This is a genomic window from uncultured Algibacter sp. (genome assembly GCF_947490405.1).
Classification (GTDB): Bacteria; Bacteroidota; Bacteroidia; order Flavobacteriales; family Flavobacteriaceae; genus Algibacter_B.
Genome location: NZ_CANLGU010000005.1, coordinates 1 through 57,671, shown reverse-complemented (window position 1 = coordinate 57,671; position 57,671 = coordinate 1). Strand labels below are relative to the sequence as shown.

Here is a 57,671-nt window from a genome sequence, read left to right as displayed (position 1 = left end):
CTAACTTCCGATGGATTTTGCCCATTTAAAATATCAGATTCTAGTTGAGAGGTATCAAACGGGAAATTTAAAACACTATCACTGGTATCGCTATCGCAGGCGCTATCAAACGTTACTGGGTTTGCTGTTGGTAGTGTTTCAACGTTTAATACATCAGTTAATTCTTTTACCCCTAAACAATTGTTTCCTAGATTACTTTTAACTCTAATCCAAAGCGTTTGGATATTTTGAGAATTATTATTTTCATGATTAGCTATATCTAATATTTCATTTGTTTCTAACTCAGCATCAATGATACTTTCGTAAAAATGAGCAGTAACCGTTACGGTGTTAAAAACGTTGGTTTCAATGTCGTTTCTTATCGTATTTAAATCGAACGTAGAAATTCCGTCACGATTATTTGTACCATCATCACATTGAAATATGGATTGCGGATTATAAACTGATAATGCTGCACTACTTGGGTTTACCTCTAATTCTAAAGGTATAACGCTGTGACAACCATTTGCGTCTTCAACCCTTATCCACACTGTTTCTGGCGTGAATCCTAAAGCATCTTGATACGCTTCTGGTGTTGCAATAGGGTTAGTATTACTATTAGCTTCAGGCTCAGTTTCAAAATAAGTGAATATTAAATTTTCCGTTACAAAATTTGGATTTATTTCTGTTTTAATTTCATCTAAGGTTAGATTGAAAAAGGATTGCCCGTCATTACTATCATCATCACATTGTTGATAAATACTTGGGGTATTTGCCATTGGTAATGGATTAACTTCAAGTAGTGCCGCATCAGAAAATATACCACAACTGTTACCATCACGATCTAATTTAACGCGATATTGATAGTTGTTGAATGTTAATTGAATATTAGTGATGACCAATTCATCTGTTTGCGAGCCAGAGTATGTTGCATCATCAACGATTATGGCCCATGTAGTGCCTCCATTTGTGCTAATTTCCCATTGAAAAAATTCTGCTTCAGAAGAAACAATTGTAAAACTATCAGTAGATGCTTCGCAGGCAGTTAAATTTTCAGGTTGCAGCGTTATGGTTATTGGAGCAGCTGTTAAATAATTTGCATCTGGTATTGTATAACCATCGGTAGCATTGGTAACTAAACCTTGCCCTGTAGTAGCATCGGCAACTACGTCTACTACAACAGCAGCATCACCTAAATAGGTATCCATATTTGCATCTGAAAAGCCAGCTTCAATAACATCTGTACAGGAATCTCCATCACTATCTTCGTCGATGTAACTGTAAACACCATCAGTATCCAAATCATTTAAGGTATAACCTATCATATTACTATCTGGGGTGGTTTCTGCAGCGTCTATCCAACCATTACTCCCGAAATTTGGACCATCAACGATACCATTTAAATCGGTATCAGAAAGTAAGCCTAACTCTCCTGTTTCTATCAAGTCTGTAATACCATCATTATCACTATCTAAATCGTAAAAATCTACTACTGTATCGCCATCTGTATCAATTGGCATAACAGAAGCATCGTAAATATCGTCTAAACCATCACCATTGTTATCAATTCCCGATAAGGCTACAAAAATACCTGTATTTTCAATAAAATCGGGAATACCATCATTATCACTATCTAAATCAAATTCATCCTTAATACCATCAAAATCTGTGTCTCGTGTGAAGCATGTTAATGAAATATTACCACTAAACGTTGATGGTGCAGTTGTGTTTTCTACAACATGATCAAAAGAAAATCCGTCTACTTGGTTTGCCAGAAATGTATAAGGAGTAGTTCCGTTGGGTGATGGATTAAATTTAAATCGAATTTCAGAGCCAGAAAATATGGTAACACCAGTTTCAAAAATGCCATCAAAATTCGAGTCTACTAATAGCCTGTTATCCGGGTCTAAAAGTGTGATGTTTTTATTTAAAGGTAGAATACTAGCTATAAAAAATTCACCATCAACATTTGTGTGTGTGGTACCAATATCTTCAGAGAATTTTACGTTAACAGCTTCTGCAAATTCAATGGTATAGTTATTATCAGCATTATTAGCTTGGTCTATTTCGCTTATTATAGTACCTGTTCCTGTAAGCCTTAATATGCTATTATTTGGTTCTGTACGGTTTATAGTAGTTGTATTTGTAGAAATAGTTGTATTTGAACTGCCATCTTGAAATCTTAATATTGGTGGACGCGTATCAGATAAATCTAAAATAACATCCCCTTGAGATTCAGTACAATTTAAGATGCCATCGTTATCATTATCGATATCTATATTATCTATAATACCGTCGTTGTCTCTATCATCTGGACAAATACTTACAGGGATTTCAGTAGATATTAATTCTTCTCCAGTACATGTAATTATACCAACAAGTCTATATGTAGATGGGGTTGTTGGTTTAAAATTAAATTGTGTTTGTCCTGGAATGTCTTGAAATCCAAACCCTTCATCAGATTGCCATCTAAAGCTATCAAAAACTTGCGGGTTAGCAGCTTCTAATGTTACATTAGGTATACAGTTACCTAATGTGATAAATTCAGCATCAAAATTTATTTCAGGTGGAGAAGGGAATCCAGAATAAAAGCTACCTGAAGTAGCTGCGCCTGTATAATTAAAGTAAGCACAATACAATTCGTCATTACTTTCAACTGTTATATTGCCATTGATGCCTTTTATTTTATAAGTGATGTAATTAATATTTCCAGTAACAAGATTTGGAGCTCCTAAATTTATATTACCAGTAGTAGATGATGTTACTGTTACATTAGCAGTGGTTTTTGTGACGATAGTAATACCGCCTTCGTATGCAGAAGGGCCTATATTATTTATATTAGCAATGTTATCTAAATTACCGCGTGTTTCACAACTTAGTGGCGGTACAAAAAACATACCTTGGTTAGCTTCAGAAGGGTTGCCACTGTCACCTAAACCACCAACACCTTGATACGCAAAAACAGGTTGAGAGGTTTCAACATACATATTACCGTTACCACTGTAATTATTACCTTCTATGACAAAATACTCTCCAGCGTTTATGGAAATACCTGTAGCATTACCATTAACTCTAATTGAAGTATTATTGGTATGCGCTACTAATAAAACATTTTCCCAATCATTATTACCATCACCCCTTACAAAAATATACTCTGTACCAATTTTACTCAATCCAACAATTTGGTCTATACCATAATCTCTAGCATTACCATCACTAAAGCTACCATTTGCAGAACCACAATTTACTACTACTGGTTTATCTGAATTTACCAGACAACCAATTAAACCATCTCTATTTAAAGGTGTGTCGTTACTATTTATTGCTAAAGTATAACTCTCGCCCTCATTTAATGTTACGTTTACAGGAATTGGGCCGTTATAATTTTGTACAACTATACCACTTGGGAGATTGCTAAAGTTAACTTGGGTATTATCTTCAGTTGCCATTACCGAAACAAAGTTAAGATAGTTGTCTTGTGGGTTTTCGTTGGTATAACTTCCAATTCTGAATATTGTGTCAGGAGCAGAAATGCCTTTGCTAACTAGTGCACCAGCTTGAAATCCTCCACCTGCATTCATTCTAACAGATACGTAAATAACATCTTCTGATTCTATAATATACCCTTTATTTCTAGAAATAACACTTGAAGATGGTGATGGGATATAAAGTTGTGTGTTACCACCACTTCCTATAAATATTTCTTCAGGATTGTTATTGCTTACAACACCAGTAATGTAATTTGCTTCTGGTTGTCCTATAGGTTTTATTGTGTAGGGTACATCTGAAGTTCTTGGAGTAGACAAATAAATATATTGATCTTGAGGACTAGAACTACTTGCATCAGCAAAAGTTAAAGGTGGTATATAGTGTGTTTTGCTTAGTTGAGAAAAACCCTTGATAGTTATTAATAATATTATTAAAAAAAGAAAACTTTTAATATACTGGGTAATATACATTTGCAGACTTTATAATTGCTATTAAATATTTTGGTTCTGAATAGTACAGAATACTAAAGTATAGTATTTAATTTATTTAGACAGAAAAAAAGTATGAAGGTTTAATTCTTTTAGATAAAAAGATTAAAAAAACATGTAAAATATCGTTTTATCGTTTTAGAGCAAAATGACCTCTGATATTAAAGGATTCTCCATTTTGAACAATATCTGCAGAAAACCAATAGTCATCTGAGGGCATGTTTTGCCCATTATAAGTACCATCCCACCCTTCAGAATAGTGTGGAAGTGTTTTTATTAATTTGCCATGTCGATTGTAGATGTAAACAATAGTTCCTGGTAACTGATTAGCACCAACAATGTGCCATGTATCGTAAGCGTTATCATTGTTAGGGGTTACAAATTTAGGAATATCAAAGACAAATACTTCTTTTGAAACATCCATACATCCATTTAAATCTCTTACAGTAACAATATGGGGACCAAATGCGACATCATTAAAAATGTTTGACGTTTGAGGCTCTTCATCATCAAGAATGAATATATAGTTTCCTATCCTAGAATTATCAATTTCGACGGTAATTCTATTTGGATCAGTAAAATCGACAGTGGGTGTTACAATAATTTCTGCTTCATCAGATTGTATAACTTCAAAAACATGAGTGTAAGAACAATCATTACCAATGAGGTTTGGTCTAGTTACGGTTATAGAATAGTTCCCTATGTTGTTTGGATCTACAATAATTTCACTTGTGGTTTCATTTGTAGACCATAAGTACGTATCTCCAGCTACTCCTGTTTCCGCACTTATTAAAACTGGCTCGTTGTTACAAAGTGGTACAATTTCATTTATAGGAACTATGGGTAATGGGTTTACACGGATATTAAATTGAGTAGTATTGAAACAACTAGTATTATTATTTTCAAGTCTAACAAATATACTATCACCGTTTGCAGCAGAATATATGTTTGGTAAAGGATCTATTTCATTTTCTGCATTTTCTGCATTTTCATAAAATGTTATTGAATAATCAGATGGGGTTAACCCTCCGAGAATAATACTATTGTTATCTGTTAAATCAAAGATTTGTATACCATCATAGTCATTATCACAATCTACCAAGTCTGGAGGTGTATTAGCAATTGGATTCTCGTTGATTTGAAGGGTGAAAGAAGGTGTAACAAAGCAACCAGTTGATGTATCTGAAATACGAGCAAATATTACATCATTATTAGTTGAGTAGTTATACATCGTATTTAAAGGAGTAGTATTATTTTCAGCATCAGCTTGCGTTCCATGGTAAGAAATATTCACTACAGAAGAGTCATCAACAATATTACTACTCACCTCGGATAAATCGTAAAAATTAGTGTCATTATCACAAATTTGTATGCTACCAATAGCATTTGTAGCAGGAGGTAAGTTAACTAATAGTTCTAAAGGAACAACAGTAAAACATCCAGTTATTGTATTTGAGATTTTAATATATATAATTTTAGCATCTGAATTGAAGTTAGTAGGGTTTGGAATTTCATTAGTATTATCTAAACCATCATTTGGATTTATGTCTGTCAAATTATCAAAATAGTTTAAAACTAAATTACTTTTCACACGATCTAAAATTTCAAATTCACTATCAACTGTATCAATATTATAAGCAGTTAAATCAAAATCAGTAATGCCATCGTAATCTGTATCACAATTTGTAATACTTGGAGTTCCGAAACTAACTTGCGGAGGAGCAATAATGTTTATACCTAACTCTTCTACAACAAAACATAGGGAATCATCACTTTCAATTCTTACATAAATACTTTGCGGGTTAGAAGTATTTGTATAGCTGGAAGATAGAGGGTTTGCGTTTGTTTCTGCTTCAGTAGGCGATAAGTGGAACGATATATTTAACATATCTGGGGAGCCAGCACTTATTTCAGCTGCTTTTTCATCTAAATTAAATTCATTAAAACCATCGTTACTGGCATCATCACAAATTAAATAATCTACTATTGGGTTATAAACTGGATCGGGAGATACTTGTAAAATGAATGAATCTGTAGCAAAACAACTAGGATCTGTAATATTTTCAACTCTTACATGAATGGTTTGTGGACTAGTGGTATTTTGATAGATATTATTTTTATCAATAGGTATAGTAAAAGCAGCATCTTCAAAATAATAAACTTCCTTACCAGTTTGTCCATTAAGAATTTCGGTGTCTTTATCAACTAATAAGAAATCTGCAAAACTATCACCATCATCTTCGCATATTTGAAAATTATTAATTGGATTAGGAAAAATGGGTAGGGTATTTACTATAGCTTCAAATGATGTTATGGTGTAGCATCCAGTGCCACTAAGAGCATCTTCAACACGTATAAAAATGGTTTGGGTATTTGAGTTGTAGCTATTCCTATCAGTAACAGGAATTGGATTTACGTTATTATCAGCATCATCAAAAGATATGAAAACATCTATGTTCAAACCTGTTCTATTTGCTACAGCTTCATCAATTTTGTCTTCAAGGTTTATTATTGAAAATCCATCTTGATCATTATCGCATATAATCTCATTTGAAGGTTGTGTTGCAGCAGGAGCAACCAGTATTTCAATTTGGAATGGATTAACTGTTGAACAACGAGAATCTATGTTTTCAATTCGTGCATATAAGGTTTCTATGGGGTTGGTATTATTATAAAATGGTGGTAATTGATTAGCTGTATTATTACTTTGAGCATCGGTATTAGTTGGAAAATAAGTAACAGAAAAATTTGTGTTTCCCGCAGTAATTGTATCATCTAGTGATTGTAAATCTATACTGGCTAAACCATCATTATCATCATCACAATATGGTATTGTTACATTGCCAAAAAGTAAAATAGGGTTTACTAATAGCGTTATTTCTGTATTTTCAATACATCCTCCACCTTCAATTCTAACATATAAAACTTGTGGACTTGTAGCAGCATAAGCGGATGATTTATCAATAGGGTTAATATTGTTGTCTCTATCATCTTCTGTCTCAAAAAAGGAAACTGTTATGCTATCAGGTAAATCATTAGCTATAAAGGTTTCAACAGTATTTAAATCAAAATTCAGAGTATCATTAGTAATATCATTAGTGTCGCAAAGTGCAAAATCTCCAGTATCTGTACCTGTTAATAATAAATTGGTATGTACTTCAAATGGAACTATGGTTGCACACCCTGTAGTATCATCTTCAACTCTCATATATAAAGTTGCAGAACCAGGTTCTAATATTGCATTTGTATATTGGTAGTTGGTTTCGTCTGCTATAACATTAATATTCATATTAGCATCATCAAAGGTGCTGTGAAATGTTGTTGAAACGCCTGTTAATCCATTTAAAATATCTGCAATAACTTGTGTTAAATCAAAAGATGCATCGCCATCTAAATCTCTATCACAAGCATCAAGGTATTGTGTATCTCTGTTAACAATGGGGCTAATAATAATCTCAACATCTAAAGTAGACGTTCTTAAACATCCTGTATTTGTATCAACAACCCTAACATAAACCTGTTCATTTGGAGTATTTGTATTAATGTAAGGCGTGGGTATTGGGTTATTACCAGAATTAGCATCTAGTGGGTTATAATGATAGGTAACTAATAAATTGGTTTGTCCAGACGTTATTTCATCATTTTTTTGAGTTAAATCAATTATGGCAAATCCATCAGGATTATCATCACCGTCACAAACTTGCAAAGGTGTTGGATTTACAATATTGGGTAACGTATTAACAATGATGTTGAATGTTGAAAATGAAAAACAATTGCTGTCTGAATCTTGAACCCTAACAAATATGGTTTGCGGATTTCCTGTATTAGGAATAGGTGTATTAATTGAATTAATATTTAGTCTTGCATCACTATCAGATAAATGATAACTGAATGTGTAATTTGTAAAAGGTACATTAGCAATTACCTCGGCGTTTTTTGTTGTTAGATCAAATATCTCTATGCCATCACTACTACTATCATCACAAAGCTCAAAATCAGAAATTGGATCCATAGGTTCTTCAGTATTAAGAACGACTTCTATTTCATCTGTTTCAAGACAAGTTGCTCCATTAACAGGGACGCCAACATCAACTCTATATATACCATCTTGAACTGCTGTATATGTTTCGCCAATTGCTCCAGTAATTAAATTCCCATTTCGATACCATGCATATGAAGCTAGTGGGTTTTGTAAATCAGCGTTTAATGTTACTGAACTTGCACATGTAGAAATGTCATCACCCAAATCCAAAATTCTAAAACTATCTCCTTCTATGAATACAGCAGAGTCAAATGTTCCATCTGTTTGGTCTGCGATAACTAATTTAATATGATATGTAACATTAGGCTGTATATTACCAGATGCTGTGAGTACGGTAGTTCTTCCATTGTAGTTTGTGTCACCAACATTATATCCAGCAAAATACTCTTCGTTTTGTGGAAAACAATTAATAGAATTGGCATTAACATTATGAATGGTACTTGTATTTACAGGGGTAGAGGTTCCTGGAATTATTGCAATATTTTGATAAGGATCTGTACTACCAGCTTCTCGAATTAAAAAAGCAAAACCATCTGAAAACTGGCAAGGATTTATACCAAAGTACTCTTCTGATGCTAAAAGGTAATTAAATTGAAATTGATTTGAAATAGATATGAAATCGAATTCTATTGAAGTTGCATTAACTGTATTTGTTATATTTAAGGCAGCTTCTAAGTCAGGATCAGTTCCCCAATTTGTAGAACCCTCGCTTAATGTTGGTGTTATTGCGGAATTGCCTCCTGATATAGCCCCACCTGTGGATAACATGATGCCATTTTCAAAGGGAAAATTAGAACCTGACCTTTCAAAATAAGCATAACTAGAAAGACCACTAGCAGTTCCGTTCACAGATGAACTTACATTACTAATATCAACACAACCTCTAACTAAATTATCTTGTATTAAGGATTGTAAGCCAACATTATCATTTACTGATATTTGTTGAGAAAACGAATGGTTACTATGGAATAGTAAAATAAATAAAATGAAATAAATATATCTCATAAACCTGTAGGTGTTATCTAGTTCGTTTTAATTTGGTTGAATGTTTTAAAAACACTCTAATTAGTTGGGGCCAATTAGTGCCGAAAAATAGACTTTTTTTAGATGAAACGCAAAAAAAATCGGATAAAATGCATTTTATTTGGATTTTCGACTGTATTACTTAATTTTTAAGTGTAAAATGATTTTTAAATAATCTACCATCCTGTAATTTAATCGAGAACCAATAATCGTCACTAGGTAGTTTTTGGCCATTAAAAAGACCATTCCAACCTTCACCAGTTGGATCTAATTGCTTAACCAGTTTACCAAATCTATTAAAAATTTGAACTCTAGTATTGGGTTGAAACATATTAGATATACCTATAATTTGCCAAGTATCATTTACACCATCATTATTGGGTGTGAAAAATTTTGGAAAGCCAATGACTGAAACCTTTGCTCCAACAGTACCACAATTATTTTTTACATCCGTAACTGACACTGAATAAATACCCGGAAATACGTTTTCAAATATATTACTATCTTGAAAAGGTTGTATTGTATTACCAAATTCATCTATTAAACTATATTGATAGATGCCTTCTCCTGAAACAAAAATTGTAATAATATTATTGCTTGAGGCATCTTTTACATCGAAATTAGGTACACTAAAGGTGGCACTGCTTGATGGCTCAATCGTAACGGTACGAACTTTTGAGCAATTATTATTGTTAGTTACTATTACTGTATATTCTCCAACGGTATTTATTTGAGTTTCGTATGTGGTATCACCGTTAGACCAATTATAGCTATAGTCATTTGGGTTATCATTAACCCCAGCATCAATGGTTAGGGGAGCGGGAAAATAATTTAAACAGTAATAAAACAAATCTTCTGTTTTAATATCTGCTAATGGTAGCACGGTTAGAAAAACTTCGCTAATACCATAACAATCATTTGCATTTTCAACCCGAGCATAAACAGTTTGAAAGTTGGGAGTTGTATTTGTAAAGTTTGTGTTAATTGGATTTTGTTCAAGAACAGAATCTATAAAAGAATTATAAAAAACAATATCCAACCCTGTAGGTAAACCATTTAGAATATCACTATTAGCATTTGTGAGATCAAAAACATGTAAACCATCTTCAATCCCATCGTCGTCACAAGTAGATAAGAAAGCATTATTCGAATCAGTTGCTGTAACATCTAAGATTAATTCTGAGTTACTAATACAACCTGTAAGATCATTAACAACTTCAACAAATATAATTTGAGGATTTATAGTGTTAATAAATGAATCTCCATTTACTTCAGAAGTTCTAGTTACATCTGTATAAAATAATGTCGATACATTTGCAGTACCACCTGTTAGAAAATTATTAGCTTCATTCAGGTTAAATGTAGTTAATCCATCAGCTAAACCATCTTCATCACATTGTATAAGTGTAGAGTTAAAACTATCAGGAGTCTCATCTACTTGTAAATTTAATATTGTAATACTGCTACAGTTTTGGTTGCTAGCTTCTTCTATTCTAATAAAAATTTGTTCATTAAAAGGGTTAAAATTGTAATAAAAATTTGGGAGTTCTCCAGTACGGTTTTCAGCATTAAACCTAGAAGCATAATAAAGTACGTTAAAATCTGATGGATTCTGTCCAGCTAGTATTTCATCGTTTTTAGATGATAAATCAAAAATTACTCGTCCATTTTTATCATCACCATCATCTAAATTATCACATAGTATATAATCTGAAGGTTCAATAAAATTAGGTCCTTGATTTACATTAAGCTGAAAGTTAGTTAACTCAAAGCAACCTGTTGTGTTATTGGTAATTCTAGCATGAATGGTTTGCGGATTTGTAGTGTTTCTAAAAGGACTACTTAAAGGGTTAATACCAATATTAGCATCACTTTCAGAATTGTGATACGTTATCGTTGTACCAGTTTGATTTCCAGTTATAGGAATTGTGTTGTCTGATAAATTAAACTCAGAAATACCATCAGAAAAAGGTGCGATGTCATCACATTGTTCTAAATCAAGAGCAGTGCCCGAGATAGAAGATTCATCGGTTGGAGGTTCAGCAAATGTGGCAGTTCCTGTCCATTCTAAGTTAAAAGGGCTGTTTCCTTCTGGTCTATCAATTACAATATAATAGGTTTCCCCAGCATTAACATCTAGCCACCTTACAAAACTATTACCACCATTACCTGGACCTTCAAAAGTATCTGTTTCAGTACCATTCATTCCAGTTAAATTATTTCCTTGGTTAGATTGTATTGGATTATTGGCAGAACATCTTATAGCTTGTCCTATGTTTCCGCAAGATACATTGGGTCCAAATACAAAAAAGTCATAATCTACAACTATATTAGTGCTATTAGGTGTTAAAGTAAAACCAAGGGTACCACCTGTTACAAGAGTTACACTTAGCCAAATACTATTAGTTTCTTGATTACAAGAGTTATTACCTGATAACTCTTGAATTCCGATACCATTAGAATTTAAACTAATATCAGAATTACCACATACCGTTACAGAGTCAATGCAATCCGTAGGCGATTGAGCAACTAAATGAATTGAAAATAATAATAAAAGATTAATTAAACTAAGCTTCAAAAAAAGTTTCAAAAGATTAATATTTTAGAGTGAAATGACTTTTAAAAACTCTGCCATCTTGAAGTTTAACAGAAAACCAGTAGTCATCAGCTGGCAAAATTTCACCATTTAAGGTACCATTCCAAGCTCTACCTCTTGGATTTAATTGTTTAATAAGTTTTCCATACCTATCATAAATAAATATTTTAGAATTAGGCTGAAACATATCAGATAAGCCTAAAACTTGCCATGTGTCATTTATACCATCGTTATTGGGCGTAAAAAACTTTGGAAACCCAATAACTGAAACTACATCTTCAACAGGACCACAATTATTTTTAGCATCTCTAACTAATATAGTATAAATGCCTGGATAAACGTTCTCAAAAATATTGCTATCCTGAAAAGGAGCTATAATCATACCATCACTATTTATGAGGCTAAACTGATAAGAGCCTTCTCCAGATACAAATACAGTAATGGTATTATTGCTGTTTGTTAAATCTGTTACTTCAGGACTTTGAGTAAATGTTGCAATGTTTGATGGTTCTACTGTAATTGTTCTAGTTTTAGAGCAACCTTCGATATTTGTAACTGTAACATTGTATTGACCTACTGTATTAACTGTAATTGTCGAAGATGTTTCTCCAGTAGACCACACATAAGTGTAATCGTTTGTACTACCAGTAACAATGCCCGCGTCAATTTCTATATTATCAGGAAAAGTATTAAGGCAATAGTATACGATTTCATCGGGTTCTAGTTCGGGAAGTTCATTTACCGTTAATTCAATTTGATTAATGCCATAGCACTGGTTATTGTTTATAGTTTCTACTCTATAGTAGATGCGTTCTGAATAGGGATTACTATTCGCAAATTCTAAAATTTCATTGGCTTCTAAAAGCGCATCGTTAAGTGTGGCATAAAACTGTATTCTAGTATCAGATGAGGTAAGTCCTAAATTTTGAATAATTTCAGAATAGTAAGGTCTTAGAGGAAATATATTTAAACCATCTTGGGAGTCTTGCTCATCACAGACTGGTGTTACACTGTATGTATCGACTTGAGTGTTGCTTACATTTAAATCAAGGTTTCCAGTTACAAAGCATCCACTAATATCATGTGTTATTCGAGTATAAATTGTTTGACCCGTAACAGTATTCTCATAAGATTCAAAATTAATTATAGGATTAATTCCATCTAAAGCATCAGTAGGCACTTCATGATAGGAAATAGTAACATCAATGAGACTATTTGTAATAAGCTCATTAGCTTCATTGAGATTGAATGTTGTAATTCCGGGTGTATTTAAATCTAAATCGCATTGAAATAAAGAGGCGTTATTAATTACTGGGTAATCAAAAAATTCAACAATAGCTTCTCCTTGCGGTAGGCCACAGTCTTTAGTAACGGAAGTTCCTGGGGGATCAATAATGACTTTGTAAGTGCCAGTTTCTGTGACTATTAAATCAAAATCATTTTCTGCGAGCAAATTTCCATCTCTTGTCCATGTATAGGTAGCTCCAAGTATTTGGTTTGCTTCAAGAGTATAATTGTCACCAGCACAAAGTGGTAAATAACTACTTTCTTGCCCATTTTTAATGATGTCAATCTGTTGATTAAAAAATGAAGCAATAAAAGGAGGAAGACCTTGAGTGGAATTATCGGGTAGTGAAATAGCATTATGTTCATAATTTGCATCTCTTCCCAAAGTGTTAGGATTGTTAATTACTCCTAAACCATTAAACCCTATATCATAAGTTCGACTTAAAGATCTGTATATTTTTCCATTAGGTCCTAGTTGTAAAGCACCTCTAAAGAGTTTACGTCTATCTAAAACAAACATACTATTACTGATATCTGGTGCATCAAGATCAAATTGTAACAACAAAGCATCGTGATTAGAAGGGTCGTTATTTTGTGATTGGTCTTCTCTGTTAAAAAAGTCGTTAGAAGATACAACGTACAGAATTTTACTGTTAGAAGAAAATTCTAGGCCATATGATTTATTAGCTTGGTCATTGATAAATAATGATTGATTGTTTGTAACTCTACCAGTGTCACTATCAAAATCAAATAAATACAATCCAGATTGCACATTCGCACAAGCTAGTTTAGATCCATCAGGAGACAATTTTAAATAACCTCTTGGATCTTGAATTGATATTGAAAAAGTTGACTTTACAGGAGTTGTATTTACTCCTAAGTCATTAATTTCATATGCAAAAAATGTATCAAAGTTTGAGTTCCCAATACCACTAGAACTAGCCAAGGTAATTACCCATATAGATTTAGTTTGACAATCCTTAACAACTGCAGCTATCTTTTCAGCACAATTAGGTATTAAGTTAGTATTTTTGCTTCTTACTTCTCCCGCATTAGCATTAGCTGAGACATCTACCACTGAATAGTTAAGACCGGTATTAGTTTGATTTGATCCTACTGTGAATATATAATATATGTTAGAGTCATTAGGTTTGGGAACAACAATGGCAGATTGTGTACTAGATTCATCACCTAACAAACCATTACCATTTTGCATTACAGTATGCAATCTATTATAAACAGTAGTCCCATCCGTGTAGAACAGTAAATCTCCATTAGAATCCGAAATGGATGCACAACCTTCTCTGGTATTGATTTGTCCATCATTTAATGGTGTAACACCACCAGAAAAAATATTGAATGATATACCAGCGTTCTCGCCAAAGTACCAGTTTGATGCCTCATTTTGGGTATAGATTTGTAGTCCTATAAGACTAAAAATTACGAATAATACAGTCTTTTTCATTTTTCGATAGCAAAAGCTATCAAATATATTACAAATCTCGCTTTTTTAATAATTTATACGATAAAAAGATGAATAAGGCTGTCCAGCATAAGACTATAATCATTTCATACCCATGAGCACCATAATCGTATGCCAGTTGCGCTTTGTCTGGAAACTTACTCATAGCAATTCGTTGGAAGGGTTGGTCTATTAATTTATACATTGATTTTAGAGGGAAAAAGTTTTGAATACTTTCAGCTATTCTATTATCAGATTGCCATGCTATTAAACCAAAAAATATCCATTCTAGAATAAAAAGTATAAATAAGAAAGCAAGTGCAAAAGCAGAGCGTTTTACTAACATCCCAAAAAATAAACATAAGCTAAAAAAACCAATAAGTTTTACAAAGTAAGCAGCAAGAAATTCAATACCTCTAATAACTATTGATGCCTCGGTATAACTAGAGTAGTATAGACCTATACAAAGAGAAATTAAACCAATAAGTATGGTTGAAACTAAAGAGAAAAATACAATGGTATAAAATTTAGATAGAATAAATTCTTTTTTACTCAAACCATCAATGAGATTTTGTTTTATGGTTTTATTACTATACTCATTACCAATCATACTAACCACTACAATAGCAAAAAAGAATTTGAATTGTGAAGCAAAAAAGGTGGTTAAATGCCAAATAATTGGAAAGTTAAAAACACCTAATTCTCCTAATTCTAATGTAAAGAAACCAAAAACATTAATTTTTAATGAGGAAAGGAGTATGACAAAGAATGGCAAAATGAACGATACAAATATGAGTATTTTGCTGGTTCTATTAAGCAATAATTTTTGTAATTCTAAATTTAAAAGTCGTAACATTCTGGTTAGTTTTGGTTGTTGTCAGTTAATTGTAAAAATTGCTCTTCTAAACTTTCTTTACGTTGTACTAGGTGGGTTAGTATGATGCCTTCTTCAAAAAGATATTTATTAAAATCTTCAGATTTCATAGGTTCATTTAAAAAGGCTGTAATTAAATCGTCTTGGACTTTTATTTTATTAAATGCTTTATGGTTTTCAAGAAGTTTTACTAAGTCACTTTTTTTATTCGATTTCAATTCGAAAAAGCCATGACTAGAAATCATCTCATCAACGCGTCCAGAATATAATTTTACACCTTTTCGTAATACAACTACGTGAGAACATACTTTTTCAACTTCATCAAGTAAATGTGATGCTAATAGAATTGTAGTCCCTTGAGCTGCAATTTCTTTTATAATTTCTCTAATTTGATGAATACCTTGTGGGTCTAGTCCATTTGTGGGTTCATCTAAAATTAAAATTTCAGGGTCATTTAAAAGAGCAGAAGCAATGGCTAAGCGTTGCTTCATACCTAAAGAATAGGTTTTAAATTTACTATCCTTGCGCTCTAAAAGGCCAACAATTTCTAGTTTTTCATCAATTTTACTAACATCAACATCTTTAATCTTACAAACTAATTTTAAGTTTTGAGTTGCTGTCATATAAGGGTAAAAATTTGGTCGCTCAATAATAGCTCCAACTTTTTTTAGTGCTTCATGTGTTGAGGTTTTTCCATCAAACCAATGAAAATTACCTTCTGTTTTATTAACTACATTAAGTACAATACCCAATGTGGTAGATTTTCCACTTCCGTTAGGCCCCAAAATACCATAAACATTTCCTTTGTTTATAGTAAATGATAGGTCTTTTACAGCAGTTAAATACCCGAATTTTTTTGTAAGGTTGTTAATTGTGAGTATAGATTCCAAGCTATCTGGTTTTTCATGTCAACTTAGTATGATGACAATGGTTAGTTATTTTAGTATGACGAGCATCCTTAATTTTTGTTACATGTGTTGTAATAAAAATGCTAAATTTGAATAAGTTTAATTATTCTATGGAAGATTTAAAGATATCTAAAAGAAAACCATCATATCCTGTAACAGAAAGTCTTCATCAATATCTTTCTCATTATAATAGAAATGTAAAAATTCCTATTTTTTATGAAGATTTATTGAGGTTTCAAGGTTCAATTATTGTTTATGACAAGGATGAAAAAGATACGTTATGGATACGTGTTTATTATAACGAATTTGAAAGAGAAGAGATTGAGTCTGCATTAAAAAAAGTATATACTATTTTCCATTCTGATGGGAATGAGAACATTCTACCATTTTTAAGTGTTGATGCGATAGACTACTGTACATTTGGTAATTCTAAACCTTTCAGAATAAAAATCAGGAATATTTTAAATGATAATTCAACTTATTTTTATGTGAAAGTCGCCGATGCTTCAAGAATTTATGGTTTAGAGTTAGAGCATATGCTATCACCTTATAATTTAAACTTTTTGGTTCATAAGAACACTTTGATTGAAGAGCATATTGTTGGAATTCCTGGAGATGAATTTATCAAGGGAATGCTTTTAAACTGTACAAAGTCTGAAAAATCTCAAATAGCCAAAGAGTTTGTAAAGTTTAACGAGCGTTGTATGATTCGTTTACTTGGTGATATGCGTTCTTACAACTATGTGATTGTACCAACTCATGATTTTGATAAAGTAGTTTACAAAATAAGGGCAATTGATTTTGATCAACAGTCTTACGAGGGGAAATTTAATATTTATAGACCTCAATTTTTTAAAGAGAATTTTAAAATGGTAGAGTTGGTTTCTGAAAATATTCAAAAACTATCTATAAATCAATATAAAACTGAAGAACGTTCCATTTTGGTTAAGCGCTTGAAAAGTTTTCAAAACAGATTTAAAAAACTAATTGCTTGCATGGAAGCAGATGATATTTCGAAAAAAGATCATGTAGACTTACTAAAAATGACCATTTTTGACTACACGCACGATGTAAACTTTAAAAAAAGCAAGAATATGGGGGAGATTTTAAAAAATTCTTTAGAGTTTTTAACCAGAAATTACGAAAACGTAAACCCTCTAGAATTAGATTAATTCCAGTTTTCGTTAAAGTCTAAATTATCATAGTCATCAACATCAATGCCATCTTCATACTCATCAAAGTCATTGAGTTCATCAGCTTCGAATGATTTTTCTGGAGCATTTTCAGGTACTTGTCCTTTTACAAACATAAGGTTAGGGTAATCGTGCCCTTCAGTCTCATCAACAATTTCAGCTAGTTCAACAAAAAAGGTCCACATGCTCATAAAATCATAAACATAAATAAGTTTAGTTTGAGCTTCATGAACAACGTCATCTAGAGCAGTTTCATTCATTAAGCGTGCAGAGCCATCATCACTTAGATCAAAAAGAGAGATTTCTTCACCTTGTTCCCACATATCATTACTTACATAAAACGATGCCATTTCGGTACCATCAAACCCAAAAGATTGTGTGATAATATTGTGCAAATCTTCAAGCGTATCGGTTTCACGAATTTCTAAATCGCGAAAGATATCCTCTTCTGTATCATTGTCTAAAATAACTCTAAACCTGTAAACCATCAATGAATAATTAGGATACAAAGGTAGCTTTTTTTTAATTTATTTTGAAAATCTGTGCAGTGTAAATGTCATGATGCTTAATAATAAAAAAGCACCTACTTGATGTGCTACTCCTAACCAAACAGGCACTTGCAAAAGAATCGTTAAAACACCAAGTGAAAACTGAATTCCAACCATAATTAACAAGTAATTTATACCTTTAGATTGGTTATTAGAAAGTTTTAATTTTCTTGATTTTAAGTAAATTGAAATGATAAAACCAACAACTATAAAAGCTAGAATTCTATGAATAAATTGTACACCACTTTTACCTTCTATAAAGTTTTTGAAAAGAGGTGTTTGTTCAGTGTAAACAGTTTCATGAATAAATTTACCTTCACTCATCATTGGCCAATGATTATGAATCCATCCAGCATCTAAACCAGCAACAAATGCCCCATATATTATTTGAAGTAATAACACTGCAAGCCCCCACCTTATTAGGTTTCTAAACGATTTGTTTATTTGTTTTTTATTTAAGAATATTAAATCTAAAGCTACCCAGAACGTATATGCAAAGGTTATAAATGCAGTGGTTAAATGAGCAGCTAACCTGTAATGGCTTACATCTGGATTATCTACCAAACCACTTTTAACCATATACCAGCCCAAAAAACCTTGAAATGCTCCCAAACATAAAAGAATCATAGCTTTTTTTATAGTGGGTTTGGAAAGTTGTTTGGTAATTAAAAAATATAAGAATGGGATAAGAAATACAAGGCCAATAAATCTACCAATTACACGATGAAACCATTCCCAGAAATAAATATCTTTAAAGTCTTGAAGGGTAAATTGATTATTGAGTTTTTGGTATTCAGGATATTGTTTGTATAAATCGAAAGCCGCTTCCCACTCAACATTGTTCATAGGAGGAATGGTTCCAGAAATTAACTTGTAGTTGGAAATTGATAAACCTGAATGTGTTAGTCTGGTTATACCACCAACAATAACCATAATAAAGATTAAAGTACATCCAGTTAAAAGCCAATAAACTACTTTCTTATTATCCTTTTTCATAGTTGTAGGTCGAGCGCAGTCGACTTTATAATTTTATTAACCTCTTGACTGCGCTCAAGGGAACAATAATGCCTTTTTGAAGCAAAGACTATTATCTATATTTTTGTATTGACCATAATTTGGAATTATAGAATATCCCATTTTTTTATAAAAAGAAACTGCCTCAACTTGTCTTTTACCTGTTTCTAAAACACATGTTTTATAAGATAGCTCGTGTGCCCATTTTTCTAATTCAAGTAAAATTTTTGATGCAATACCAATTCCTCGCTCTTCTGTTTTTGTGAACATGCGTTTTATTTCAACAGCTTTAATATCGTAGCTTTTAAATGCTCCACAACCTACAGGAGTATTATTTTTATAAGCAATTACAACATGCTTTAAAACATCAATATTATTGTACTGGCTATAGAAATCATGTTCATCTCCATCTATAATTTTTAAATAAGAATTTAGAGCATCTACAAGTTTGATAAAGTCTTTATGATTTGAATCTGTTCGTACAAGTTTAATCATAATTCTATCTCTATTTTTAGTCCTAGTGCTTTGCCTTTTTTTAGCATTAATTTATAAGCAGCATCAAAATCATTAGGAATGTCTCCTTCTAAAATGGCTTCTTTAATAGTTTCTTTTATAATTCCAATTTCTCGTGATGGTTTCAGGTTAAATGCCTTCATGATCTCTTCACCAGAAACAGGTGGTTGAAAATTTCTGACTTGGTCTCGTGCTTCAACTTCAACAATTTTATCTCTAACTATCTTGAAATTATTATGATATTTTTTAAACTTTTTTGGGTTTTTAGTGGTTATGTCTGCTTCACACAATGTCATTAAATTATCAACATAATCACCAGCATCAAAAATCAATCGACGCACTGCGGAATCTGTCACTAAATCTTGAGCAAGAACAATGGGTCTGGAGCTCATTAAAACCATTTTCTGAACAAATTTCATTTTATCATTCAAAGGCATTTTTAATCTTTTGAAAAGTCTGTAAACCATTTTCGAACCTTCAAATTCATGTCCGTGGAAAGTCCAACCAACTTTTTTATTAAATTTTTTAGTTGGTGCCTTTCCAATATCATGTAATAGTGCCGCCCAACGTAACCAGAGATTATTTGTACTAGCGGTAATATTATCTACAACTTCTAGTGTGTGATAGAAGTTATCTTTGTGACGTTGACCTTCAATTTCATCAATACCTTTTAACGCCGTTAACTCGGGTAAAATATGCTTTAATAGTCCAGTTTTTTCCAAGTGTAGAAAGCCAATAGAAGGCTTTTTACTTTCTAATATTTTATTTAGTTCGGTAACGATACGCTCATTGGTAATAATTTTAATCCTATTACTATTTTGGGTTATCGCTTCTAAAGATTTCTTTTCAATATTAAAACTGAGCTGCGTTGCAAACCTAATAGCGCGTAGCATACGCAGCGGATCATCACTATAGGTTATATCAGGATTTAAAGGTGTTTTTATTATTTTATTGCCCAAATCATGAATACCATTAAAAGAATCTAATAATTCCCCAAAATGAGACTCATTTAAGTTTAAAGCTAGTGCGTTTATGGTGAAATCTCTTCGATTTTGATCATCTTCTAAAGAACCATTTTCAACTGCAGGGTTTCTGCTATCTTCAGTGTAGGATTCTTTTCTTGCTCCAACAAATTCAATTTCAACATCATCATGCCTTAACATAGCTGTACCATAAGTTTTGAAAACTTGTACTTTAGGTTTACTAGGTAGATTTTTGGCAACCTGAAGAGCTAATTTAATACCATCTCCAATAGCAACAACATCAATATCTTTTGCATCACCACGATTTAATAGAAAATCACGAACAAAACCACCAATAACATAACTTTCAAGTTGCAATTCCTTGGCAGATTGCGATATGATTTTAAAAATAGGATGTTTTAAGGCTTCTTTGTAGTTCATTTAATTAGTTCCATAATCAAACTTCAAAACCGAGTTGCTTTAACTTGAATTTTGGTAGTTTATTTGCGAATTATTTCAACAATTCCACTAATACTTAATTTAATAATTGATGGTGGATTTGAGTATGCTTTTTCGTTTTGCAAATTTACGACATAGTCTACACCTTTTAAAACGGAAGGTGCGATTTCTTTGAATGATTTTGGAATAGGTTGGCCAGTTACATTGGCTGAAGTACATGTTATAGCACCATTAAACCTTCTAGTTAACCAATAACAAAAATCATCATCTGGAATTCTTATCCCTACAGAGCCATCTTTAGCAATTAAATTAGATGCTAAATTTTGAGCATTATCATATATAATTGTAGTTGGTTTGTCAGTAACATCAATAATATTTAAAGCGGTAGGAGGAATTTTTTTTACATAGCGTTTTAGCATACGCTCATCTGCCACTAAACAACTTAATGCTTTATTTGGATTACGCCTTTTTAGAGCATATACTCTTTTTACAGCTTCTAAATTTGAAGCATCACAACCAATTGCCCAAACTGTATCAGTAGGATAAAGGATTAAGCCTCCTTGTTTTAAAATTTGCAATGATTTTTTTATTTCAGAATCTATTGTGCTCATAAACTTTGCAACTTTATTTACAAATTTAATATTAGTTTATAAGAATGACTCAAAACTTTGTAATATTGCCATATGAAAAAAGTATTTCATACGACCTACAAAGATTTTCAAAGGGAGATAGATGGTTTTATTGAATCTTTTGAGACTTCAGGTAAATCTATAAAGGATAAAAGAAACAAGCTGAAACTGTTTGAATTAAACGGAAAAACAGTTAATATAAAATCTTTTAAAGTTCCTGGTTTACTAAATCAAGTTGTGTATAAGTTTTTTAGAAAAGGAAAAGCACAACGTTCTTTTGAGTATGCTAATAAATTGTTGGAATTAGGTATTGGATCGCCTCAACCTATTGCTTATTATGAATTTCCAGCGACTTTATTTTTTAAAAGAAGTTATTATGTTAGTGAGCATGATAATTATGATTTAACCTTTAGAGAATTATCACATAATACAGATTATCCTAATCATGAAAATATTTTAAGAGCATTTACGAGATTCACACATCAACTTCATGAGAAAGGCATTTTATTTTTAGATCATTCTCCAGGAAATACCTTAATATCTATTAACGAGAATGAGTTAGAATTTAAATTGGTAGATTTAAATAGAATGGTTTTTAAACCATTGTCTTTTGAAGAAAGAATTAAAAACTTTGAACGCTTAACACCACATAAACATATTGTGGAAATTATGAGTGATGAGTACGCGAAAATTTCTGGAAGACCTTTTGAAGTGGTTTTTGCTAAAATGTGGAACCTTACTGAAGCATTTCAATACAAGTTTAATCGAAAGAAAGCATTGAAAAAGAAATTAAAATTCTGGAAAAAGTAATTACTGTCTGTTTTTACGTAATAGCCATAACTTTACATACCTCATAAACACCACATATCCTTGAATATAGCCAATGGTTAAGCCAACTACACCATCTCTAAATCCACTTTGTAAAACATAATGTTTAAAAAAGCCCCAAAATGGTTTTAACACAAAATGATAGGGTGTTAGTTTTCCTGTTTTTTTATCATAATCTTTAGCTTGCCACCAAGCATATCGATTCATTTTTTCAATATATTTATCAAAAGTAGTATAAGTATTATGGTAGAGTTTACTTTTTAAATTACCAATTTCCCCATCAGCAATTATTTCAGCATGCACATGTTTGTCTTGGTATTTACAATAATCTCTTTTGAATAATCGTATTACAGAATCGTTTCTCCAACCACTAAAATTCACACGTTCACCCATAAAATGATTGTTTCTACCAATCCAGTAGGCTACAACACCCTCCTTGGGTTTTTTTAGTGTTTGTAAGATTTCATTTTTTAATGCTTCAGTAACGCGTTCATCTGCATCAACTAGTAAAACCCATTCGTGTTTGGCTTGTGGTATTGCCCAGTTTTTTTGAGAAGCGGAATATTGATATTCACGTCTTATAACTTTAACCCCAGTAGCTTTGGCCTTTTCGTAGGTTCCATCTGTGCTTAAACTATCTACAACAATAATTTCATCCGCAAAATCTACTGAAGCTATTACTTTTTCAATATTATGAATTTCGTTTCCTGTAGGGATTATTGCTGTTAGCTTCTGCATGCTTAATTTTTTGTAATGGTAAAAGGTTTATTATAGCTTTTAAGTGTATAATAGTTTAGCTTTTTCCGAATTTTATATTTCCGAATTAAATTTAATGGCTTAGATTTTAAATAGCTTTTATCTTTATAAAGAAATGAAATCGTAGCATCAATTACCCGTTCGCTTGATTTACCATCGTCGAAAGCGTGAGAAAATTTAGCAAATTTATCTATTTCTTCGATAAGTTCCTTGGGCTTTTTTAGAGCTTTCTTGATGGAATTTTCAATTTCTTTTATTTCAGAAATATCAATTAAATATGGTCCAGGCATATTATTATTAAAAGTTACTACAGGTTTTTTTTGTAATAGAAACTCTATAATTGCAGAAGTTGTATCAGAAAACATTATATCTGCTTTTTTAAATAAAGGAATTAAATCTGTTGTGTCATAATATGTCAAAAATTCATTTTGAATATTTTTAATTTTTTCTTTTACATTAGTAGGCAATTTTGGGTGTAAAACAATCATGAATTGCCATTTCTTGAGTTTTGAAATACGCTCAATCTCTTTTATTATATTATCATTTAGAGCTAAACTATATTGTTTTGTAAAAGTAGAAGCAACTAAAATGTGAGGTATGTTTGATTTATCAGTATCAGTTAAGGGAAATAATGGATCTACTTTTGACCACCCAGTTTCTATGACATCAAATGTTTTATTTTTTTTACTGATTTCTTTAAAAACGTTAGTAGAAGAACTCCCCTGAGTACAATATAAATCAAAGAAACCTCGTATTTTAAACTGATCTGTTCCTTTTCTTTTATTAGCAGGAAATCCATGAAATACCTGTACTTTTAAAGCATTAATAAAATCAGGAACACTGTCTGTTATAGTAAGAATTATATCTGGATTGTAATTTACTACCTCACGTATATTTTGTAAGACATTCTTTTTGTTGATAATAGAATTGCTTCCTTCATTTAAATCAGAAAACCAATTTATTTTATACCCACGTTTCAAAATTTCCGTCTCTAACGGATTGCCAATTGGTAGGGCATAACTGTATGATATGTATATTAAAAATTTAAGTTTCATTAAAAATTTATTTAAACTTAAAAGTTAACTGTATGTTTTTCATAAATTAAAATAATCTATTGATAATATGTATTATAACTTCTTAAGCAAAGTATTAAATTTATTGTTCAAATAAACTTTTCACAAATATAAATTTAGATATTAGAAATATGGATGTTTTTTTGAATAAAAGACTCTTCAATTTGTAAAATCAAGGTATAAACTTTTTTAATTATTTTTGATAAATGAAATTTAAAAATAGTTTCTCACAATCATTCATTTTGTCAAAAAAAATAATTCACCTAAATACTCTTCAGAATTAAAAAGAATTTAATGATAAAAATTAAAGATGAGCATTATATTTCAGAAGGATTGGCTAGAAAGTGTTATTTCCATCCTAATGATAATAACTTATGTATTAAGATAGGTAAGCCAGAAGTAGAAGTTGAACATCTTTACAAAGAAATTAATTATTTTAAAAAAATAGAAAAGAAAAAGACTTCAAAATTTCACTACCAATTTTATGCTGAATATCATGGCGAGGTAGAAACCAATAGAGGAGTTGGTTTCGTTTACAGTTTGGTAAAAGACGAAACATCTCAAAATATATCTTTAACCTTACGTCATTATCTAGAAATGAAAAATGCACCATTTAAGGACGATGTGTTTGTTGAAGCATTAGATAGATTGAAACAGCAAATGATTACACATAAAGTTTTTGTTGGGGATTTAAGAGCCCGAAATATATGTTGTAAAATTTTGTTAGATAATAGTATAGAATTAGTTGTTGTGGATGGATTAGGACATAGAGATTTTTTGCCTTTTGCAGATTGGTTTGGGTTTTTTGCAAAAAAGAAAGTTGAACGAAGGTTTTTAAGATCAAAAATGTATTCGTTGTCTGCACAAAGGGATTTAATAAAACGAATGAGAGAAAATGGTGCTACTATAGTTTAATTTTAAAATTTATGAAGATTTATTTCTAATATACCTCAATTCATTCGTTTCTGTAACCATTGTAATATGTAATTTAAAATTTTTGGAGGACATAAATCTAAACTTTGCATTGCCAAAAATAGTTTTTTATTACTATTTATGTTTAATTTCATTTTGTACCAAATCAAAGGTTTTTTATAAGATCTGAAATACAATAGTTGTAAATCATTTTGAAGAACACAAGTTTTATTTTTAATTTCTAGATGATTTATGAGACCTTGAAATAATAATTGATTGTTACTTCGAAATTTATAATTTATATTTTCAACAAAAATTTTTTCATTTGTCTTGAAATGATTGACGAAAGTTGATTTTCTAAATGGATGCGGCGTATGCTTAAAATTATAGTATCTATTAAAGCCAGCTAATTTTGCAGCTTTTTGTTGGGCAGTTTTGTGTCCTAATTTAATTTTTTTGAATTTTTTGTAAAATATATCTTTATCAAAATTTACCCATTTGCCTCTTAAAACAGGAAAACCATTTTTGAAAAAATCGGATGGTTTTGTTTCATTGATAAGAAAAAAATCATCATTTAAATATATAAAATGTTCTGCTAAATTGGGAATTCTAAACATAAAGGTCTCAATAGTTCTACTACTGAATGTTGGTAGATACTCTTCAAAACCATTAAAAATTTTTTTATGATCAATTATTGAAACGTTTTTGTACAATTTTTGATTGACATTTTTCTTTAAAAAACTTGGAGTTTGCTCATCTGTAATGATGTAGATATTCCTAACGTATGAAGCAAACTTTAAAATTGAATCAACAGTAAATTGAATCTCGTCAACTTGTTCATACCTTGATCTAAACTTTTTAGATTGTGTTAATTTATTAATTTTAATATACGGAAGCATTTTGGCTTTATGTTTTTCATCATTTCCATCAACCCATAGAATAACTGCGTCTATTATTATATCATCTAATTTTTTTTTTGTCATGCTTGCAATTGATAAAACAAATTGTACTAATTTACATTAACTAAAATATTTCAGTAATAGCTTTGTTTTTTTTATCTAGTTTAGGGAGCTTAAAATAGTTTCCAATAATTAAATTATACTTCTCAGGATAAAAATTATTTCTAGCATCAGATGGATAAAATGTCATTTCTCCAAAGATAGATTTTCCGTTTACAGAATAAAAGTCTACCCTAACAAAAGGTAAGTTAATAGCTAATTTTTTAGCAAGATTAACCATTTCAGAAAGGTTACTTGGTTTGTCAATATCAGTAGAAATACTTTTATAGTTTTTACTTTTCCCAAAGGGTAATAGATTAAAATCCAAATCAAAACAACCTTGTTTATGGTCTTCATCTCTGTCTATATGAACATCAATAAATTTGGGTTTTCCATTAAAGCAATAAAACTTATAATCAACTAGAGTATTTTTATTGTCTTCTTTTAAGAATTTTTCAATAATTATTTTTGGCTTTATATCTTTGTAGGCCCATTCTTGTCCTCTTCGATAGTATTGATTTTTAGTTAGCCATTTTTCAAATAACTTAATAACTTTTTTCTTATCAAGTAGCTCTTTATTTTTTACAATAAGATTATGACCATTGGTGTGGTTAGCTTTTATAACAAATTTATTTGGTAAACTTTCAAAATCAATATCTTTTGGATTATCGTATACAGCATAGAGTTCATTAAGGTATTGAGTCCCAATTTTAGCTTTAACGTAAGACCTTACTTCATATTTATCGGCTAATTGTGTTAAAAGTTTTGGTCTGAAAAAAACCTTATACCATTCTATTTTTGCATTAAAGTCCTTTGGGTTATTTAAATTTAACTTTTTTCCAGAAAAATATTCGTAGTGGTATTTAACGTATTGTTTAGAGGGAAGAAAACGCCACTTTCTTAACGTTCTAACATAAAACCTACGTAATTTCTTTAGCATTAATTAAAATAATTTAAACAAATATAAGATAAAACTAATCTGCTATTTTACAAACCTAGATTTAATAAAAAAACCTCAATTTAACTATTGAGGTTTTTTAGAAATAGAATAATTTATCTAAACCGCCACACTATGCTCACGAAGCGCATCGTTTAAAGATGTTTTCTTATTCGTGCTTTCTTTACGTTTTCCTATAATTAAAGCACAAGGCACATTATAGCTTCCAGAAGGAAATTCTTTAGCATAGCTACCTGGTATCACAACAGAACGGGCAGGAACAACACCTTTATACTCAACAGGTTCATCTCCCGTTACATCAATAATTTTTGTGCTCATGGTTAAAACTACACCAGCTCCTAAAACAGCTTCGGTTTCAACACGAACACCTTCAACCACTATACAACGGCTTCCAATAAAGGCATTATCTTCAATAATAACAGGTGCAGCTTGTAATGGCTCTAAAACACCTCCAATACCAACACCACCAGATAAGTGTACGTTTTTGCCAATTTGTGCACAACTACCCACTGTTGCCCAAGTGTCAACCATTGTGCCTTTATCTACATAAGCACCAATATTCACGTAACTAGGCATTAATATAGTGCCTGGTGAAATGTATGCACCATGACGCGCTACAGCATTTGGTACTACTCTAATACCACGTTCAGCAAAGTTTTTCTTTAAAGGGATTTTATCGTGGTATTCAAAAATACCAGCTTCTAAGGTTTCCATTTTTTGAATAGGGAAGTATAAAACAACTGCTTTTTTTACCCATTCGTTAACTTGCCAACCACCAGAAATAGGTTCAGCTACTCTTAATTCTCCTTTATCTAATAAATCTACTACATGTCTTATAGCAGAAGTTGTAGCCTCTTCTTTTAAAAGGTCTCTGTTATCCCACGCTTTTTCTATGATTTGTTGTAATTCAGTCATCGATATTTAATTTTGGGCAAATATAATAGCTATCATCCAAAAAGGCATTGAATTAGCCACAATAATAAACAGGATTCAATAAGAAATATTCAATTTTCTGATGGGTTTTTAAAGCACTAAAATGTGCATTTTATCTTTTTAACTAATACAGAATAGGGTAAAATGCATAAAAATATGTATTTCAACTAAAAAATAAGCTTTTAAACTATTCATCGATAAAAATTTGTAACTGCACTAGTAATCGAAAATACTGAGTTCTACAACTAATTTTTTGCAGCAAACATATCATCTCGATATATATTTGAACTGTCAAACAATGATAAACAGATGAAAACAAATTTTTACATATTATTAATTTTATTACTTACTGTCTCTTTCGGTAATGCACAAAGTGCTCCAGCTGTAGTTGAGGTAGAAATTAATAAAACTATTTCTACATCTATTGATGATGAAATGGCTACTGTAATTGCAGAAGTTAATTCTATTAAAGAGAATGATTCATTATTAATTGATGCTGTTACAGTAAAAGAAACTATTGCACGTAGTTCTAGTGATATCAGAGTTTACTTAAATCGTAAAAGAAAAGTAAGTAACATCAATTTAGTATTTCAAGGAATAAATAAAGCTACAAGAGCTTAATAAGATAATGTTCAAGTATTAATAATTAAGGTTAACTATTGAGAAAGGCTGTTCGAAAGGACAGCCTTTCTTATTTTATATAGTATTTTTGCAAAAAAAGATAATATGGCAAGAGTTCTTGCAATTGATTTTGGTACAAAAAGAACAGGTATTGCAGTAACCGATGAGTTACAGATAATAGCCTCTGGACTAACTACTGTCGATACAAAGCAATTGCTTCAGTTTTTAAAAGACTATACAACTAAAGAATCTGTTGAGTTGTTTTTAGTAGGGGAGCCAAAACAGATGGATAATTCGGCTTCTGAAAGTGAAGTGCACATTGCAAATTTTATAATTAAATTAGAAAAGACCATTCCCAATATTCCCGTAAAACGTATTGATGAACGTTTTACTTCAAAAATGGCATTTCAAACCATGATTGATAGTGGTTTAAAAAAGAATCAACGAAAAAATAAAGGTTTAATAGACGAAATTAGTGCTACGCTTATTTTGCAAAGTTATTTATATTCCAAATGATTATAGACTTAAAGAATAAATTTTTGTTAAACACAATGCAACACATTTAAGTATTGTATTTTTGTAAAGATTAATAATAAACTAGAATGATTTTACCTATAGTAGCTTACGGAGATCCTGTTTTAAAGAAGCCAGCCAAAGATATTACCAAGGATTACCCAAATTTTGATACACTTTTAGAAAACATGTTTGAGACTATGTACAATGCTTATGGTGTTGGACTCGCTGCTCCACAAATAGGACTACCAATTCGTATGTTTTTGGTAGATACTACACCATTTTCTGAAGATGAAGGTATTTCTGAAGAAGAGAAAGCAGAGTTAAAAGGCTTCAAGCGGACTTTTATTAATGCTAAAATTATTAATGAAGAAGGTGATGAATGGGCTTTTAATGAAGGCTGTTTGAGTATTCCTGATGTTAGGGAAGATGTGTTTAGAAAACCTAATATTACAATTGAATATTTAGATGAACATTTTAAACCACACAAGGAGTCTTTTGATGGTTTAATTGCTAGAGTTATACAACATGAATACGATCATATTGAAGGTGTTTTGTTTACCGATAAACTATCAAGTTTAAAAAAGCGTTTAATAAAAGGAAAACTAAACAACATTTCTAAAGGAAAAATAAACGTAGACTACAGAATGCGATTTCCTGCTCAAAAAAAGAAACGATAATATTTGCAATACACTGAGAAACATTTGATATTTGCGCTTTTCAAATTTTAATTTATGAGTTTAGAAAAAGTTATTTCAATTTCAGGTAAACCTGGGTTATATAAATTAATAACCCAAACACGAGGAGGTTTTGTTGCAGAATCATTAATTGACAAAAAACGTATTTCGGTAAGTATACAAAACAATGTAAGCGTGTTAAGCGAAATTGCTATTTATACATTAACAGAAGAAGTTCCTTTGCGTCAAGTTTTTGAGAATATAAAAAAGAAAGAAAACGGAGCTCAAACCTCTGTAAAGGCGAAAGATGGTAAAGATAAGTTAGAAGAGTACTTTTTTGATGTATTACCTGATTATGATGAGGAAAGAGTATACGCAAGTGATATTAAAAAAGTAGTGCAATGGTACAATTTACTGCAACAACACGGAATGCTTGATGCTTTATCTGATGATGAAGATGAAAAATCTTCAGACGAAGAAGAGTAAAATTCTCGATAGAATATAAAGTAAAACCTCCTATTCTGGGGGTTTTTTGTGCTTTTTTTGTAAGTGTTAGATGTTTTTTTCGACTTTTAAGTGTCTAACAAATCTTAATACAAATGAAATCACTTTGGTTTTTTGACGATGTCAATCTTTTCAGAGTACTCTGTCCCCACAAATTCAAAGCCTACAAGAAAGATCATGAGTTTGACGCCTATAAAAAGAAAGACTACATTTATTTTGAAGAAGACTCTGCAAATAAAGTTTACCTCATAGAAAAGGGAAAAGTGAAAATTGGTTATTACAGCGAAGATGGAGAAGAGGTTGTAAAAGCTATTTTAACACGAGGAGAAATTTTTGGTGAAACTGCTATTTTAGGTGAATCTAAACGGGAAGAGTTTGCACAATCCATCGATAATACTACTAGCATTTGTCCTGTAGGTGTAAACACCATGCATGATTTAATGCGCAATAACCAAACGTTTAGCTTAAAAATATATAAAGTGATAGGTTTTAGGTTAAGAAAATTGGAAAGACGTTTACAACTTTTGTTATTTAAAGATGCAAAAACAAGACTTCTTGAATTTTTAGATGAATTATGTTCTGATTATGGATATGATTGCGAAAAAACAGGGGATAAAGTTATTCAACACCCTTATACACAAAAAGATATTGCTTCTTTAATTGGGACTTCCAGACCAACACTTAATATTTTATTGAATGAGTTAAAGGAAGAAAATGTTATCGAATTTACAAGAAAAGAAATTAGAATGCATATTAAAAGTGCCTAATGTTAGGTAGCTAACATTTCATAATAATCTCGTGGCATACTTTTGAAGTATAATTTAAAACTTAAAAAAAATACCATGATTAAAAGAATGTTTTTGGCAATAATAGCCTTAGGAGTTTTTGCAACTTCTTGTAGTAACGACGATGATAACGAACCAACAAATGCTAATCTAACTTTAAACTTGCAAGGTTTGGAAGCTTTAGGTGATGATTTTGTTTATGAAGGATGGATAATAGTAGACGGAGTCCCTGTAACCACAGGAACATTTTCTTCAGTTACTTTTCCACAAACGTTTTCAGTAAATGCAACTCAATTAGAAAATGCAACTCGATTTGTTTTATCTATAGAGCCAGCAAATGATCCAGATCCAGCACCAGCAGACACCAAACTTTTGGTCGGAGATTTTTCAGGAAATTCAGCAAGTATAAACTCTGAAATTGTAGGAGACTTTAGTAATGCTTCAGGAGCTTTCTTTTTAAGATCTCCAACGGATGAAACTGGAACAAATAATGGTAATGACCATTACGGAGTTTGGTTTGGTACACCAGGGATGCCACCAGTACCTAATTTTAACTTACCGGTATTGCCATCAGGTTGGGCATACGAAGGTTGGGTAATAGGAGAAAGTGGGCCAATTACAACAGGAACCTTTACTGCTTTTGATGCACGCGATAGTTTTGATGATTTTAGTGAAACATCACAACCAGGTCCACCAGTACCAGGTGAGGATTTCTTTATAAATGCACCGACAGGAGAAACCTTTCCTTTAGATGTAAGAGGCAGAACAGTAGTTATCTCTGTTGAGCCAGTTCCAGATAATTCACCAGCTCCTTTTGCAATTAAACCACTAGTAGGAACAGCAGGACAAGAGACTGCTCCAGCAACACATAACTTTGGTCAGAATTTAGGTTCTTTGCCATCAGGTACGGTTACTAGATAAGACTAAAGTTTATTTTTTTAGATTTATGGCGCGGTTTTGTAATAGAAATTGCGCCTTATTAATTTTATATAGGATTGAATAAAAGTAAAATAAAGAATATCATTTTTTTTGTGTTAATAGGGGTGTTAATTATACCACAAACGCGATTACCAATACAAGTATTACTACATAAGAGTTTAGCATTATTTAGCCCATCTGTAGTTGATGATTCTAAACAAAATGTTATTGAGGAATATAATTGGGTTTTAGAAAATAAGAATGGTATTACTCTTAATTTTGAAGAAACCAGAGGAAAAGTTGTTTTAGTAAATTTTTGGGCTACTTGGTGTCCACCTTGCATTGCAGAAATGCCTAGTATGCAATTATTATATGATGATTATAAAGATAAAATTGAATTTGTATTTGTTTCAAATGAAACGTTTTTAGTAATAAATGAATTCATCAATAAAAATGGATACAATTTTGAAGTTTATAATCCCATAACTAGATATCCTGAGCTTTTTAATGTTACTAGTATACCAAGAACTTTTTTGATAAATAAAGATGGTAGTATTGTTATTGATAAAACTGGTGCAGCAAATTGGAATAGTGAAAAAATACGAGAAACTATAGACACATTGTTGTTATAGAGTTTTGAAAAAAGCTTTAATAAAACTCCATGAAAACAAAGACCACATGATTTTTACTTCTTCAAGAAAAGAAGATTCTTCATCTAAAAAACGAAACATATTTTGGATAGAGTTTTTAGCGTAAAACTGTTGAAAAACCCATTCACCCTTTTCGTTTTCATCGTTCAATACTTTTAAAAAAACCTTATCATAAAATTTAAATCGCTTTTTAAATAAATTTTTCGAAATGGGTTGATTATTTTTAATATTATTAATAATCTGTGCTACCTTTTTTTCGGTATGTTTAAAGGAATATCCAGTAGAGCCTTTAACCCAACCACCACCAGTACCAATTTTGGTTATTTTATTAGTACTATAGGCTTCAAAAGGGAAATTAGTCATTGGAATTTGACCCATTTCAGTTTCTATAATGGTGTAATTCTTAATTTTTAAATACTCTATAATATAAGTTTTAATATAGGAATCATAAGTGTCTTCATCTACAACTTCTGAGGTAAAATAGGTGAATTCAACTAATGCTTCAGTTTCAGAAAAAGGTAGGATATAAGTAAATGTGGTTTGGTTATTATCTTTAAGACGATAATCCATCATAGTAATAACATCTTTATCAAAACTATTATGTTCAGTTTTAATAACCCATCCTTTAAAATGCTGATTAATTGAAATGTATTTTTTCGAATCTATAGTGAAGCCTTCAGGTAACCTACTATCAAACACATGTGTAGCAGAGTAATTTTTATTTTTTGTAGTGATATTTACTATTTTACCTTCATTCACGAATTCAACATGCTCTAAAACAAACTCTATATTTTTCTTATCTGAAAGCGTTTTTTTAGCGTAATCATAAAAGTCAATAGATCGTATTGTTTTGTATGAATAAGGATGGAGCTTTAATTCTATGTGCTTTTGAGATGTGATTACAGAAGCTTTATTCCAAGACTGATGCGTAATATTATTCCATATAGATGGTTCGGTTTCCCAAAAACTCCATGTTTTATCGTTAATGTTTTTTTTAGAAGTATCAAATAAAGCAATATGTTTATCATCAAAAAAGCTATCTGAAGCCATATTTATAGCCAGTTGCAGTCCTGCTAATCCATTTCCAATAATAACGTAGTCGAAATGGGATTTTATAGGCATCTGATATGTATGAATATCTATTTTTTGAAATATTTGAAAGGAACGAATAACATTCCAAAACATTCACCATCCTTTTTTCCCAAGTGCTTGTGATGAATCTTGTGCGCACGTCTAACTCCTTTTGCATACCAATTGTTGGCATTCCTAAAAAGTTTAAAGCGCTGGTGTATAAAAATGTCATGAACCACAAAGTACGATAAACCATAAGCGAAAATTCCCAAACCAATTGGTAAACCTGCCCAAAAACTCGTGTACTTCCAAAGTAAAAAGAACCCAATACTTACAATGGCATAAAAAATAAAGAAGGCATCGTTTCGCTCAAACCAATTATCGTGATCTTTATGATGATGGTCTCTGTGCAAACTCCACAGAAAACCATGCATGATATATTTATGGGTAAACCAAGCCATGAATTCCATAAAACAATAAGTTCCTACAAATATAAGTATCCAATATAAGGTTTGCATTTCTTAAAATTTACAATAAATTTAATTGATATTTTACATAACTACGAGCCAAAAGTTCAATTTTTTTTGGGTTAGAAACCCTAATCCTTGAATCTTTTATTTTTAGCGCTGGTGTTTTTTTTAGTTTTTTAAGAAGTTGGCTATAGTATCTGTAAGCCATAAAAACACCAAACTTTGCTTCAATAGGTAGTTTTTTTATACCGCTTAAGCCTTTTTCAAAATCTGCTTCAATATCATCAATAATGTATTGTTTTGATGATTCGTTTAGATTTTTTAAATCTGCATTTGGGAAGTAAGTTCTGTCTAACCCTTCGAAATCTGCTTTTAAATCTCTTAGGAAATTTACTTTTTGAAAAGCAGAACCCAATGTCATGGCTGTATCCTTAAGTTCTTCATATTTTGCTTTATCACCTTTTACAAAAACTTTCAAGCACATTAACCCAACAACATCAGCAGATCCATAAATATATGCTTTGTATTCTTCTTCAGTCATATATTTAGTTTTGTGCAAATCCAATCGCATACTTTTCATAAAGGCATCAACAAGATGTTTATCTATATTGTATTTGTGAAATGTATATTGAAAAGAATTTAAAATTGGGTTAAGACTTATTTTGTCTTTCAAAGCTAATTCTAAGTCTTCTGAAAACTTATTAAATAATTGTTCTTTATCATAATCATGAAAAGAATCTACAATCTCATCAGCGAATCTTACAAAACCATAAATATTATAAATATCACCACGTATTGTGTTGTATAGCATTTTAGTAGCTAATGAAAATGAGGTACTATATGTTTTTGTTACAAGTTTACTACTCTTGTATGAAACGGTATCAAATAATGCTTTCATCTAAAATTGTATGATGTTTTGTTACTAATTCTGCTACTAATTTCCCAGATATTAATGATGGTGGTACACCAGGTCCTGGAACTGTTAATTGACCAGTGAAGAATAAATTCTCTACTTTTTTACTTTTTAATTTTGGCCTTAAAAACGCTGTTTGTAATAAGGTGTTAGCCATTCCGTATGCGTTTCCTTTATAAGAATTATAGTCCTTAATAAAATCATTAATACAGAAACTCTCTTTAAATATAACATCATTTTTTACATTTTGAGATGTTAAATTTTCAAAACGTTCAATTATTTTGTTAAAATAAGTTTCTCTGAGTTTTGGAGTATCTTCTAATCCTGGTGCTAAAGGAATTAAAAATATTCCAGCTTCTTTTCCTTCAGGTGCTGCATTGGCATCAGTTATACTTGGAAAACTAGCATAAAAAAGTGGGTTTTCTGGCCATTTAGGGTTATCATATATAGCCTCAGCATGCACATCAAAATCTACATCGAAAAACAAAGTATGGTGATTTACATTTTTTAATTTCTTATCAAATCCTACATAAAATAGGAGTGATGAAGGAGCAAATGTTTTCTTTTCCCAGTATTTTTCTGAATATTGTCTTAAAGATTTATCTAAAAGTGTTTCTGTATGATGATAGTCTGCTCCACTTACTACAATATCTGAATAAAAGCTTTCACCGTTTGAAACAAGACCTACTGCTTTGTCATTTTTGACTATTATTTTTTCAATGTTTGAGTTAACTTTTACAGTAACTCCAAGTTCTTTAGCTAAATTTTCCATAGCTAAAATTACTTGATACATTCCTTTTTTTGGATGAAAAGTACCTAAACCAAAATCAGCATAATTCATAAAACTATAAAAAGAAGGAGTATCACTCGGTTTAGCGCCCAGAAACAATACAGGAAACTCAAGTATTTTAACTAACCTATCATTTTTAAACTCTTTTCTAACATCTTTTTTTATGGTGCTAAAAAACTGATTAATTTTTTTAATCGTTGCAGGAGTAATAAGTTCTAGTGGTGAAACCCCTGGATTGTAAACTAAATCTTTAATGGCAATATCGTAGTTGTTTTTGGCCTTTTCAATAAATGTGTTTAGTTTTTTAGAGCTTCCAGGTTCTTCTAATTCAAAAGCCTTAGTAATTTTTTCAAGAGTATCTTCTATGGTTATAAAGTCTTCTTTTCCAAAATAAACGCTGTAGGCTGGATTTAATTTTTCTAAAGTGTAATAGTCTGAAGGTTTTTTGTCAAAATCTGAGAAAAATCGTTCAAATACATCGGGCATCCAATACCATGTTGGACCAATATCAAAGGTAAATCCATCTTTTATTAGTTGCCTAGCTCGACCTCCAATAGTACTGTTTTTTTCAAAGATTGTAACGTTATAACCAGATTTTGCTAGATAGCATGAAGCTGCTAACGAAGAGAACCCTGATCCTATTATGTTTATAGTTGATTTCATATTGTTTAACAAATATAGTTAAAAGCTAAACAAAAATAAAATCTTTATATATCTTTAACTAAATTTTCTATGGAATTAAAGATAGAAACTTTATCGGGAATAACTTCTAGCTCCAAATCGTTAAGTTTTTTACCTAATAACAACAACTCGGTATTATCTTTTTCGAGTAAAAGCTCACTAAAATCTTTAATGTAGTCAGGTATGTCTTTAGTTTCAGGGTAAACCGTAAAATATGAGATAAAGGTTATTTCATTAAAAAATTCCAGTAAGTCAGTTAAGCTTTCCATAGGAACACTTTCACCTAAAAAGATAGTATGGAATCCTTTACTTCTTAATTTATAGTTTATGAATAGTAAGCCAATATCATGGATTTCATTATCAGGTAAGAACAAAACAAATGTTTTGGACACCGGTTTAGGTTCTAAAAGTTGAAGTCTTTCTGTATTAAGTAATATTTTTTGTTTAATGTGTACTGATAAGAAATGCTCGTGTGCAGGCGTGATCGTGTTAGTTTGCCATAACAAACCTATCTCGTTTAATAACGGTAGAAAGACTGAATAAAAAATTTCGCTAAAGGTCTTATTTTCAAGTAGATTGTTATAGGTACTGTAAAATAAAACCTGATCAAAATTTATCATAGCCATTTTCAATGCGTTAATGGCATGGTCTTCAACTTTTGCTCTTGACGCTATTTCTCTTACCTTAATTGGGATTTCCTCTTCATCTAATTTTGCAATTTTAGAAATTTTGAGCCCGTTATTATTTAGATAAGAAATATTTAAAAGTTTCTGAAAACTTGTTAAACTATAGTTTCTAATATTAGTATCTGATCGATTGGGTTGAAGAAGATTATATCTTTTTTCCCATATTCGGATGGTATGTGCCTTTATACCAGTAAGGTTTTCTAAATCCTTTATACTAAAATTCACCTTAATATTGTTCATTAAAATTTAAATTTTATTAAACAAAAATACGGTTTTTTATTATATGAACAATAAATTTTATAGACAAAGTACTTTCTCTTTCAAAAATTAATGAATCTATGTTGAAATTTTTCTTTGAATTTTTTAATATTCTGACCATTAGTTCTTTATTCTGTTAATTATTTGAAATATGATCAAACTTAGCTTTTTTGGATTAAGTTTTTTTTATTTTTATGGTCTTGCCAAATAAACTTTAGTTTGAAGTCATTAATAAATTATTTCCTGATATTCCTTTATGTTATTATCACCTTATCTTGTAAGGGAGAAGTTTCAGAGTATACCGTTAGTTTAGAAGCAGATAAGAATGTTTTTATTTCAACCTCATTAATTAATGATAAACACTTTTTAGGAGACGATACTTGCAAATCTTGCCATAATGAACAATTTAATGATTGGAAAGGTTCTCATCACGACAAGGCAATGGAAGTGGCAAATGCAGTTACAGTTTTAGGAGATTTTGATAATACCACTTTTAAGAGTCAAGGTATTATTTCAAAATTTTATAAGAAAGATGGTGTATTTTATGTTAATACTGAAGGTAGAGATGGGAAATATCATGATTATAAAATAGAGTACACCTTTGGCGTCGAGCCACTACAGCAATACATTGTAAAGTTCCCTGATGGGCATTACCAATGTTTGCGAACTGCTTGGGATAGCAAAAAAAACAAGTGGTTTGATTTATACCCAGATTTTAAAGTGGTACATTCAGAGTGGTTGCATTGGTCTCGTGGCGGTTTAAATTGGAACACTATGTGTGCCGATTGTCATTCTACAAACGTTAGAAAAAACTATGATGTAGCAACCCATAGTTATGACACGAAATACGCACTTATAAATGTAAGCTGTGAAGCATGCCATGGCCCCGGAAAAGCACACGTTGCAGCTGTAAATAGAATGGGAGAAAATTACAAGTTTAATGGCGATTTAAAAATGGCAGCAGGTACAGCTCCTAAAGCATTGGTAGGCCAGTGTGCAAGGTGTCATTCCCGAAGAGAACAATATTCTGAATTTTATAATTTTGAAGGTACTTTTTTAGATCATTATTTTCCACAGTTAATTACAAATACAATTTATCATCCTGATGGTCAAATACTAGATGAGGTTTATGTTCATGGTTCTTTTCTTCAAAGTAAAATGTATCAAAACAACGTAACCTGCACAAATTGCCATAACCCACATTCTTTAAAATTGCGGTTTGAAGGTAATAGGCTTTGTACGCAATGTCACGACACTAAGGTTTACGATACACCTAAACATCATTTCCATGAGGCAGATACTGATGGTGCTCAATGTATTAATTGCCACATGACAGGGGAATTTTATATGGGTAATGATTATAGAAGAGATCATAGTTTTAGAATACCTAGACCAGATTTAAGCCTTACCTACGGCACCCCAAACGCTTGTACACAATGCCATACAGATAAAGACGATGCTTGGGCTTGGGAACATTATAAAAAGCGACATGGCGCACCAAAAGCCACACATTTTTCTGAATTATTAGCACCCGCCTTAACTGGCGATCCGCATGGTTTTGAGGCATTATTAGAACTCTCAAAAGATACTATTTATCCCGAAATTGCTAGAGCATCAGCTGTTTCTGCAATGCGTAATTATATTGACGAAACAGCTATAAATACCCTGATTTCGTTTTTAAATGACGAATCGCCTTTAGTACGTGGAGCTACTACAGATGTTTTAAATGAAGTGAATTCTGCAAATGTATCATCTTACATTTTACCATTGCTAAAAGACACCAAACGCAGCGTGCGAGTTAAAGCCTTTATGACCATTGCAGCTTTAGATGTGTCGCAAATACCGGAAGCTTACATAGAGGTTTACAAAAAAGTAGAAAAAGAATTTAACACGCATTTAGAGTCTACTTCTGATTTTGCTGGCGGTAGAGCTAAAAAAGCTTTATACTATGCCAAAAAGGGCGATACCCAAAATGCAATTGTATGGTATGAAAAGGCGATTGCAATTGATAGCTTAAATAATATGATGCGCATGAATTTGGCTAATTTGTATTATAGAAACAAACAATATAACAAAGCAGAAACTGCATTTCAACTCATTATCAAGCAAGAGCCAGAGTTTGCACAAACCTATTTCTCTTATGCGTTATTATTAGCAGAATTAAATAAAACAAAAGCCGCCATTTCGCAAATGGAGCAGGCAATACGTTACACGCCAAATAATACAAGATTTTATTATAATTTAAGTTTGCTATACGATAAGAATGGCGATTTAAACAAAGCAGAAGCAACTGCGGCAAAAGGGTTGGGTAAAGCACCAAATGATGAAAGTTTACTTTATGTTTTAGCTTACATTTATCAGAAGCAAGACAATATAAATAAAGCGGTTGACATAGCAGCGCAATTGGTGGCGTTGTACCCAAATAACCAACAATACAAAAACTTTTATAATCAGTTAAGTCAGTTGCAATAATTTGATGTTAGTATCAAACTAATTGTGCACACGAGAAGATTCGAACTTCCACATCCTAAACGGATACTGGCCCCTCAAGCCAGCGCGTCTACCAATTCCGCCACGTGTGCATTTTTGAGGTATGCTAAAATAAAAAAAGTTAAGCAATAAGCTTAACTTTTTTTGTGACCGGGCTGGGGCTCGAACCCAGGACCCTCTCCTTAAAAGGGAGATGCTCTACCAACTGAGCTACCAGGTCATAATTTCAATACTAACATATTAGCCGTTAGCGGGTGCAAATATAAAATGTTTAATTAATAAAACAATACTTTTTTTGAAGAAATTTTCGTTTTTTTGTGGTTCAAATACGTATGTTTTTAATAATCAATTTATAGCAAGAAAATGATCATTGTATTAATTGGATATATGGCATCTGGAAAGACGTCAATTGGAAAGAAATTAGCAAAAAAATTAGATTATAATTTTCTTGATTTGGATGATTATATTGAAGAAAAAGAAAAATTATCGGTTTCAGATGTTTTTAAAGAGAAAGGAGAAATTTATTTTAGGAAACAAGAGGCTTTATATCTAAATCAATTATTAAAATCTGAGAATAATACAGTCTTGTCTGTTGGAGGAGGAACACCTTGTTATAGTGGAAACATGGCGCTTATTCTTGCTTCAGAACAAGTGAAGAGCATATATTTAAAAGCCTCACTATCTACATTAGCTAACAAACTATTAAGAAAAAAAGCAAAAAGGCCTTTAATTGCTCATGTAGAAACTATTGAGGAAATGACAGAGTTTGTAGGTAAACATTTATTTGAACGTGTTCAGTTTTATAATCAAGCTGAAATAAAAGTATCAATTGATGGTATTACCAAGGATGATGTAGTAGAAGATATTGTTCTAGAATTATTCTAAAACAACTTCGTAATTTTTTCCTTCTAAAATTACTTCAACATGTTCATGTAAAGAAGTAGAGAGTGAAATGCCTTTAAAATCGGCTTTCACAGGATACTTTTTATGATTTCTATTTACTAATACAGCTGTTTTAAATTGTTTTAAAGGGACATTCAAAAAATGCTTTACGCCATATATCAATGTAGTTCCAGAATTTAAAACATCATCAACCAGCACAATCGATTTATCTTTGTATTCTTCTGGAGAAATAGAAGTTTTAATGTCTACCCATGGTTGTTTTTTATCTACAATAACTTTACAAAGTATGGGGTTTATATCTGATATTTTTTGAAGAATAGATTTTAATTTTTTAGCAAATACATAACCATTTTTGTCAATCCCAGCTAAAATCACTTCTTTTTCATCAACATTAGTTTCATAAATCTGAAATGCAATACGTCTTATTTTATGATTTATTTCTTTATGATTCAGGATTACATTATTTTTAACTGTCATAATCGGTCATTGTAAATTAAAATATAAAATTACTCATTTTCATTTGTAAAATCATCAATATCTCGTCTATCTTTTTTTGTAGGCCTCCCAGTACCTTTTTTTCTATAATAATCTTTTGAGTATTTTAAGAGTTCTTTAGCTTCAAACTGTTCTTTTGGGGTTAAATCGGTTCTGAATATATCAACCAATTTAGCACCAACTCTACTTTTAGGAATATCATTAACTTTCAACTTAAAGTTTATTTGGTCTTTCCTGAGCTCTATAATATCTTGTGGATAAACTTCTCTACTAGGTTTTACAATATCTTCATTGACTTTAACTTGACCTTTTTTACATGCTGTTGTAGCTATTGTTCTTGTTTTGTAATACCTAATGCACCATAAAAATTTATCTATACGCATACAATTAATGTGTTAAAGGGCGTTAATATTGTTGTGCAAGAATATATTAAAATTGTATCTTGCAGCTTCAAAAATAAACAATAATGAGTTTAAGAAAAATTGGTTTTTTTATAATAGTTTTTATTACTGTTTTTTCAGCGTGTAACGAAGATGATGGGTTAGGTATTACTCCTCCTGAAATTCGAGACAGGGCAGTACAACAGCAAGCAGATATGGATTCTATTAATGAGTATTTAAAATCCCATTACTACAACAAAAGTGAATTTTCCGTAGGTTTAACTCCCAGAATAGCAGATTTAGAAATCACTAAAATTACAGATGAAGTTATATCAGAAGATGCAGATTCTTTGTTAATAAATGCGGTTGGAGCCCCAAAATCAACAACTTTTTTTGATACAGATTATGAGTATTATATTTTAAAGTTAAGACAGGGAGGTGGAGAAAACTCGCCTTCATTTGTAGATGATATTCGTGTGCTATACGAGGGGTTCTTGTTAGATGGAGAAATATTTGATACTAACCTTGAAGTACCAATTGCTTTTGATTTAGCTACAGATATAGGCTTGTCAGGTGGTGTTTCTGGATGGCTAAATGTATTTCCAAATTTTAATGTTGCTGAGGGTTTTAATACTAATGCTGATGGCACAATAGAATATAATAATCCTGGTATGGGGGTTATGTTTTTACCTTCTGGACTAGCTTATTTTAGTAGTGGTCAAGGAGTTATAGCACCTTATGAGTCTTTAATTTTTAAGTTTGAATTATTACAATATTCCGTAAATGATCATGATAACGACGGAGTGCCTTCTTTTTTAGAGTTAGGATTGAATAACGAAAATGCAAACGTTGATACACTAGAAAAACTAATTTTAGTTGATACCGATGAGAATGCAAATCCAAATTTTTTAGATACTGATGATGATGGTGATGGTATACTTACCATAAATGAAGATATAAATAAAGATGGAGACCCAACTAATGATATTGGAACAAATGGAATTCCTAACTATTTAGACCCAGAAGAAACAGATTCAAAAAGCGATAATTAGAATATTGTAAGAAGTATTTAAAACAAAAACCTCGCAGATGCGAGGTTTTTTTATGATATTTATAAGAGCAATGATAAACTCAAAATTAACTGATCTGGGCGTGTATCTAATCTATTTTCAAGTGCACTTGTATTATTGTTTATGAAAGTAGCTTCATTATCGCTAAAACCGCGTTCATATCTTAAATCGACACCTAGTTTCTTGAAATTTAGTCCAATTCCAAAATTCAGTCCAACCGAGAAGTCGTTTTTTACATCATTAATAGCAATTCCATCAAATTCAGAATCTAATATATACTGTAGTGATGGACCACCAAACACGCTAATAGGTCCCAATACTTTCACACCAACCATAAGGGGTGCATCTAGTTTTTGCATTTCAAAGCTATCATCATTGTAATCACTCTTTGTGCTAGTGTAAACAACTTCAGGTCTAAAATACACTTTGTTTCCAATTTTCCCGAATAACCCAATATGATACCCAACATTCCTATCTGGGTTTTGCGCATTATCGTCAATAGATTCAAAATAATCGCCATTAGCATTATAATTTAATCCCGCTTTTATTCCTAAGCCTTGAGCTGTTTGAGCTATAGTTGCTGCAGGAATAGCGATAGTAAGTAATAAAGCGAAAAAGACGTTTTTACTCTGATTTCTGAAGTTTTTGGTGGCTTTTCGAAATTTTTGTAAACTTTTCATAATGTTCGTTTTTTTAGATTTCATTAACATTATCAAAAACGTTGCCAAACGTAAATTATTTTCTTTTTATTACAATCATTTTCATTTTTCAGTTATTTATCTTTGTCACTTTATATTGAAAAACGAATGAAGTTTGAATTACTTTCTAAAGATGCTCAAAGTAAAGCCAGAGCAGGAAAAATAACTACTGATCATGGCGTTATAGAAACCCCTATTTTTATGCCAGTAGGCACTGTAGCTACCGTAAAAGGTGTTCATCAACGAGAATTGAAGAATGATATTAATCCAGATATAATTCTTGGTAACACGTATCATTTGTACTTACGCCCGCAAACTCCTATTCTAGAAAAAGCAGGTGGTCTTCATAAATTTATGAATTGGGATAGAAACATATTAACTGATTCTGGAGGTTATCAAGTTTATTCATTATCCGCAAATAGAAAAATAAAAGAAGAAGGGGTGAAATTCAAATCCCATATTGATGGAAGTTATCATACATTTACTCCAGAAAATGTGATGGAAATTCAGCGTACTATAGGAGCTGATATTATTATGGCATTTGATGAGTGTACTCCATACCCATGCGATTACAACTATGCAAAACGCTCAATGCACATGACGCATCGTTGGTTGGATAGATGTATTAAACACCTTGATAAAACACCACTAAAATACAATTATAACCAAGCTTTCTTTCCTATAGTTCAAGGAAGTACTTATAAAGATTTACGAAAACAATCTGCTGAATATATTGCTAATGCTGGAGCTGTAGGGAATGCTATTGGAGGATTATCAGTTGGCGAACCAGCAGAGGAAATGTATGCTATGACAGATGTGGTTTGTTCAATTTTACCAGAGGATAAACCTAGATATTTAATGGGAGTTGGTACTCCAATCAATATTTTAGAAAATATTGCGTTAGGTGTAGATATGTTTGATTGCGTAATGCCAACTAGAAATGCAAGAAATGGAATGCTATTTACAGCTTTTGGTACTATAAATATTAAGAACTTAAAATGGGCTGATGATTTTTCACCTATTGATGACATGGGTATTACTTATGTTGATACAGAATATAGTAAAGCTTATTTAAGGCATTTATTTACGGTTAATGAATTATTAGGAAAGCAGATTGCAACTATTCATAACTTAGGATTTTATTTGTGGTTGGTTCGAGAGGCAAGAAAACATATATTAGCAGGAGACTTTAAAGTTTGGAAAGATAAAATGGTAAAACAAATGAATAATCGCTTGTAAACGTTATTAATGAAGATTTTAGATTGGTACATATTAAAACGTTATTTGTTTACATTTTTCATGATGTTACTTTTGTTTATTCCTATTGGTATAACGGTTCATCTTGCTGAAAAGATTGGTAAAATTCTTGAAAATGAAGTACCACTAAATGAGGTTTTAATCTATTTTTTAGACTTTACAATTTATTTTGCTCACCTATTATTTCCTTTATTTTTATTCCTATCTGTAATTTGGTTCACATCTAAATTGGCAAATAATACAGAGGTTATTGCCTTTTTAAGTTCTGGAGTTTCATTCACACGTTTTCTAAGACCTTATTTAATAGGGGCTGGAATTGTGGCTATATTGGCTATCATTCTTGGTCTTTTTCTAGCACCTAAAGCTAGTGAAGGATTTAACGATTTCACTTATAAATACTTTAAAAAGAATAAAAGTACTGTTGAAAACACCAATGTTTTTAGACAAATAAACGATAATGAAATTATTTACGTTAGTAGTTTTGATGTAAAAAATAATGTTGGAAATAATTTTACTTTAGAACATTTTGAAGATAATAAGCTTGTTTATAAAATAACAGCAAACAATATTAGATATATCCCTAAAGATACTACTTACAGGCTTACAAATTATGTTAAAAGAGATATTGGGGAGCATGAAGATGAACTAGAAATTATCAGAAGAAAAGATACACTTTTTGATTTTAATGTTGATGATTTACTTCCTGAGATTTTTGCAGCAGAAGTAAAAATGTATGGCGAACTTAAAGAGTTTATTGCTAAAGAGGAGGCAAGAGGATCATCAAATGTAGGTCGTTTTAAACTGGTTTTATATAGAAAGTGGAGTTTACCTGTATCTGTATTCATCTTAACTATTATTGCTGTAGCAGTATCTTCAAAAAAGAGACGTGGTGGAATGGGTGTCAATTTAGCAATAGGTATTTGTATTGCGATGATATTTGTTTTTTTTGATAAAATTTTTGGAGTAATGGCTGAACAATCCGATTTTAATCCCATAATAGCTGTCTGGTTTCCTAATATCATTTTTGGTATTTTAGCAGGATATATGCTATATAATGCCAAACGCTGATTTTAAAGACTATCTTCATTTACATTTTTTAGTTTTTATTGCTGGATTTACTGCCATCTTGGGAGAACTTATTACCATAAACGCCATTCCTTTGGTTTGGTACAGAATGGTAATAGCGTTAGTTTTAATTTTCTTTTACATTAAAATAGCTAAGATTAGACTCAAGATAAATCTAAAATCATTTCTTAGATTTTCTGTTGCTGGAATTATTATTGCATTGCATTGGATAACATTTTTTGCATCTATAAAGGAAGCTAACATATCAATAGCCTTAGCAATGTTTTCAACTGGAGCTTTTTTTGCATCCTTTATTGAGCCAATAATTTATAAACGTTCTATAATATGGTACGAAATAATTTTTGGAGTTATCGTAATAGCTGGAGTTTTTATTATAACGCAAAGTGAAATAAAATATCTTATAGGAATAATTTTAGGGATTTCATCAGCCTTTTTATCGTCTTTATTCGCAGTGCTTAATGGTAGTTTTTTAAAAAAGCACACAGCAACAGTTATTTCTTTTTACGAATTTTTGAGTGGTATACTTTTCATATCAGTTTATATGATGTTTTTTGGAGAGGGATTTTCAATAGATTTTTTTGACATAAGCATTTACGATTTTGGATACTTGTTCTTACTAGCGTCTGTTTGTACTGCATATGCATTTATTGCCTCTGTTTATATTATGAAAACTATAAGTCCATATACTGTTGTTTTAACTTATAATTTAGAACCTATTTATGGTATAATTATGGCGATAATATTATTTCCAGATAAGGAAAAAATGAGTGAATCATTCTATTACGGAGCAATTATAATTATTAGTGTAGTCTTTTTAAATGCTATTATTAAGAATAGTAGAAAATTAAAAAGAAGAGATACATAGTTCTCTATCAAAATTAAAGTTTTTATATTTGTTCACTAACTAAAGCTAATAGCCAAAATAAAAATTCTTATGGAATATTTAGAATTTGAACTCCCAATAAAAGAACTAGAAGAACAATTACAAAAGTGTAAAGTTATTGGTGATGAAAGTGATGTTGATGTAACGGAAACCTGCAAACAAATTGAAGAAAAGTTAGCTGCTACTCAAAAAGACATATATAAAAATATAACACCTTGGCAGCGTGTTCAATTGTCGCGTCACCCAGACAGACCATATACCTTAGATCATATAAAAGCTATCTGTGGAGATTCTTTTTTAGAGCTGCACGGAGATAGAAATTTCAAAGATGATAAAGCCATGATTGGTGGTTTAGGTAAAATCGGAGACCAAAGTTTTATGTTCATTGGTCAACAAAAAGGATATAATACTAAGACTAGACAGTACAGAAACTTTGGAATGGCAAATCCTGAAGGGTACAGAAAAGCATTGCGTTTAATGAAATCTGCGGAGAAGTTTGGGATTCCTGTTGTTACACTTCTTGACACACCAGGGGCTTATCCAGGTTTAGAAGCTGAAGAACGTGGACAAGGAGAGGCTATAGCAAGAAATATTTTAGAGATGACACGCTTAAAAGTACCAGTAATTACTATTGTAATTGGGGAAGGAGCATCTGGTGGTGCACTAGGTATTGGTGTTGGAGATAGAGTGTTAATGTTAGAAAACACATGGTATTCCGTTATCTCTCCAGAGTCTTGTTCTTCAATCCTATGGCGCAGTTGGGAATATAAAGAGCAAGCTGCAGAAGCATTAAAACTTACTGCAAATGATATGAAAAAGCTCAAATTAGTTGATGCTATTATAAAAGAACCTCTTGGTGGGGCGCATAGAGATAGAGAAAAAACATTTAAATCTGTGAGTGATGCCATTTTGAAGAATTATGAGCAACTTAAAAACTTATCACCAAAAGATTTAGTGTCTCAGCGCATGGAAAAATATGCTGATATGGGTGTTTTTAAAGGTTAAGTCTTTTAAAACAACAACTTATAAAAAAGCTGAAGTGTATTACTTCAGCTTTTTTATGCTTATTGACAATATTTTAAACTTATTAACAGTTCAATTGTTAACGACTAGTTAATATAGAACTTAAACTAAATCTATAATAAACCCTCTTTTTAATTACTTTTGTAGTTATGAAACAACCTAACCAAGTACAAGGCTATAAAGTTGATAAAAGTACAATTATCAATCTGGAAAAAGGGAAGATACCACCGCAAGCCATTGATTTAGAGGAGGTTGTGCTTGGAGCAATGATGATTGATAAAAAAGGGGTTGATGAAGTAATTGATATTTTGAGTTCTGAAGCTTTTTACAAAGAAGCACATCAACATATTTTTGAAGCTATTTTTCAGTTGTTTGAAAATAGCGAGCCAGTTGACTTATTAACTGTTTCATCTCAGCTAAAGAAAAATTCAAAACTCGAACTCTCTGGTGGTGACTTTTACTTAATTTCTCTTACACAAAAGGTATCATCGTCTGCACATATCGAGTTTCATGCGCGCATTATTTTGCAGAAATTTATTCAGAGAAGCTTAATTAAAATTTCTAGTGAAATTATTGAAGATTCTTATGATGAAACTAAAGATGTTTTTGATTTACTTGATAAGGCAGAAGCTAAATTGTATGAGGTTACACAAGGGAATATTAAAAAATCAAGTGAAACCGCTCAAGACTTAGTAATTCAAGCCAAAAAGAAAATTGAAGAAATATCTAATAAAGAAGGTTTAAGTGGTATTCCAACAGGCTTTAATAAGCTAGATAAATTAACATCTGGTTGGCAACCTTCAGATTTAATTATTGTTGCTGCTCGTCCAGGTATGGGTAAAACAGCTTTAACATTATCTATGGCTAGAAATATTGCTGTAGATCAAAATATGCCGGTAGCGTTTTTCTCTTTAGAGATGGCTTCAGTACAATTAATAACTCGTTTAATTTCTAGTGAAACAGGCTTGTCATCTGAAAAATTAAGAACGGGTAAACTTGAAAAACATGAGTGGGAACAACTTAATGTGAAAGTTAAAGGTTTAGAAAAAGCACCTTTGTTTATTGATGATACACCATCACTTTCAATATTCGATTTAAGAGCAAAAGCACGTCGTTTATCCTCACAACACGGTATTAAACTTATAATGATTGATTATTTGCAATTAATGACTGGTGGTAGTAGTCATGGTGGTAATCGTGAGCAAGAAATTTCAATGATTTCTAGAAACTTAAAGGCATTAGCAAAAGAGCTGAATGTTCCTGTTATTGCATTATCGCAATTATCGCGTGCTGTTGAAACTAGAGGAGGAAGTAAACGCCCGTTATTATCTGATTTACGTGAATCTGGTGCTATTGAGCAAGATGCAGATATCGTGAGTTTCATCTACAGACCAGAATATTATAAAATAGACGAATGGGATGATGAAGAACGCTCGCCAACAGAAGGTCAAGCAGAATTTATTGTTGCTAAGCACCGTAATGGAGGATTGGAAAATATACGCTTAAAATTCATCGGTCATTTAGGTAAGTTCGATAACCTTGACGATTTTGATTCACCATTTGAGTTTCATTCTAAAATGAATGCTGCTGCCAATGATGATACTTTTAAAACAGATAATTTTAAGGCAAGTCCAGACCAAGCTTTTGGTAGTTCATTCAATGATGAGGATGATGAAGTACCATTCTAAGTCCGTTATAAGCCTAATATTTTTATAAAATTTTCTTTCAGGTATATTTTTTGAGTATCTTTCAACCTATGAAGAAAGCCCTACTTATAACACTTCTGTTATTTTACACGCCTTTGTTTGCTTCTTATATCCTAATTCCTATGGATGTTGAAAGCCAAAAAAATCATCTAAAAGCTTACGGAATGACTTACTGGACACTCAAAAAAGAGTTAAAGGTAAAATGGTTATTAAATTATAAAGGAGGTTCTTTTTTATTGCCAGATACAGAGGAAATTAAAAGAGAATGTCAAATTAGAGGTGTATCTTTTGAAGTTATTTCTAATGCCAAAGCTGAGAGTATTCTAGAAGATATAGCAAGTCCAAGTCAAAATATGGAAGCAGTAGTGTTAGAAAAAGCACCTAAAATTGCTGTTTATACACCCAATGGTAAACAACCATGGGATGATGCGGTGACTATGGTTTTACAATATGCTGAAATTCCTTATGAAACAGTTTATGATGAAGAAGTTTTAAATGATGGTTTACTAGTTTTTGATTGGTTACACTTACATCATGAAGATTTTACAGGACAATACGGTAAATTTTATGCTCAATATAGGGCAGCTTCATGGTATATTCAAGAGAAAAAAGAAGCTGAAAAGCTAGCAACTGAGTTAGGTTACAATAAAGTTTCTGAAGAGAAATTGGCAGTAGCTTTAAAAATTAGAGATTATGTAATTGGCGGTGGTTTTATGTTTGCTATGTGTAGTGCCACAGATAGTTTTGATATTGCATTATCAGCTGAAGGAGTCGATATTTGCGAACCCATGTTTGATGGAGATGGAAGCTCTCCTGGATATCAAAATAAAATTGATTACGCAAAAACCTTCGCGTTTAAAGATTATATTTTAGAAAGAAGCCCAAAAATTTATGAATTTTCTTCAATAGATATGACCAGAAAACGGATGATTCCAAAAACATCAGATTATTTTTCTTTAATGGAGTTTTCAGCAAAATGGGACCCAATACCTACAATGCTTTGTCAAAACCATACGGCTTTAGTAAAAGGTTTTATGGGACAAACTACGTCATTTACTCGAGACGAAATTAAATCAAATGTTTTGGTATTGGGTGAGACCAAAATAAATGGAGAAGCCAAATATATTCATGGAATAAAAGGTAAAGGCTTTTTTACTTTTTACGGAGGACATGACCCAGAAGATTATCAACATAGAGTAGGGGATGCCAAAACTGAGTTAGATTTACATCCAACCTCACCAGGTTATAGATTAATATTGAATAATGTTTTATTTCCTGCAGCACGTAAAAAGAAACAAAAAACTTGATGTTAGATTAATTAAGTATCCTTGAGCAGTATTTAGTGATGCTCCATGATTTTTTAACTCTCTAAACCTTTAAACATCTATATTATGGCTTCTAAAAAAACAATAATCAAGAAAATTCAAATCATACTTACAAAGCATTTTGAATCCCCTCAAGTAGCATTCAATTTTTTTGATAAAAATGGTGATGGTAAACTTTCCAAAAAAGAAGTGGTTAAACTTTTGAAAGAAGCTGAAATTAATGGGTTTATCCGAGGCTTAGTAGGTTCAAAACTAATTGAAGGATACGATAAAGATGGCGATGGCAAGATAGATTGGAAAGAATTTAAAGTAGCATTAAAAGAAATGGCAACAGACGTTCTGTAGTTAAATCTTTATGAAATATTTTCAAAAAGAAATTAAATTAGAACCCTATACGAGAGGGTTTCATTTAATCACAAATGAGGTTTTAAGTGCAATCCCTGAATTAAAAGAAATTCAAATAGGACAGTTACAAGTCTTTATAAAACATACATCTGCAAGTTTAACGATTAATGAGAATGCAGATTTTACAGTGCGTACCGATTTTGAAAGTCACTTCAATAAAATGGTTCCTGAAAACGCACCTTATTATCAACACACTTATGAGGGAACTGACGATATGCCGGCGCATATCAAAGCATCATTATTAGGAGCTTCTGTTCAAATACCCATTACAAAAGGAAATTTGAATTTAGGGATTTGGCAAGGAATTTATTTATGTGAGCATAGAGATTATGGAGGGGCTAGAAAATTAGTTATTACTGCTTTTGGTTCTTAGTTTGGCAGCAACCAGTTTTTCTAAAATCAATTCTACTCCTAAATTGTTATTACTCTTGGTCTTAAAATTTGCAATTTCTATAACATCTGGATGCGCATTTTCCATAGCAAAACTATAAGTTGCTTGTTTTAACATATCTATATCATTATTATAATCTCCAAACACCAAGGTTTCATCAGGTGATATATTGAATTTTTTCTGGAGTAACTGTATAGCGTTTCCTTTGTTTGCTGAGTTGTTAGAGATGTCTAACCATTGTTTTCCGGATACTATAACTTTATATTCTGTCTCTAAATGTTTAAAATAGGGGTATATATATTTTTCTGAATCCTCAGCATTATATAAAGCAATTTTTATTATTTCTTCCTTAATATCACTAAGGTGTTCAATAAACTCAATATTGGGATAGTACTCAGTTAGAGATTCAACAGGGGAACTAGATTCAGATATTCTGTATGAATAAGCTTTTGTTTTTGTGCAGTAAACAGGGAAAATATCTCTATTTAGTTTGATTAAAGATTCTATATCAAATAAATCGTTTTTTTTAAAAGGTGTAGATAATATTAATTTATCACCTTGCATAATAAGCCCTCCGTTTTCTGCAACAATAAAAATATCGTTTTTTATAGAGTTTAATTTTTCAACTATACCGTAAAGCGGTCGTCCACTTGCAGCTACAAACAAAACATTATGTTTTTTAAGTTGTTCAAATAATTTAAAAAATAATTTACTAACCTCATGATTTTTGTTTAATAAGGTGCCATCCATATCGGTAGCAATCAATTTAATATGGGATAAATTCATAAAAGTATTTTAAATAGACTTTGTAATAATAAAAAATCCGACTCTTTCGAATCGGACTTTTAAAATAAGTTTTTTATAATATTAATGACCAGAACTTACACTAAAATAAGTTGCCCAATTATTGCCAGGGAAATCACATCCGTCACCCCAAACAGTTTCTTCACATTCTTGTGGTTCACCACACGTTACAGGAATAGAAATGAAAATTGGTTGAGTATTGTCATTTGGAATCAAAATAACAGAAACTAATTCATCACAACTAGGAATAAAACCTTCTCCATTATCTAAAGAAGCTTGAACTATCTCCATTCCTAAAGCTTCATTTTCTGACCTATTTAAAAACCACTCCCCAGTAGGATCTGTAAGGTATTTACACAAAGCACAGTTATTATCATCAATAAGTTCCCAAATTGCCCATTGTACATGTCCATAAGTAAAAGTTTTACCTGATTGACTTGTTTTACCAATAAAATCTTGGTTCATAATCCAATTTACTTTGTCAAAATTCTGTGGATTTTCAAAAGCTCCAGCTGGTAACTCATCATTGATTGACGAATAAACATCGGCATCATAACAAGTGCCAGGATCAAGATCAACATCAATGCACCAAGCGTCATAATCACCACTTAATATTGTATTATTTATTGTGATATCAAAGTAGCTGTCAAGTGCGTCTGCACCTCTAGCTGTAATACACAAATTTACTAAAGATGGTAAATTGTTAAGTATATCATCTGAATCTGATTGGGCAACACAATTTACAACGCCATGAGCTGCTATGTAGTTTCCTTTTGACATTGGTACTACATAAGAGTATGAATCTACACAATCATGAGAATTTTTATATTCAAAATGACCGTTTTTTGGATTTCCACCGCCACTCATTGGAAAATTCTCTGGATTAGATACTACAGATAAATGAGTTTCAGACAAGCAATAACCACTATCGGTAATATTATATGTTATTACATAGTTAACGCCATCAGTATTAACAGTTACATCACCAACCAATATGTTCTGACCAGCGTAGAGATTTGTTTTATCTGTAATTTTACAATCTTCAGAAAAATCAAAGGATGTACCTTTGGTTTTCTTGCCTTTTCCTTTTCGAGCTTCAGATGAAAGTGTTGCATCTAATTCTAGGGCTTGTTCTTCTTCAAATAAAGTTTCTGTTTCACAACTTAATACTCCTAAAAAGGCAGTAATAAGAAGTGCTTTAGCAAAGTAATTAATAAATTTGTTTTTCATAATAGCTTGTTTTTAAAAATTGGTTAAACTAGAGAGAAATGCTATTAAAAATAAAGGTAATAATAGTTTTAGACTAAAATGAATAATAAAGCCAGATGACTTAAAAATTCGATTAACTTAAGTTAAGTTGTTGATTAACTATAATTTATGTAATTAGTCTATGCTTTTTAGTTTAGTTGCCAAATTAAAAAATCCGACTCTTTCGAATCGGATTTTTATTAAGCGAATAATATGTTTTACAATAGGCTAAGCGCCTTATTTTACTTTATCAACTACAGCTTTAAAAGCTTCAGGGTTGTTCATAGCTAAATCTGCTAAAACCTTACGGTTTAACTCAATATCATTAGCTTTTAATTTTCCCATAAATTGAGAGTAAGACAATCCATGTTCTCTGGCTCCTGCGTTAATACGCGTTATCCATAAAGCGCGGAATGTTCTCTTTTTATTTCTACGGTCTCTGTACGAATATTGCATCGCTCTATCAACCGCATTTTTTGCTACTGTCCAAACGTTTTTACGTCTTCCAAAGTAACCTTTTGCTTGTTTAAGAACCTTTTTTCTTCGGGCTCTTTTTGCTACAGAATTTACTGATCTTGGCATAATTTTAATTGTTTTTTGTAGTAGGCGGTTAGTAAACTAACACTTTAATTGAGCCTAACTCCAGGGTTTATAAATTTGTTTTAACCAATTAAAACAGTGTTACTTTAAACGTAACATCGTTTTAATATTATCTTCGTCAGCCTTATGCACTAATGTGTCATGGGTTAACGCAAGCTTACGCTTTTTAGACTTCTTTGTTAAGATGTGACTCTTAAAAGCGTGCTTTCTTTTAATCTTACCAGTACCTGTTAACTTAAAACGTTTTTTGGCACTAGATTTTGTTTTCATTTTAGGCATTTTCTTCTCCTAGTTTTTAATTATTGCGCTTAATTATCTTTATTTATGTTATTACTTTTTTGGAGCAATAAACATTGTCATTCTTTTTCCTTCAAGTCTTGGCATTTGTTCAACCTTACCAAACTCTTCTAAATCTTGGGCAAGACGTAATAATAATATATGCCCCTTTTCTTTAAATATGATAGAACGTCCTTTAAAAAATACAAACGCTTTAAGTTTTGCACCTTCTTTTAAGAACTTCTCAGCATGTTTCTTTTTAAACTCGTAATCGTGGTCATCAGTGTTTGGACCAAAACGAATTTCTTTAATAACAACTTTAGTGGCTTTGGACTTTAAAGCTTTATCTCGTTTCTTTTGTTCATAAAGAAACTTTTTATAATCCATAACCTTACAAACAGGTGGGTCAGCATTTGGAGAAATTTCAACTAAATCCAGCTCCTGTTCATTTGCTATTCGCATAGCATCACCTTTGGTGTAAATACCAATTTCAACATTATCTCCTACTAAACGTAGTTTTTGTGCTGTAATTTTAGAGTTAATCTTATGTTTATCCTCCTGTTTAACCCTTCTGGGTTGCTGTCTTCTTCTAATTGCTATGGCGTTATGGTTTTAAATTAAACTTATTTATTGTTAAAACGATTTCAACGTTTTTTTAATATCTTCTTTTATTATTTCAGAGAAAGCATCTACACTAATCATACCCAAATCTGCCCCACCATGCTGGCGCACAGTTATTTTGCCTTCTTGTTCCTCTTGCTCACCAATAATAATCATATATGGGTGTTTTTGCATTTCGGCTTCCCGAATTTTCTTCCCTATAGTCTCATTTCTGTGGTCTACAAGGGCGCGAATTTCGTCATTTTCTAGCAAATTTAAAACTTTTTCAGAGTATTTTTCATATTTCTCGCTAATTGATAATATTATAGCTTGAGTTGGCATCAACCAAAGCGGGAAATTACCACCAGTATGTTCTAACAACAATGCTACAAAACGCTCCATACTACCAAAAGGTGCACGGTGTATCATAATAGGTCTGTGAGACTCATTATCACTACCTTTATATGTCAAATCAAAACGTTCAGGTAAGTTATAATCTACTTGAATAGTTCCAAGCTGCCAGCGTCTTCCTAAAGCATCCTTTACCATAAAGTCTAACTTAGGCCCATAAAAAGCAGCTTCACCCTCTTCAATCACAAAATCTAAACCTTTATCTGTAGCTGCGTTGATAATCGCTTGTTCAGCTTTTTCCCAGTTAGCAACATCACCTATGTATTTGTCTGGGTTTTCAGGATCCCTTACAGAAACCTGAGCCGTAAAGTTTTCAAACCCTAACGATCCAAATACATAAAGCACCAAATCAATAACATCCTTAAACTCTTTATCCAATTGTTCAGGCATACAAAATAAGTGCGCATCATCTTGAGTAAAACCACGTACACGAGTCAAACCATGCAATTCACCACTCTGTTCATATCTATAAACCGTACCAAATTCAGCATAACGCTTCGGTAAGTCTTTATAACTCCATTGACTACTATTGTATATCTCACAGTGGTGCGGACAATTCATTGGCTTCAACAAAAACTCTTCATCCTCTTTAGGCGTAGTAATAGGCTGAAAACTATCAGCACCATACTTAGCATAATGTCCAGAAGTTTCATAAAGTTCCTTTTGTCCAATATGTGGTGTTACCACCATCTCATAACCCGCTTTTTTCTGTGCAGCCTTCAAGAAATTCTCTAAACGCTCACGTAAAGCAGCACCTTTAGGTAACCACAAAGGTAAACCCTGTCCAACTTTTTGTGAAAACGTAAAAAGTTCCAATTCCTTACCAAGTTTGCGGTGGTCACGCTTTTTTGCCTCCTCAAGCATGTGTAAATACTCAGTAAGCTCCTTTTGTTTCGGGAACGAAATCCCATAAACACGGGTCAGCTGGGGTTTGTTCTCATCACCACGCCAATAAGCACCAGCAACACTCAATATTTTTACAGCTTTTATAATACCTGTATTAGGGATGTGGCCACCACGACACAAATCCGTAAACGTAGAGTGGTCACAAAACGTAATCGTGCCATCCTCTAAATTCTCAATCAATTCCGTTTTAAACTCATTGTCCTTATATAAGGATAAAGCATCCGCCTTAGAAACCGCCCTCAAATTAAAATCATGCTTCCCTCGTGCAATCTCCAACATCTTCGTTTCAATCGCCTTAAAATCCTTTTCAGAAACACTATGGTCACCAAAATCTACATCATAATAAAAACCATTCTCAATCGCAGGACCAATAGTAAGCTTCGCACCATCATACAATTCCTCAATAGCCTGAGCCAGCACGTGAGCCGAAGAGTGCCAAAAAGCAGTCTTACCAGCATCATCACGCCACGTGAATAAAACCAACGAACCATCAGTGGTTAAGGGGGTTGCAGTTTCCACAGTTGTACCATTAAAATTCGCCGAAATCACATTCCTAGCAAACCCTTCACTTATGCTTTTCGCAACATCCATTGGTGTAACGCCCTCATTAAACGTCTTCACACTACCATCAGGTAAAGTAATATGTATCATAAATAAAATTGAAATTCGCCTGCAAAGATAATAGTATAAACAAACCCACACAATATATATATAAGTATAATTTATTTTCGGGCGTTACCCACAAGGGGTCAGGCTATTCGTTCCAAGTCCTCGCTCCTCCTAAGGTCGGGCTGTGGGCTATCCACTACTATCCCTAACGCAAGCTAATCTGCCAAAGCCATTGCAGCCTCATTCATAAGTGCTATCCGCAAAAGAATAACCCCCACAATAGCTTTTTAGATATTAAACTTTATAAAAACAGTTCCATATCCAAATATTCCAAAAATCATGATAGCACTTGAAATTCCGACAGGGTGGGAACCAGCGATTTTCGAAATAATGAGCACTACAGTAAGTTAAAGACCAAGATCTAGGATTGAAGATATAAATAGAATTAAGGATTATAAATATGAAGCCATCAGCGAAAGGTGCTTTAGCAATTTCCTATAAATCGCTTTTATTTTTTGGTTCGTTTTGCACCAAGGCAAAATGAATGAGCGTTTTTTTGGTCATATATCAAAAAAATTCTGGTGTATAAATAGCAGAAAACAAGGCATTTAAAAGTCAGTTAAAAAAAGAATAAAAAAAAGCTT

At 31.7% G+C, this 57,671-nt stretch carries 51 protein-coding genes and 2 tRNA genes (1 of these 53 running past the window's edge); 21 read left to right on the top strand and 32 right to left on the bottom strand.

Translation table 11 applies throughout. The annotated features are described in order from the left end of the window. The 6 genes from Q0772_RS11715 to Q0772_RS11690 form a co-directional block, all read right to left on the bottom strand. Positions 1–3,938, bottom strand: partial view of a T9SS type B sorting domain-containing protein gene (locus Q0772_RS11715; protein WP_298344812.1) — the 5' portion only. The gene continues 1,234 nt to the left of window position 1, outside the view; 3,938 of the gene's 5,172 nt are visible here — the first part of the coding sequence; its start codon is at positions 3,936–3,938; the stop codon falls past the left edge of the window. A 148-nt stretch (positions 3,939–4,086) separates the two neighbouring features. After that, entirely contained in the window at positions 4,087–9,003 is a 4,917-nt protein-coding gene (locus Q0772_RS11710) for a choice-of-anchor L domain-containing protein (protein WP_298344810.1), read from the bottom strand. 160 nt (positions 9,004–9,163) lie between these two features. Continuing rightward, complete coding sequence (locus Q0772_RS11705) at positions 9,164–11,611, bottom strand: T9SS type B sorting domain-containing protein (protein ID WP_298344808.1); 2,448 nt, start codon at positions 11,609–11,611, stop codon at positions 9,164–9,166. A 4-nt stretch (positions 11,612–11,615) separates the two neighbouring features. Next, the gene (locus Q0772_RS11700) at positions 11,616–14,369 is read right to left on the bottom strand and encodes a T9SS type B sorting domain-containing protein (RefSeq protein WP_298344805.1); all 2,754 of its coding nucleotides are present in this window, start codon (positions 14,367–14,369) and stop codon (positions 11,616–11,618) included. A 28-nt stretch (positions 14,370–14,397) separates the two neighbouring features. Then, the gene (locus Q0772_RS11695) at positions 14,398–15,222 is read right to left on the bottom strand and encodes an ABC transporter permease subunit (protein ID WP_298344802.1); all 825 of its coding nucleotides are present in this window, start codon (positions 15,220–15,222) and stop codon (positions 14,398–14,400) included. Between the two features lie 5 nt (positions 15,223–15,227). Further along, on the bottom strand, positions 15,228–16,130 hold the full coding sequence (locus tag Q0772_RS11690; RefSeq protein WP_298344799.1) for an ATP-binding cassette domain-containing protein: 903 nt from the start codon (positions 16,128–16,130) through the stop codon (positions 15,228–15,230). Positions 16,131–16,258: 128 nt separating this feature from the next. Between Q0772_RS11690 and Q0772_RS11685 the strand changes: the two genes are divergently transcribed. After that, the gene (locus Q0772_RS11685) at positions 16,259–17,320 is read left to right on the top strand and encodes a hypothetical protein (protein WP_298345476.1); all 1,062 of its coding nucleotides are present in this window, start codon (positions 16,259–16,261) and stop codon (positions 17,318–17,320) included. On the opposite strand, the gene Q0772_RS11680 is transcribed toward Q0772_RS11685, so the two are convergent. From Q0772_RS11680 to Q0772_RS11660, 5 genes are read right to left on the bottom strand one after another with little or no spacing between them, the layout of a single operon-like run. Beyond that, positions 17,317–17,829, bottom strand: coding sequence for a hypothetical protein (locus tag Q0772_RS11680; protein WP_298345473.1), 513 nt, complete (start codon positions 17,827–17,829; stop codon positions 17,317–17,319). The two genes, Q0772_RS11685 and Q0772_RS11680, sit on opposite strands and share 4 nt — an antisense overlap. Before the next feature lie 39 nt (positions 17,830–17,868). Beyond that, a complete protein-coding gene (locus tag Q0772_RS11675; RefSeq protein ID WP_298344796.1) occupies positions 17,869–18,885 on the bottom strand; it encodes a COX15/CtaA family protein in 1,017 nt (338 codons plus the stop codon). A 54-nt stretch (positions 18,886–18,939) separates the two neighbouring features. Then, the gene (locus Q0772_RS11670) at positions 18,940–19,398 is read right to left on the bottom strand and encodes a GNAT family N-acetyltransferase (RefSeq protein ID WP_298344793.1); all 459 of its coding nucleotides are present in this window, start codon (positions 19,396–19,398) and stop codon (positions 18,940–18,942) included. After that, positions 19,395–20,819: an HD domain-containing protein gene (locus Q0772_RS11665; RefSeq protein ID WP_298344790.1), complete on the bottom strand. Its 1,425-nt coding sequence runs from the start codon at positions 20,817–20,819 to the stop codon at positions 19,395–19,397. The genes Q0772_RS11670 and Q0772_RS11665 overlap by 4 nt, the downstream gene beginning before the upstream one ends. A 59-nt stretch (positions 20,820–20,878) precedes the next feature. Beyond that, the gene (locus Q0772_RS11660; RefSeq protein WP_298344787.1) at positions 20,879–21,448 is read right to left on the bottom strand and encodes an L-threonylcarbamoyladenylate synthase; all 570 of its coding nucleotides are present in this window, start codon (positions 21,446–21,448) and stop codon (positions 20,879–20,881) included. 72 nt (positions 21,449–21,520) lie between these two features. Between Q0772_RS11660 and Q0772_RS11655 the strand changes: the two genes are divergently transcribed. Continuing rightward, a complete protein-coding gene (locus tag Q0772_RS11655; RefSeq protein WP_298344784.1) occupies positions 21,521–22,276 on the top strand; it encodes a lipopolysaccharide kinase InaA family protein in 756 nt (251 codons plus the stop codon). Here the strand turns inward: Q0772_RS11655 and Q0772_RS11650 are convergent, their stop codons facing one another. After that, positions 22,277–23,032, bottom strand: coding sequence for a glycosyltransferase family 2 protein (locus tag Q0772_RS11650; RefSeq protein WP_298344781.1), 756 nt, complete (start codon positions 23,030–23,032; stop codon positions 22,277–22,279). Positions 23,033–23,034: 2 nt separating this feature from the next. Beyond that, a complete protein-coding gene (locus Q0772_RS11645; RefSeq protein ID WP_298344778.1) occupies positions 23,035–24,105 on the bottom strand; it encodes a UDP-N-acetylglucosamine 2-epimerase in 1,071 nt (356 codons plus the stop codon). Positions 24,106–24,417: 312 nt separating this feature from the next. Between Q0772_RS11645 and Q0772_RS11640 the strand changes: the two genes are divergently transcribed. Continuing rightward, positions 24,418–25,038, top strand: a complete 621-nt coding sequence (locus Q0772_RS11640) for a YrbL family protein (protein ID WP_298344775.1) — start codon at positions 24,418–24,420, stop codon at positions 25,036–25,038. Between the two features lie 35 nt (positions 25,039–25,073). On the opposite strand, the gene Q0772_RS11635 is transcribed toward Q0772_RS11640, so the two are convergent. The 3 genes from Q0772_RS11635 to Q0772_RS11625 form a co-directional block, all read right to left on the bottom strand. Then, entirely contained in the window at positions 25,074–26,018 is a 945-nt protein-coding gene (locus Q0772_RS11635; protein WP_298344771.1) for a Stealth CR1 domain-containing protein, read from the bottom strand. A gap of 40 nt (positions 26,019–26,058) precedes the next feature. Continuing rightward, entirely contained in the window at positions 26,059–26,973 is a 915-nt protein-coding gene (locus Q0772_RS11630; RefSeq protein ID WP_298344768.1) for an ATP-grasp fold amidoligase family protein, read from the bottom strand. A gap of 117 nt (positions 26,974–27,090) precedes the next feature. Beyond that, the gene (locus Q0772_RS11625) at positions 27,091–27,906 is read right to left on the bottom strand and encodes a 2,3,4,5-tetrahydropyridine-2,6-dicarboxylate N-succinyltransferase (RefSeq protein ID WP_298344765.1); all 816 of its coding nucleotides are present in this window, start codon (positions 27,904–27,906) and stop codon (positions 27,091–27,093) included. Positions 27,907–28,233: 327 nt separating this feature from the next. On the opposite strand from Q0772_RS11625, the gene Q0772_RS11620 reads away from it, so the two are divergent. From Q0772_RS11620 to Q0772_RS11590, 7 genes are all read left to right on the top strand, one after another. After that, positions 28,234–28,545, top strand: coding sequence for a hypothetical protein (locus Q0772_RS11620; protein ID WP_298344762.1), 312 nt, complete (start codon positions 28,234–28,236; stop codon positions 28,543–28,545). Positions 28,546–28,650: 105 nt separating this feature from the next. Continuing rightward, entirely contained in the window at positions 28,651–29,061 is a 411-nt protein-coding gene (gene ruvX, locus Q0772_RS11615) for a Holliday junction resolvase RuvX (RefSeq protein ID WP_298344759.1), read from the top strand. 86 nt (positions 29,062–29,147) lie between these two features. Beyond that, positions 29,148–29,738, top strand: a complete 591-nt coding sequence (gene def, locus Q0772_RS11610; protein ID WP_298344756.1) for a peptide deformylase — start codon at positions 29,148–29,150, stop codon at positions 29,736–29,738. A 54-nt stretch (positions 29,739–29,792) separates the two neighbouring features. Beyond that, positions 29,793–30,221 carry a DUF5606 domain-containing protein gene (locus tag Q0772_RS11605; RefSeq protein ID WP_298344753.1) on the top strand — a complete coding sequence of 143 codons (429 nt, stop codon included), beginning with the start codon at positions 29,793–29,795 and terminating at the stop codon, positions 30,219–30,221. A 113-nt stretch (positions 30,222–30,334) separates the two neighbouring features. Next, on the top strand, positions 30,335–31,006 hold the full coding sequence (locus tag Q0772_RS11600; RefSeq protein ID WP_298344749.1) for a Crp/Fnr family transcriptional regulator: 672 nt from the start codon (positions 30,335–30,337) through the stop codon (positions 31,004–31,006). 75 nt (positions 31,007–31,081) lie between these two features. Continuing rightward, positions 31,082–31,945 carry a hypothetical protein gene (locus tag Q0772_RS11595; protein WP_298344746.1) on the top strand — a complete coding sequence of 288 codons (864 nt, stop codon included), beginning with the start codon at positions 31,082–31,084 and terminating at the stop codon, positions 31,943–31,945. A 74-nt stretch (positions 31,946–32,019) separates the two neighbouring features. Next, positions 32,020–32,574, top strand: coding sequence for a TlpA disulfide reductase family protein (locus Q0772_RS11590; RefSeq protein WP_366105648.1), 555 nt, complete (start codon positions 32,020–32,022; stop codon positions 32,572–32,574). On the opposite strand, the gene Q0772_RS11585 is transcribed toward Q0772_RS11590, so the two are convergent. Genes Q0772_RS11585 through Q0772_RS11565 form a run of 5 tightly spaced genes read right to left on the bottom strand, consistent with a single transcriptional unit; the run spans position 32,569 to position 37,443 of the window. Next, positions 32,569–33,777: a lycopene cyclase family protein gene (locus Q0772_RS11585; protein ID WP_366105646.1), complete on the bottom strand. Its 1,209-nt coding sequence runs from the start codon at positions 33,775–33,777 to the stop codon at positions 32,569–32,571. The two genes, Q0772_RS11590 and Q0772_RS11585, sit on opposite strands and share 6 nt — an antisense overlap. Next, positions 33,732–34,181 (bottom strand): sterol desaturase family protein, encoded by a 450-nt coding sequence (locus tag Q0772_RS11580; protein WP_298344743.1) that lies wholly within the window; start codon positions 34,179–34,181, stop codon positions 33,732–33,734. Before Q0772_RS11580 ends, Q0772_RS11585 begins: the two co-directional genes overlap by 46 nt. 10 nt (positions 34,182–34,191) lie before the next feature. Continuing rightward, the gene (locus Q0772_RS11575) at positions 34,192–35,031 is read right to left on the bottom strand and encodes a phytoene/squalene synthase family protein (protein WP_298344740.1); all 840 of its coding nucleotides are present in this window, start codon (positions 35,029–35,031) and stop codon (positions 34,192–34,194) included. Beyond that, positions 35,015–36,499 carry a phytoene desaturase family protein gene (gene crtI, locus Q0772_RS11570; RefSeq protein ID WP_298344737.1) on the bottom strand — a complete coding sequence of 495 codons (1,485 nt, stop codon included), beginning with the start codon at positions 36,497–36,499 and terminating at the stop codon, positions 35,015–35,017. Before crtI ends, Q0772_RS11575 begins: the two co-directional genes overlap by 17 nt. Before the next feature lie 44 nt (positions 36,500–36,543). Beyond that, positions 36,544–37,443 (bottom strand): MerR family transcriptional regulator, encoded by a 900-nt coding sequence (locus tag Q0772_RS11565; protein ID WP_298344733.1) that lies wholly within the window; start codon positions 37,441–37,443, stop codon positions 36,544–36,546. A gap of 237 nt (positions 37,444–37,680) precedes the next feature. Here Q0772_RS11565 and Q0772_RS11560 point away from each other — a divergent pair, with 237 nt between their 5' ends. Next, positions 37,681–39,933 (top strand): tetratricopeptide repeat protein, encoded by a 2,253-nt coding sequence (locus Q0772_RS11560; protein ID WP_298344730.1) that lies wholly within the window; start codon positions 37,681–37,683, stop codon positions 39,931–39,933. 25 nt (positions 39,934–39,958) lie between these two features. On the opposite strand, the gene Q0772_RS11555 is transcribed toward Q0772_RS11560, so the two are convergent. Both Q0772_RS11555 and Q0772_RS11550 read right to left on the bottom strand, forming a co-directional pair. Beyond that, a tRNA-Leu gene (locus tag Q0772_RS11555) sits at positions 39,959–40,043 on the bottom strand. 55 nt (positions 40,044–40,098) lie between these two features. Further along, positions 40,099–40,171 (bottom strand) — tRNA-Lys (locus Q0772_RS11550). Between the two features lie 143 nt (positions 40,172–40,314). On the opposite strand from Q0772_RS11550, the gene Q0772_RS11545 reads away from it, so the two are divergent. Continuing rightward, a complete protein-coding gene (locus Q0772_RS11545; protein ID WP_298344728.1) occupies positions 40,315–40,836 on the top strand; it encodes a shikimate kinase in 522 nt (173 codons plus the stop codon). Here the strand turns inward: Q0772_RS11545 and Q0772_RS11540 are convergent. Both Q0772_RS11540 and Q0772_RS11535 read right to left on the bottom strand, forming a co-directional pair. After that, complete coding sequence (locus tag Q0772_RS11540) at positions 40,828–41,331, bottom strand: phosphoribosyltransferase domain-containing protein (protein ID WP_298344725.1); 504 nt, start codon at positions 41,329–41,331, stop codon at positions 40,828–40,830. The two genes, Q0772_RS11545 and Q0772_RS11540, sit on opposite strands and share 9 nt — an antisense overlap. Positions 41,332–41,360: 29 nt before the next feature. Beyond that, entirely contained in the window at positions 41,361–41,732 is a 372-nt protein-coding gene (locus tag Q0772_RS11535; RefSeq protein WP_298344722.1) for a S4 domain-containing protein, read from the bottom strand. A gap of 83 nt (positions 41,733–41,815) precedes the next feature. On the opposite strand from Q0772_RS11535, the gene Q0772_RS11530 reads away from it, so the two are divergent. Beyond that, on the top strand, positions 41,816–42,781 hold the full coding sequence (locus Q0772_RS11530; protein ID WP_298344720.1) for a hypothetical protein: 966 nt from the start codon (positions 41,816–41,818) through the stop codon (positions 42,779–42,781). Between the two features lie 59 nt (positions 42,782–42,840). On the opposite strand, the gene Q0772_RS11525 is transcribed toward Q0772_RS11530, so the two are convergent. Then, on the bottom strand, positions 42,841–43,479 hold the full coding sequence (locus tag Q0772_RS11525) for an outer membrane beta-barrel protein (RefSeq protein ID WP_298344717.1): 639 nt from the start codon (positions 43,477–43,479) through the stop codon (positions 42,841–42,843). 126 nt (positions 43,480–43,605) lie between these two features. Here Q0772_RS11525 and tgt point away from each other — a divergent pair, with 126 nt between their 5' ends. The 8 genes from tgt to Q0772_RS11485 all read left to right on the top strand — a co-directional run bounded on the left by tgt (position 43,606) and on the right by Q0772_RS11485 (position 51,555). Beyond that, positions 43,606–44,736 carry a tRNA guanosine(34) transglycosylase Tgt gene (gene tgt, locus Q0772_RS11520; protein ID WP_298344714.1) on the top strand — a complete coding sequence of 377 codons (1,131 nt, stop codon included), beginning with the start codon at positions 43,606–43,608 and terminating at the stop codon, positions 44,734–44,736. 9 nt (positions 44,737–44,745) lie between these two features. Then, complete coding sequence (locus tag Q0772_RS11515; protein ID WP_298344711.1) at positions 44,746–45,822, top strand: LptF/LptG family permease; 1,077 nt, start codon at positions 44,746–44,748, stop codon at positions 45,820–45,822. Next, a complete protein-coding gene (locus tag Q0772_RS11510; RefSeq protein ID WP_298344709.1) occupies positions 45,809–46,705 on the top strand; it encodes a DMT family transporter in 897 nt (298 codons plus the stop codon). Before Q0772_RS11515 ends, Q0772_RS11510 begins: the two co-directional genes overlap by 14 nt. A gap of 69 nt (positions 46,706–46,774) precedes the next feature. Continuing rightward, positions 46,775–47,728: an acetyl-CoA carboxylase carboxyltransferase subunit alpha gene (locus tag Q0772_RS11505; protein ID WP_298344706.1), complete on the top strand. Its 954-nt coding sequence runs from the start codon at positions 46,775–46,777 to the stop codon at positions 47,726–47,728. A 167-nt stretch (positions 47,729–47,895) separates the two neighbouring features. Further along, the gene (gene dnaB, locus Q0772_RS11500; RefSeq protein WP_298344703.1) at positions 47,896–49,434 is read left to right on the top strand and encodes a replicative DNA helicase; all 1,539 of its coding nucleotides are present in this window, start codon (positions 47,896–47,898) and stop codon (positions 49,432–49,434) included. Between the two features lie 68 nt (positions 49,435–49,502). After that, a complete protein-coding gene (locus Q0772_RS11495; protein WP_298344700.1) occupies positions 49,503–50,759 on the top strand; it encodes an asparagine synthetase B in 1,257 nt (418 codons plus the stop codon). 84 nt (positions 50,760–50,843) lie between these two features. Beyond that, positions 50,844–51,122, top strand: coding sequence for an EF-hand domain-containing protein (locus Q0772_RS11490; protein WP_298344697.1), 279 nt, complete (start codon positions 50,844–50,846; stop codon positions 51,120–51,122). Positions 51,123–51,132: 10 nt separating this feature from the next. Further along, positions 51,133–51,555 (top strand): secondary thiamine-phosphate synthase enzyme YjbQ, encoded by a 423-nt coding sequence (locus Q0772_RS11485; protein WP_298344694.1) that lies wholly within the window; start codon positions 51,133–51,135, stop codon positions 51,553–51,555. On the opposite strand, the gene Q0772_RS11480 is transcribed toward Q0772_RS11485, so the two are convergent. The 6 genes from Q0772_RS11480 to thrS form a co-directional block, all read right to left on the bottom strand. Then, positions 51,529–52,359, bottom strand: coding sequence for an HAD family hydrolase (locus Q0772_RS11480; RefSeq protein WP_298344691.1), 831 nt, complete (start codon positions 52,357–52,359; stop codon positions 51,529–51,531). The genes Q0772_RS11485 and Q0772_RS11480 overlap by 27 nt on opposite strands. Positions 52,360–52,440: 81 nt before the next feature. Next, the gene (locus tag Q0772_RS11475) at positions 52,441–53,607 is read right to left on the bottom strand and encodes a thioester domain-containing protein (protein ID WP_298344688.1); all 1,167 of its coding nucleotides are present in this window, start codon (positions 53,605–53,607) and stop codon (positions 52,441–52,443) included. A gap of 255 nt (positions 53,608–53,862) precedes the next feature. Then, positions 53,863–54,207: a 50S ribosomal protein L20 gene (rplT, locus tag Q0772_RS11470; RefSeq protein WP_298344685.1), complete on the bottom strand. Its 345-nt coding sequence runs from the start codon at positions 54,205–54,207 to the stop codon at positions 53,863–53,865. A 99-nt stretch (positions 54,208–54,306) separates the two neighbouring features. Beyond that, complete coding sequence (gene rpmI / locus Q0772_RS11465) at positions 54,307–54,504, bottom strand: 50S ribosomal protein L35 (RefSeq protein WP_019388182.1); 198 nt, start codon at positions 54,502–54,504, stop codon at positions 54,307–54,309. A 51-nt stretch (positions 54,505–54,555) separates the two neighbouring features. Continuing rightward, entirely contained in the window at positions 54,556–55,101 is a 546-nt protein-coding gene (infC, locus tag Q0772_RS11460; RefSeq protein WP_298345465.1) for a translation initiation factor IF-3, read from the bottom strand. Between the two features lie 33 nt (positions 55,102–55,134). After that, positions 55,135–57,069 carry a threonine--tRNA ligase gene (gene thrS / locus Q0772_RS11455; RefSeq protein ID WP_298344661.1) on the bottom strand — a complete coding sequence of 645 codons (1,935 nt, stop codon included), beginning with the start codon at positions 57,067–57,069 and terminating at the stop codon, positions 55,135–55,137. Positions 57,070–57,671 lie beyond the last annotated feature (602 nt).

What these genes read in the sequence shown, in the direction of transcription:
- Q0772_RS11710 (WP_298344810.1), bottom strand. Translation starts at nt 9,003, where the DNA reads ATGAGATATATTTATTTCATTTTATTTATTTTACTATTCCATAGTAAC.
- Q0772_RS11700 (WP_298344805.1), bottom strand. Translation starts at nt 14,369, where the DNA reads ATGAAAAAGACTGTATTATTCGTAATTTTTAGTCTTATAGGACTACAA.
- Q0772_RS11695 (WP_298344802.1), bottom strand. Translation starts at nt 15,222, where the DNA reads ATGTTACGACTTTTAAATTTAGAATTACAAAAATTATTGCTTAATAGA.
- Q0772_RS11685 (WP_298345476.1), top strand. Translation starts at nt 16,259, where the DNA reads ATGGAAGATTTAAAGATATCTAAAAGAAAACCATCATATCCTGTAACA.
- Q0772_RS11680 (WP_298345473.1), bottom strand. Translation starts at nt 17,829, where the DNA reads ATGGTTTACAGGTTTAGAGTTATTTTAGACAATGATACAGAAGAGGAT.
- Q0772_RS11675 (WP_298344796.1), bottom strand. Translation starts at nt 18,885, where the DNA reads ATGAAAAAGGATAATAAGAAAGTAGTTTATTGGCTTTTAACTGGATGT.
- Q0772_RS11670 (WP_298344793.1), bottom strand. Translation starts at nt 19,398, where the DNA reads ATGATTAAACTTGTACGAACAGATTCAAATCATAAAGACTTTATCAAA.
- Q0772_RS11665 (WP_298344790.1), bottom strand. Translation starts at nt 20,819, where the DNA reads ATGAACTACAAAGAAGCCTTAAAACATCCTATTTTTAAAATCATATCG.
- Q0772_RS11660 (WP_298344787.1), bottom strand. Translation starts at nt 21,448, where the DNA reads ATGAGCACAATAGATTCTGAAATAAAAAAATCATTGCAAATTTTAAAA.
- Q0772_RS11655 (WP_298344784.1), top strand. Translation starts at nt 21,521, where the DNA reads ATGAAAAAAGTATTTCATACGACCTACAAAGATTTTCAAAGGGAGATA.
- Q0772_RS11650 (WP_298344781.1), bottom strand. Translation starts at nt 23,032, where the DNA reads ATGCAGAAGCTAACAGCAATAATCCCTACAGGAAACGAAATTCATAAT.
- Q0772_RS11645 (WP_298344778.1), bottom strand. Translation starts at nt 24,105, where the DNA reads ATGAAACTTAAATTTTTAATATACATATCATACAGTTATGCCCTACCA.
- Q0772_RS11640 (WP_298344775.1), top strand. Translation starts at nt 24,418, where the DNA reads ATGATAAAAATTAAAGATGAGCATTATATTTCAGAAGGATTGGCTAGA.
- Q0772_RS11635 (WP_298344771.1), bottom strand. Translation starts at nt 26,018, where the DNA reads ATGACAAAAAAAAAATTAGATGATATAATAATAGACGCAGTTATTCTA.
- Q0772_RS11630 (WP_298344768.1), bottom strand. Translation starts at nt 26,973, where the DNA reads ATGCTAAAGAAATTACGTAGGTTTTATGTTAGAACGTTAAGAAAGTGG.
- Q0772_RS11625 (WP_298344765.1), bottom strand. Translation starts at nt 27,906, where the DNA reads ATGACTGAATTACAACAAATCATAGAAAAAGCGTGGGATAACAGAGAC.
- Q0772_RS11620 (WP_298344762.1), top strand. Translation starts at nt 28,234, where the DNA reads ATGAAAACAAATTTTTACATATTATTAATTTTATTACTTACTGTCTCT.
- ruvX (WP_298344759.1), top strand. Translation starts at nt 28,651, where the DNA reads ATGGCAAGAGTTCTTGCAATTGATTTTGGTACAAAAAGAACAGGTATT.
- def (WP_298344756.1), top strand. Translation starts at nt 29,148, where the DNA reads ATGATTTTACCTATAGTAGCTTACGGAGATCCTGTTTTAAAGAAGCCA.
- Q0772_RS11605 (WP_298344753.1), top strand. Translation starts at nt 29,793, where the DNA reads ATGAGTTTAGAAAAAGTTATTTCAATTTCAGGTAAACCTGGGTTATAT.
- Q0772_RS11600 (WP_298344749.1), top strand. Translation starts at nt 30,335, where the DNA reads ATGAAATCACTTTGGTTTTTTGACGATGTCAATCTTTTCAGAGTACTC.
- Q0772_RS11595 (WP_298344746.1), top strand. Translation starts at nt 31,082, where the DNA reads ATGATTAAAAGAATGTTTTTGGCAATAATAGCCTTAGGAGTTTTTGCA.
- Q0772_RS11585 (WP_366105646.1), bottom strand. Translation starts at nt 33,777, where the DNA reads ATGTTTTGGAATGTTATTCGTTCCTTTCAAATATTTCAAAAAATAGAT.
- Q0772_RS11580 (WP_298344743.1), bottom strand. Translation starts at nt 34,181, where the DNA reads ATGCAAACCTTATATTGGATACTTATATTTGTAGGAACTTATTGTTTT.
- Q0772_RS11575 (WP_298344740.1), bottom strand. Translation starts at nt 35,031, where the DNA reads ATGAAAGCATTATTTGATACCGTTTCATACAAGAGTAGTAAACTTGTA.
- crtI (WP_298344737.1), bottom strand. Translation starts at nt 36,499, where the DNA reads ATGAAATCAACTATAAACATAATAGGATCAGGGTTCTCTTCGTTAGCA.
- Q0772_RS11565 (WP_298344733.1), bottom strand. Translation starts at nt 37,443, where the DNA reads ATGAACAATATTAAGGTGAATTTTAGTATAAAGGATTTAGAAAACCTT.
- Q0772_RS11545 (WP_298344728.1), top strand. Translation starts at nt 40,315, where the DNA reads ATGATCATTGTATTAATTGGATATATGGCATCTGGAAAGACGTCAATT.
- Q0772_RS11540 (WP_298344725.1), bottom strand. Translation starts at nt 41,331, where the DNA reads ATGACAGTTAAAAATAATGTAATCCTGAATCATAAAGAAATAAATCAT.
- Q0772_RS11535 (WP_298344722.1), bottom strand. Translation starts at nt 41,732, where the DNA reads ATGCGTATAGATAAATTTTTATGGTGCATTAGGTATTACAAAACAAGA.
- Q0772_RS11530 (WP_298344720.1), top strand. Translation starts at nt 41,816, where the DNA reads ATGAGTTTAAGAAAAATTGGTTTTTTTATAATAGTTTTTATTACTGTT.
- Q0772_RS11525 (WP_298344717.1), bottom strand. Translation starts at nt 43,479, where the DNA reads ATGAAAAGTTTACAAAAATTTCGAAAAGCCACCAAAAACTTCAGAAAT.
- tgt (WP_298344714.1), top strand. Translation starts at nt 43,606, where the DNA reads ATGAAGTTTGAATTACTTTCTAAAGATGCTCAAAGTAAAGCCAGAGCA.
- Q0772_RS11515 (WP_298344711.1), top strand. Translation starts at nt 44,746, where the DNA reads ATGAAGATTTTAGATTGGTACATATTAAAACGTTATTTGTTTACATTT.
- Q0772_RS11510 (WP_298344709.1), top strand. Translation starts at nt 45,809, where the DNA reads ATGCCAAACGCTGATTTTAAAGACTATCTTCATTTACATTTTTTAGTT.
- Q0772_RS11505 (WP_298344706.1), top strand. Translation starts at nt 46,775, where the DNA reads ATGGAATATTTAGAATTTGAACTCCCAATAAAAGAACTAGAAGAACAA.
- dnaB (WP_298344703.1), top strand. Translation starts at nt 47,896, where the DNA reads ATGAAACAACCTAACCAAGTACAAGGCTATAAAGTTGATAAAAGTACA.
- Q0772_RS11495 (WP_298344700.1), top strand. Translation starts at nt 49,503, where the DNA reads ATGAAGAAAGCCCTACTTATAACACTTCTGTTATTTTACACGCCTTTG.
- Q0772_RS11490 (WP_298344697.1), top strand. Translation starts at nt 50,844, where the DNA reads ATGGCTTCTAAAAAAACAATAATCAAGAAAATTCAAATCATACTTACA.
- Q0772_RS11485 (WP_298344694.1), top strand. Translation starts at nt 51,133, where the DNA reads ATGAAATATTTTCAAAAAGAAATTAAATTAGAACCCTATACGAGAGGG.
- Q0772_RS11480 (WP_298344691.1), bottom strand. Translation starts at nt 52,359, where the DNA reads ATGAATTTATCCCATATTAAATTGATTGCTACCGATATGGATGGCACC.
- Q0772_RS11475 (WP_298344688.1), bottom strand. Translation starts at nt 53,607, where the DNA reads ATGAAAAACAAATTTATTAATTACTTTGCTAAAGCACTTCTTATTACT.
- rplT (WP_298344685.1), bottom strand. Translation starts at nt 54,207, where the DNA reads ATGCCAAGATCAGTAAATTCTGTAGCAAAAAGAGCCCGAAGAAAAAAG.
- rpmI (WP_019388182.1), bottom strand. Translation starts at nt 54,504, where the DNA reads ATGCCTAAAATGAAAACAAAATCTAGTGCCAAAAAACGTTTTAAGTTA.
- thrS (WP_298344661.1), bottom strand. Translation starts at nt 57,069, where the DNA reads ATGATACATATTACTTTACCTGATGGTAGTGTGAAGACGTTTAATGAG.